Genomic DNA, 57,671 nt, shown 5'->3' on the forward strand with positions numbered 1-57,671 from the left:
GATGTACTATTTGATCATGAAAAAGCTTTTAACTGATTAGGATCTTAATTCAGCCTATGCCAACAGATATATCAAAAGCCAGTATTACTGGTTGTACTGATGAACATATACACTACTTCAATGATAGAATTGGTGTTCATAGGGCAATGGTTGATGCATTTACAAAGTTACAACAAGCTGCGTTAACCGATGGCATTAATCTACAGATAGCCAGCGGTTTTCGCTCGTTTGAACAGCAACTGTCCATATTTAATGGTAAATTGTCAGGTCAGCGAAATGTATTAGATATTAATAATAATAAGTTAAATCTTGCCGATTTAAGAACTAAAGAAAAAGTCACCAGTATTTTATTGTTTTCTGCTTTGCCTGGTGCCAGTCGTCATCATTGGGGCACCGATATTGATGTATACGACCCTGATCTTCTCAATAATGAAGCACTGCAGTTAGAGCCATGGGAATACGAGGCTTCAGGCCATCAAGCAAAATTGACTGCTTGGCTAAACGATAATATGAAGGAATTTGGTTTTTATCGCCCGTATGATTTATATCGTGGTGGGGTTGCTGCTGAGCCTTGGCATATTTCATATCACCCTTTGGCGAGTTTATACCACTCAAAGCTAACACTGGATTTACTTGGTGAATGTTTAAAGACAAGTGAAATATTAAATAAAACTGACATTTTAGCAATGTTAGAAACCATCTATAATCAATACATCATTAATGTAGGAACACCTTAATATGGACTCTTGGGTTATCATAGGCATCATAGTTGCGGTTGTTGCTGCAATTATTGGTAATTTATCAATGTTGCAAAAAAGCGCTAAACCTATTCGCAAAAAGAGCCTAAACGATTTGCAAGAAACTCTACCCAGAGCAGGTGTACGCAGAAAAGAAGAAGTTGAACAACAACGCGAAAATCGTAAAAATAACCGTTAACTCCTTATATTAAAATATAAGCGATTGATTCATACACAATTTATTACACTCTATCTTGAAAATATAACCTTCTGAAAGATATAGCTTTTTAACATTCTGTTAACATTTAGTTATATTTGCTAACATTTTGTAAATTTAACTAACATCACTAAACATCTAAAATACCTTCAAATTCTTTAACACCCTAAACAACTGAAAAATAACGATTTAAAAGTTTTTATTACAATTGGCACAGTCAATGCAATGTTAGGTCTAGATAATATATATAGGTACAAAGTGATGAAATCTACTAAATTTAATTTAAAAGCAGCTCTTCTAGCATCTACAATGCTTTCTTCTTCAATGTTTTTAACTGGCTGTAATAATGCAGAAGCTGTTGCAGAAGAAAAAACAGTTGAAGTTATTGCCATTCCTGTAGAAGTTGCCTTAGTGCAAAATGGTGATATTAGTTCTAACTATGTTACGACTACCGTGTTAGAGCCAAAAGAAGAAGCTGAAGTTATTTCAAAAGCTTCAGGGATTCTTGAAAAGTTGTACGTTGAAGAAGGACAATTTGTACAAGCTGGTGATTTATTAGCTGAAATAGAACCAGAGAGATTTCAACTAAGAGCTGAAAAAGCACAAGCAGAGCTTTCAAGCTTAAGACTAGAGCTAGACAGAATCAATAAAGTTCATAGTCAAAAGTTAGTAAGTACTGATACGTTAGATAAATTAAAGTGGCAATATGAAATTGCCAAATCCAATGTAAAAATTGCAGAGTTGGATTTAAAAGAAACAAAAATACTTGCACCTATTTCAGGTTATATAGCTAAACGTTACGTAAAAGAAGGCAACCTGGTTGAGCAATATCAAAGCCAAAAACTATTTCATATCGTAAAACTTCAAGTATTAGAAAGTACCGTAAATTTACCTGAACAAGAGTTAAGTAAATTGCGTATAAACCAGCCGGCAAAACTAAGCTTTACCGCATTTCCAAACGAGGAAGTAATCGCTCATGTCGAACGCATAAGCCCTGTTGTTGATTCAGAAACAGGCACCTTTAGTGTAAAACTTAAAGTTGAAAACCCTGACAATAAACTTAAAGCAGGTATGTTTGCGCAAGTTAAATTGGTTTATGACGTACATAGCAACACCAAACTTTTACCAAAAAAAGCGCTGATCTCTATGGATAACAAGCATACGGTGTTTACCATTAATGATAATAAAGCCCACAAAACCATTGTTACACTTGGTTATGAGGACGAGTCATTTGTCGAGATCATCGATGGTTTGGACCTTGATGCACAGGTAGTAACTACCGGACAAAACAACTTAAAAGACCAAGCGGTTATTCAAGTAATTGACGCTATTTAAGCAATACCCAACAATAATAGAAATAAAAAATAAAGGAAATTGCTATGAACGTGGTTAATGTTGCGGTTAAAAGACCGGTAACTGTGTGGATGTTTACGTTTGCTGTATTACTATTTGGTATGGTGAGCTTATCAAAGTTATCGGTAAATTTATTACCCGAATTATCTTACCCTACCCTAACAATTCGTACCGACTACCTCGGAGCAGCACCAGGTGAAGTTGAACAGTTGGTGACTAAACCTATTGAAGAAGTTGTCGGCATTGTTAAAGGTGTACGCAATGTGCAATCGATTTCAAAAGCAGGACAATCAGACGTGTTGCTTGAATTTGAATGGGGTACCGAAATGGATTTGGCCAGCCTTGAGGTTAGAGAAAAGCTCGATGTTATACGCCTGCCATTAGATGTTAAAAAACCTTTATTGTTACGATTTAACCCTAATTTAGATCCCATTATTCGGTTTGCATTAAAAACTAAACAAAGTAGTGAAGATTTTGATGAGCAAAAACTAAAATCAATAAGAGATTACGCTGACGAAGAATTAAAAAGAAAACTTGAATCAGTCAGCGGTGTTGCATCTGTAAAACTGGGTGGCGGTTTAGAAAAAGAGATTCAAATTCTAATTGACCAGCACAAGGTGAGCCAGCTTGGCATTGACAGCCAACTTATTGTTGAACGATTACAGCAAGAAAATATTAATCAATCAGGCGGCCGTGTCGAAGATGGTACCCAAGAATATCTAGTTCGTACCCTAAACCAATTCAAAAATTTAAATGACATGCGTAATGTGTATATCACTAGTGTTGATGGAAAACACATTCGCTTATCAGACATTGCTAAAGTTATTGATTCTCACAAAGAGCGTACTTCAATTACTCGAGTAAATGGCGCTGAAGCTGTTGAAATTGCCTTATATAAAGAAGGCGATGCAAACACGGTAAATGTAGCCAAAAAAGTAGATTTTCGAGTAGAGCAATTAACCGGTGAGCTCCCTGAAGATCTTGAGCTTATTAAAGTTTATGATCAATCAACGTTCATTGCGAATGCCATTAATGAAGTAAAAAGTGCAGCAATTATCGGTGGCTTATTAGCTATGCTGGTTTTGTTCTTCTTCTTAAAAAACATTTGGGCAACCGTCATAATATCTATCTCAATTCCCGTATCAGTTATTGCTACCTTTAATTTAATGTATGGAAACGACATTAGCCTAAATATCATGAGCTTAGGTGGTATTGCTTTAGCTGTTGGCTTGTTGGTAGATAACTCCATTGTGGTATTAGAAAATATTGCTCGCCAAAAAGAGTTACTAGATAGCTCTGACAACACTTCAAATAAAAACGCAGCAGTAATAGGAACAAAAGAAGTGTCCACCGCTATTATGGCATCGACATTAACCACTATGGCAGTATTTTTCCCGTTGGTGTTTGTTGAGGGCATTGCAGGACAACTATTTAGAGATCAAGCATTAACCGTTACGTTTGCACTACTCGCGTCGCTTATCGTTGCCTTGACGCTTATTCCAATGTTGTCATCGCGTGAATTTAAACAATCAACGATTGATGAAAGCATTACCAGCAAACGACAATTAGCGTCTGATGCAACAAAATTTCAAAAATTAAAATACTATCTTGCGACACCATTTGTCTGGTTGTTCAGAGGATTATTTTATTACCTGCCATTACTTGTTTCTATGGTAGTCACCTTCATCTTTAGAAGCTTAAAGTTATTATTGAGCAAAGCGTTTACTCCGCTGCTTTGGATGTTCGATAAAATTTATAATGGCTTAGCCCGTATATATCAAAACTTATTGGCGATGGCGCTAAACCAGCGTATTGCTGTACTGTTCATTATCATTGCAATGAGCGGCTCTGCCATACCACTGGTTAAACAGTTAAATGTTGAAGTTATCCCACCGCTTGCGCAGGGTGAGTTTTACGTAGAGATCAGCCAACAACCTGGTACACCGCTGGAGAAAACAGATAATACGCTAGCCAAACTTTCTAACGAAGCTGCAACCTTAGCACAAGTAGACAGAACGTATGCGTTAGCGGGAACAGGTAGCTTAATGAACGCATCGCCAGCTCAAGGTGGTGACTACTGGGGTCGGTTAAATGTAGTACTGAAAGAAGGCAGTACAAAAGCAGACGAACAATTTGTTATGGTGCATTTGCGTAACTTTTTACAAACAATTCCTGGCATACAAATGAAGTTTTCAAGCCCAGAGCTGTTTAGTTTTAAGCCACCTATTGAGATTGAACTTGCAGGCTATGACTTAGATTTACTCAAACGATATAGCGATGTGATCAGTAACAAACTTAATGATAATAAACGCTTTATTGATGTAAAAACCTCTTTGCAAAATGGTCACCCTGAAATTAAAGTATTTTTCGACCATCAACGTTTAGCGCAACTGGGCTTAACTGCTCCGCAAGTTGCCAAACTTTTATCAACCAAAGTTGGCGGAGCTATTGCCAGCCAATATTCGATAAAAGATAAAAAGGTCGATATTTTAGTACGCGCTGATGAAGCAAGTCGTGACTCAGTTAGCGACATTAAACAAATTATTATTAACCCTCAAAGTGACAAAGCTATTCCACTTTCAGCAGTAGCCGATGTGAAGCTTTCAGTCGGCCCTAGTGAGATCACTCGTATTGGGCAACAGCGAGCAGCTGTTATTTCAGCGAACTTTGCCTTTGGTGATATCAGCGGTGCGGTACAAGAGCTACAAACCATCATTGATGATTTAAATATCCCGTTAAATGTTAGTGCTACCATTACCGGCCAAAATGAAGAAATGGATGTGTCATTTAACTCTCTAATGTTTGCGCTATTACTTGCAGTATTTCTAGTGTACCTGGTAATGGCCTCGCAGTTTGAGTCTTTACTGCACCCTTTACTGATTTTGTTTACCGTACCATTAGCTGCCGCAGGGTCAATTTATGGTCTGTTTATCACGCAAACGCCACTAAGTGTCATTGTGTTCATTGGTCTTATCATGTTGGCCGGTATAGTCGTTAACAACGCCATTGTCTTAGTTGATCGCATTAACCAATTACGCGAATCAGGTATGGCTAAAAGTGATGCGATTATGACATCTGCAACATCGCGATTGCGCCCTATTATAATGACAACACTAACCACGACCCTTGGCTTATTACCATTAGCGATAAGTACCGGTGACGGTGCTGAGATTAGAGCACCAATGGCAATCACGGTTATTTTCGGTTTATTATTTGCGACGCTGTTAACGCTGTTTTTCATCCCAGTTTTGTACAGTTTATTTGATCGTAAACGATTTGGAGAAGCCCATGCCTAATTCACCAAAACAAATGGCAGAACAGCAACCAAGTTTAAATGACAGCAATAATAAAGAAACCGTAGGTGCAACTTTAGCTACATTTGCTTTAAAGCGCCCTATTACCGTGATCATGATATTTTTATCTTTATTACTTACCGGCATTATTTCCAGTCGTTTATTGCCCCTTGAAAAATTTCCAGGGATCGATATTCCGCAACTTTGGATTAATGTGCCTTATCCTGATGCCTCACCTGCTGAAGTTGAACGGTTGATCACCCGCCCAATTGAAGAGTCATTAGCGACCATTTCTGGTATTAAACGCATGCGCTCGACGTCACATGAAGGTGGCGCCGATATTCAGTTAGAGTTTGATTGGGATGAAAATATCAATGCCAAAAGTATTGAAGCTAGGGAGAATGTCGATGCAATTCGCCACCTACTCCCTCGCGATGTTGAACGTGTTTTAGTTTATCAATTTAATACCAATGACTTTCCTATATTTCAACTTAGGATCTCGTCAGAGCAAGACTTATCATTAGCCTATGATTTACTCGACAGAAACTTAAAACGCCCTCTCGAGCGCGTACAAGGGGTCAGTAAAGTTGAGTTGTATGGCGTAGACAAACGTCAAATAAGCATTAGGTTAGATCCAGATAAATTAGTAGCACTGCATATTGATAGAGCGTTGTTGGTTAAAAACCTTAATGAAAATAACTTCTCTATGGCAGCTGGTCATTTTTATGACAACGGCGAAAAAGTAATGGTTAACCCCGTTGGCGAGTATCGTAGCATTGATGAAATCAAGAATTTGATTGTTCAAGATAATATTCGTTTAAAAGATATTGCCAGTGTAGAGATGACCTTGCCTATTCCTTGGGAAGGAAGACATTTAGATCAAACCTACGCTATAGGAATGAATATCCTAAAAGAGTCAAATGCCAACTTAGTTGAAGTTTCAAAACGAGTTTTAAATGTAATTGAACAAGTTAATGACAACCCACAATTTAACGGTATTAACCTTTACATCATGGATGACACAGCAAAAGGTGTGACTGATTCCCTGTCTGATTTATTAAATGCCGGTATGTTGGGGGCACTACTGTCGGTTGGTGTGCTCTACCTATTTTTGCGTCATTTTGTTACTACCATGATTGTGGTGTTATCTGTTCCTATTTCAATTTGTATTACCTTAGGCGTGATGTACTTTGCTGGTTATAGTTTAAATATCTTATCAATGATGGGCCTTTTGCTCGCGGTTGGTATGCTGGTTGATAACTCCGTGGTAATTACAGAGTCAATATTTCAAGAAAAACAAAACAATGATGATATCGTTGAGGCGACTAAAAAAGGCGTAAATAAAGTTTCTCTGGCCGTTATCGCCGGTACTGCAACGACAATGATTGTTTTTTTACCTAACATTGTTGGCACTAAAATAGATATCACCATATTTTTAGAGCATGTAGCTATCGCAATATGTATATCATTATTTGCGTCACTGTTGATTGCTCAAACGTTAATCCCCTTACTAACCAGCAAAATAAAATCACAAGTTACGCAGAAACAAAAACGCGCTAAAGCGAGTCGATTTGAACAGTATTATTTAAAAAGCTTACGATGGACTCATCACCACAAAGTGGCAACATCAATCATAGCGTTTTTAATTTTATTCAGTATTGCGATTCCCTTGCAGTTTGTAACCGGTGATGAAGAACAGAATTTTAATGATAACCGTCTGTTTATTAGCTGGGAAATAAATGACCAGTTCAATTTCGAAACGGCTGAAAAAATCATTACTAAAATGGAAAACTACCTATACAGCAATAAAGACGAGTTTTTAATAGATTCAGTTTACAGCTATTACGCTGGCCATAGCCTGCAAACGACATTGATTTTACATGATGGCGAATTACCTATCTCAATGAAAGAATTGAAAGATAAGATACGCGAAAACCTGCCAAAATTTGTTCGTGCGACTCCACGGTTTGGTTTCGACCAAGGTAACGGCGGCGGCGTACAAATTAACTTAACCGGTATATCTACTGACGTTCTGATTGAGTTAAAAAATAACCTTATCCCATTAATAGAGCATATTGATGGCATTACCGATGTGAGCTCTGACATCCGTGGAGAGAAAAAAGAAATGCAAATTAGCGTCGATAGAACGGCTGCATTTCGACATGGCCTAAGCACTCAAGACGTTTCTAGCGCTATTGCTTTAGCACTTCGTGGGCAACCTCTGAGAACCTATCGACATGGTGATAGCGGTGAATTGGATATTTGGCTTAATTACGATTTAAAAGTTAAAAAGTCTATTGATGAGTTAAAAAAACTACCAGTAATAGAACATGACGGTAAGATCATAACCCTTGATAATGTCGCGACTTTAACCATTAAACCAAGTTTAACCGAGATCCGTCGTTACAATCGCCAAACCGCGATAACTATACAAGCAAATTTAGATGATATTACCCTAGAAGAAGCAAAAGAAAAGCTTGAAGCTACGTTATCTGCAGTAGCCCTTCCTTCAGGTTACAACTACAGCTTAGATGGCAGCTTTGTTCGTCAAGATGAGACTGAAAATGTAATGGGTCAAAATATGCTACTTGCGGTATGCATGATTTACATCGTTATGGCTGCATTATTTGAAAGTTTACTACTACCAACGGCAGTGATCACCTCATTACTATTTTCTTTTGTCGGTGTGTTTTGGGCATTTTTAATCACTGGCAGTTCAATGTCGGTTATGGGAATGATAGGTATGCTGATATTGATGGGGATAGTTGTTAATAATGGTATCGTACTGGTTGACAGGATCAACCAGTTAATTGAAAAAGGTGAAGCGATTGAAGCTGCTGTAATGCAAGGCTGTAAGGATAGGTTGCGGCCTATTTTAATGACAGTTTCCACCACCATTTTGGGTTTAATCCCATTAGCGTTAGGTAACACTCAAGTGGGGGGCGATGGCCCAACGTATGCACCAATGGCCATTGCAATTATTGGCGGCCTAACCTTTTCAACAGTCACCAGTTTGTATTTGGTACCGCTTGCTTATGTGCTATTACTGCGCTTGAAAGCATACAGTTCAAAACTAATTGGTAATTCAAAAAGCATGGTGAGTAAAGTACTCAAAGCCTAGCATTGTTCAAAGCATTAAAGGGGTCAGTGATATTTTATACTGTTAATAAAAATATCACTGACCCCTTTTTAATTTTTTCGTTATAATAGCGCGGATTTTACTTATCGAAGAATACAGTGGTTTTAAATGTCTGATTATCAATTACGTTTTGGTGGTATCGAACGCTTATATGGCGTTGATGGTGCTAAACATATCCAACAAGCACACTTTTGCGTAATCGGCATAGGTGGCGTTGGTTCTTGGGCAGCTGAGGCACTTGCTCGCAATGGTATTGGCCAAATCACTTTAATTGATCTTGATGATATTTGCATAACAAATACGAACCGCCAAATTCATGCATTAGCTGACACCATAGGCGAAGGCAAAGTTGAAGTAATGAGCGACCGTATAAAACAAATTAATCCAGATTGTATCGTTAATGAAGTTGAAGACTTTATCACTCAAGAGAACTTGTTTGAGTTAATCACCAATGAGTTTGATTACGTGATAGATGCCATTGATTCAGTTAAAGTTAAAACCTCATTAATCGCTCACTGTAAGCGTCAAAAGCTGCCAATGATCACTGTAGGTGGTGCTGGCGGACAGATAGACCCAACGAAGATTGAAATTGCAGATTTAAGTAAAACCTATCAAGACCCGTTATTAGCCAAGGTTAAAAATCAATTACGCCGTGATTTTAATTTTCCCAAGAATGTAAAACGTAAATTCGGTATTGATGCGGTTTTTTCAACAGAGCAGCTAATGTATCCAACGAGTGAAGGCGGAGTTTGTCATGCGAAACAAAGTAATGATGGCGCCATGCGTCTAGATTGCAGCGGCGGCTTTGGTGCGGCTACGCATGTTACGGCCAGTTTTGCTTTTTTTGCAGTAGGTAAAGCTATGACTAAATATTTAGCGAGAAAACAACGCGAAGCTTCTACCCTTTAAAGGGTACAGCCACTTCTATTAAGCGTTTACTTTATTAAACGCTTACCTTCTTCATTATAAAAAATCCCCACAAAATTACTTTTTCAAATTCTCTGATATACTTTATATATGAATGTAAAGTATGGGTAACATGGAATGAAAAAAGTACTTTCTATTATGCTTATCACAAGCTTTTTTATATCCGCTTGCGCATCAAACGAAACCACTTTCGGCCCAAGGGTGCAATCGAATAGCCCGTTAGAAGCAGCTGCTTATTTGGGAATTGCTGTCGCAATGGTTGAGAAACCTCAGAAAACAACCTGTGGTAATAAATCTGCAGAAAATAAACGTCTATGTGAACAGCAAATTGTTGCGATAAAAAAGTCCATAGCTAAAGCTCAGCAAAGAAAATCTTTATAAAAATTAGGTATTAGCCTTTTAAAACAATAATAATAGTTAAGGTAAACATGGATATAAAAAATATAATAAACAGTTATAAAAGTTCAAACCCGATTGAGCTTGCTTCAACGCCCCCCAGTGCTTGGTACACAACCCCTGAAATAGCTAATTTAGAACAAGACTCAGTATTTACAAATAACTGGCTAATTGCCGCTCGAGTTGAACAATTTAAGCAACAAGGTGATTACGTAGCAACAGAAATTGCTGGCCAACCTATCGTTATCGTTCGCTCTGAATCAATTAAAGCGTTTTATAATGTATGTCGCCATCACGCAGCACAAGTGATGAAAACTGGTACTGGTTGCGCAAGAGCCTTAACCTGCCCATATCACGCATGGAGCTATAAGCTTGACGGTACGCTGGCTGCGACCCCAAAGTTTGCAGAAGTATGTAACTTTGATAAAAGTAAAAATGGTTTAAAAGAAGTCAGAGTGGAGATTTGGCAGCAATGGGTCTTTATTTGTTTAAACGACAATGCTGCGCCATTGTCTGAATTTTTAGGCGACTTAGTTAATCAATTTGAGCCCTTGAACATCGAAAAAATGAATTTTCATAAACGGGTAAGTTATGAGATGAACTGCAACTGGAAAGTCTATGTCGATAATTATTTAGATGGCGGCTATCACGTCCCTATTTTACATAAAGGGTTAAACAGCGCTCTTGATGGCAAGCTTTATAAAATTGAAATCAAAGACAAATATTGCTTACAATCTTGCCCTACTAAAAAGAGAGACAATGAATTTTCTGATGTTAGAACCGGTACAGCGCGTTACTTTTGGCAATACCCCAATGTAATGTTTAATTTATACGATGGCATCATGGGAATAATGATTGTTGAACCTATTAGCGTTGATTCATGCCGAGTAATTTTTGATTATTTTTTTGATGACAGTAATCCAAAAAATACTCAGGAGTTTAAAGACAACAGCGTAACAATTGCCAATAAAGTTCAAGCCGAAGACTCCTATGTATGCGAGTCGGTCCAACGTGGATTAGCTTCTAAAGGTTATGACACCGGTCGTTTGTCCGTTTCTAAAGAAGCTGGTGAACATTTATTTCATCAGTTATTACATCAAGATTTATCAGCGGCCGGTACTGATTGAGGGCTTCTTTTCATTATAAAGTAAAATGGTACCGCCGCAGCAAGTAAGGCAAAGCCCCATACAACTGTCGTGAGCCCCATATTCACAATAATCCAAGTAGAGAATAAAATAGCAATGACTGCTAACAGCAGCGTAATTGCTGAAGGTTTAGTATCACTAGATTTAGAGTCACGTAAAACCATTCTAAAATTCACCACCGCACAAACTAAATATGGCAACACTGAAGTTAGTGTTGATAGTAATATAATAAAAGTAAATTGATCGACCAATTTCTGTTCGAAGTTCATCAGAACTAATAATGATACTAATGTTGACGATATGACAATGCCTTTTACCGGAACACCTTTACTGGATTGCTCGGCAAACACTTGTGGAAACAAGCCATCTTTCGCGGCTGACATCGGCACTTGACCTACGCATAAAGTCCAGCCATTTAGCGCGCCAAAACATGAAACTACTGCAATTCCACCAACCAAATAGTAGGCCCAATTACCGAACAATAAAGCAGCCGCATCTGCAAATGGCGCATTGGATTGTGCTAACACACTCGGTTCTATTAATCCCATCACTGCTATGGTTCCAGGTATATATATACACGCTGAAATTAGCGTTCCTAACACCGCTGCTCGAGGTACATTTTGCTCGGGGTTTTCAACTTCATCGGCAGGAATATTTGCCGACTCTAACCCAAGAAATGCCCATAAGGTCAGTACAGCTGTAGAAGCTATTGCAGAAAAATCAGATTCTTGTGATAAGTTCCATGGTTGAAAGTGTGATGGTTGCAAGTAAAATAAGCCAACTACGGCAATGATCAGTAGTGGAACGGCTTTCATCAAGGTTGTGATTAACTGCACTCGCCCTGCTTCTTTAACGCCTCGTAGATTTATTAAGACTAAAAACCACACAACACTAAGAGTCACGCACACTGTAAATATCCCTTGCTGTTTCAGCTCAGGTATAAATACCGATAAGTAACTAACCAGCGCGATAGCAATCGCAGCATTGGCCGTAAACATACAAACCCAGTAGCCCCAAGCGACCAGATACCCCATAAAGTCACCAAACTCAGCTCTGGTATAATTATAGGGACCGCCTGAACCTTTTATCTTTCGAGCTAAATTTGCAAACATATAGGCAAGCGCCAGTGAACCCAACGCTGAAAATACCCAACCCCAAATACTTACTCCCCCATAAAGTGCTAGTGATGCCGGTAATAAGAAAATGCCGCTACCAATCATATTACCAGTAACTAAAGACGTAGTAGTCCAAAAACCTAGGGGTTTATCTTGATTCGACACAGGGAAGCCTTAATTATTTTAATAGTTGTTTATTTAACCTATAGGGATTTAAGTTAAACATCAAGGAGGAAACTTTTTACTTTAGGTCAGAATACGTAGCTTCGCTACTTCGGATACGCTGACGCTTCGAATACGTTTCACTACGATAATTACTTCGAGATTCGTTACTTAGTTAAGAAAGGATTCGGCCCTAGAAAGGAGTTACAAATCTATTGCCGTTTTCAACAAGGAAGTTGTGTATGCCGTGAACGCATGGATGCGTCGGAACGGTCCATGACGATTTGCATTCCATCATCCCTGAACTAAAAAAGGCTGCAAATGCAGCCTTTTCAATAAGATAACAATATCCGCTAAGAATTGTTCGCTTCTTCAACTCGGTTCTTTAATTTTTGCCCCGGTCTAAAAGTTACAACTTTCCGTGCAGAAATAGGAATGTCTTCGCCCGTTTTAGGGTTTCGACCTGGTCGTTCATTTTTAACGCGCAAATCAAAATTACCAAAACCTGATAATTTAACTTGTTCGCCACTTTCTAAACTTCCTCTTATCTCTTCAAAGAACTCTTCTACCAATAATTTGGCATCTCGTTTACTTAAACCGAGTTCTTCATATAAGTGTTCTGATACTTCTGCTTTGGTTAGCGCCATATTTTTAGTCTCTCAATGATGCGTCAAGTTCGCTTTTTAATGCATCGACCACAGTATTTACGACTTCTGAGATATCTTTATCTTCAAGTGTTCTCTCGTTATCTTGCAACGTTAATGCTATTGCCAGACTCTTAAAACCGGGTTCGATACCTTTACCTTGGTATACATCAAATAATTCTAGGCTAACTAAATGATTTGTGCCAACCTTTTCAATGAGTTGTAGCACTTTTTTTGCATTTATTTCATTTTTAACCACTACAGCTATGTCTCGACGGTTAGCCGGGAACTTAGATATAGCACTCGCTTGTGGTATTTTTTGCTGCAATATTTCACTCTGTAATAATTCAAACGCTAACGTTCGACCATTTAAGCCAAGTTTGCGTTCAAGCTCAGGATGAATTGTACCCACATAGCCAACTAAAACTTCACCACGATAGATTGCCGCAGTTTGTCCAGGATGAAGCGCTGGAATATCAGCAGCTTTAAATTCATATGAATTAGCATCGGCGGTTAACGCAAGTAACGCTTCAACATCACCTTTGGCATCAAAAAAGTCTACTGCAGCTTTTTCTAAATTCCAATGCTCGCCTGTTTTAAGACCGGTAATAACACCAGAAATCATTGCTTCTTGACGAACGCCATTTTCTGCATCGCTATCTGGAACAAAACGTAAGCCACACTCAAATAAACGTACGCGGCTTTGTTGACGGTTTTGGTTGTTTACTACTGATTGGATTAAACCAGTCCATAAACTTAATCGCATAACTGACATTTCAGAAGAAATTGGGTGCGGTAAAGTCATTACCTCTTCTTCTGGGTGCAATAACGATTGTACTTTTGGGTCAACAAATGAATAGGTAATTGCTTCTTGGTAACCACGAGTAACAAGAGTATTACGGAATTTGGCAATGTTCAGTTTTGCTTCTTTATGGCTACGCATTGTAAGCATAGCTTTTGGTGAAACATTAGGAATATTGTTGTAACCATATACACGAGCAACTTCTTCAGTTAAGTCTTCTTCAATTGAAATATCAAAACGGTAAGCAGGAACTGTAGCAGTCCATACGTCATCGTTAAATTCAACATTCAATCCTAAACGAGTCAAAATTTCAGTAACTTGCTCAGTTTCAATGTGGATTCCGATACGAGAATCTAATTTATTACGACGCAATGTAACCACGCGAGGTGCAGGAATGTGTTCTTCGCTGATACCTTCAACTACCGGGCCAGCTTCACCACCAACAATTTCTAGTAATAATGCTGTTGCACGCTCAATGGCTTGACGTTGCAATTGTGGGTCAACACCACGCTCATAACGATGAGAAGCATCTGTATGTAAACCGTATTGGCGAGCTTTACCTAAAATAGCAAGTGGAGCAAAGAACGCACTTTCTAATAAAATATCAGTAGTCGCTTCAGTTACACCAGAGTCTTGACCACCAAAAATACCAGCCATTGCTAGCGCTTTACTGTTATCAGCAATTACCAAGGTTTCTTTAGAAAGCTTAACTTCTGCACCATCTAAAAGAGTTAATTCTTCATTTTCATTGGCAAAGCGAACATTGATTGCACCGTCAATTTTAGCTAAATCGAACGCATGCATTGGATGCCCAAGCTCTAACAAAACAAAATTAGTTACATCAACTACAGGGTCGATTGAACGCACACCACAACGACGCAGTTTTTCAACCATCCAAAGAGGTGTAACAGCCTGTGCATTAATATTTTTAATAACACGAGCTAAATATCGAGGACATGCTTGACCTGCTATAATATTTACATCTAAGGCATCAGTAATCGTTGCTGCTTGCTCAGTAATTTCTACTTCAGTAACAGCGATGTTATTTAAAACTCCAACTTCACGAGCGATACCCTTTATACCTAGGCAGTCACCACGGTTTGCGGTTAAATCAACATCAATAGTAACATCGTTTAAGTTCAAGTATTCACGTATACACGTACCTATCGGTGCATCTGTAGGTAATTCAAGAATGCCATCAGAGCTTTCAGCTAAACCAATTTCTGACTCACTACAAAGCATACCGTGTGATGGAACACCGCGTAGCTTGGCTTTCTTAATTTTAAAGTTACCAGGCAATACTGCGCCAACTTTAGCAACAGCAACCTTAAGGCCTAAGCGACAGTTTTTTGCGCCACAAACGATATCAACGACTTCGTCACCAACATTTACTTTGGTTACTTGCAATTTGTCTGCATCAGGGTGCTGCCCACATTCAATCACTTCGCCAACTACAACATTGGTAAATTCGCCAGCAACTGGATCAACGCCGTCTACTTCTAGGCCAGCCATGGTAATTTGATGAGCTAACTCATCTGAAGATATCGCAGGATTTACCCACTCACGTAACCAAGATTCACTAAATTTCATTTTATGGCTTTCCTACTTGAACTGTTTTAAGAAGCGAAGATCATTTTCAAAGAATGAACGTAAGTCATTAACGCCGTAACGCAACATGCTTAATCGCTCAACCCCCATACCAAAAGCAAAACCGGTATAAACTTCAGGGTCAATACCAACACTGCGTAAAACATTAGGGTGAACCATGCCACAGCCTAATACTTCTAACCATTTACCGTTTTTACCCATCACATCAACTTCAGCTGAAGGTTCGGTGAACGGGAAATAAGAAGGACGGAAACGAATTTCTAAGTCTTCTTCAAAAAAGTTATGTAAGAAGTCGTGCAAAATACCCTTTAAATGAGTAAAGCTAACATCTTTATCAACCATTAAACCTTCCACTTGGTGAAACATTGGCGTGTGCGTTTGGTCGTAATCGTTACGATATACACGGCCAGGAGAGATAATACGCAATGGTGGCTTCTCAGTTTCCATAGTACGAATTTGCACTCCTGAAGTTTGAGTACGTAACACTAACTTAGGATTAAAATAAAACGTATCGTGGTCTGCACGTGCTGGATGGTGATCAGGAATATTTAACGCATCAAAGTTATGAAAGTCATCTTCAATTTCAGGACCGGCTTTAACTTCAAAACCTAACTCACCAAAAAAGCTCTCAATACGTTCGATTGTGCGAGTAACAGGGTGAAGGCCACCGTGTTCCATAGTATTGCCAGGAAGAGTAACATCAATAGATTCAGCAGCTAACTTTTGCTTTATTTGTTCAGCACGTAACTGCTCACCTTTTAAGTGAATAGCTTTTTGTACTTGCTGTTTAGCAACGTTAATTAACTGACCCGCTTTAGGACGTTCTTCAGCACTTAATTTACCCAAGCCTTTTAATTGCTCAGTTAACTTGCCTTTTTTACCTAAAAACTCGACCCTAATTTGGTCAAGTGCAGCTGGATCGGCTGCGCTTGCTACGGCTTGCTCTGCCTGCAAGATAATGTCATCTAGATTCATGTTCCCTCGCGCGAGTTATCTATCGCTGTTGAGTAGTAAGTATTGGACACAAATGCCCTAAAATAGAAAAGCGGTAATTTTACACGAAAATTACCGCTAACATAGAAAAAATAAGCATTTTTTTGTTATTTTTTATGTTTTTCTATCACAATGAGCATTATCTAAATAAAACAGACTCTTTATTAAACCAATAAACACAGAAAAGTATTGATATGAAGGCAAAAACCCCGGTTGAGGCAAAAATAGGAACGAGTAAACTATAATCGATAGTGCCTTTGAGTAATTCCTTAATGGCTAACGCCACATTTGATACCGGTACTAGCGCCCAAGTTGCATTAAGACTAATCCCCGGTGTCATGCCAACAATAACTGGAAATATAACAAATATGGACATTGGCCCCATATAGTTTTGTGCTTCTTTATAACTACTTGCGTAAATGGAAATAGCTAGTAACGTTGCTGAAAATATTGCCGCAACAGGTGCTAATAATAATACAATCAATGAGTACTCAAACCAGCCAACGGCTGCTAACACTTCAGAAACCTCTTTTACATCAAACACTTTCCCAACAATAAAGGTCCAAAACACCATACTAAAAATGGTGATCATTGCGGTCATAATTGCCGTTGTAAAAATGCATAAGAACTTACCTATTACTAGTGCAAATCGTGATACTGGCGTAAGCAACAGGGTTTCTATTGTCCCCCTTTCTTTTTCACCGGCGCCTAAATCTATCGCCGGATACATCGCCCCCGTTAAACATAAAGGAATAAGCAAGTAAGGGATAAATCCACCTAATTGTTCACCAAAACTTTCACGTTCATCTGCTGTATCAATTTCTTCAATTTCTATCGGTTTTTTAAACACCTCAAATTGTTCTTCATCAAAACCTAAGTTAACCAACATTTCTTTTTGTAAGGTTTCACTAAATGTTGCTAATGCCTCTTCAACTTTACGCTTAGTACCGCCTATAAGGTTTGAGCCATTAAAATATATTTTCCACACTGATGGCACAGAATTACTGTACTGAGCTTTAAAGTCCTTATTTAACACAATAACGAGATCTAACTCATCAGCCTTAATTTTTTCAATAATGTCTTCTTCGTTTTCCACTTCAACTTTCATAGATTTGAAATCACTATGATAAAAAAGAGAAGTCGCAAACTCTGGTGCAACGCTTTCGTTCACTAGCACGTAGCGAATTACTTTTTCTTGTTCTGAAATTGCCGCTTTAGTCCCTAAAAAACCCATCACACCAAAGACAACGGGGAAAATAACCATAGGTAACGCGATGATAAAGAATAGCGTTTTTCTATCACGTAATAGCTCAATGAGCTCTTTGATAAATACCTGCCACATATTATTGCGCTCCCCTTAAAACATTCATAAATGCTTTACGTAAATCTAACTCTCGAGATTGTTGCTGAAAATCACCAACACTGCCATCAAAACAACTAACACCTTGATAAATCACAGAAACCCTATCAGCAAGCAAAGCGACTTCATCTAAATGATGTGTTGAAAAGATAACAGCTGTTCCCTGTTCTTTAGTTAATTGCACAAATTCCATAATTGTTTCTGTCGCCATGATATCCAGCCCAGTGGTTGGCTCATCAAGTACCAGAACCTCTGGTTTATGGATAACTGCACGAGCAATAGAAACCTTTTGTTGCATGCCGGTAGACAGTTGTTCTACCCGCCTATCTAAGTAACTTGTTATATCTAAACTTTCATAGATTTCATCGGCTTCGTTTAGTAAGAATTCGTCACTGACCCCATGCAGTTTTGCAAAAAACTCTATGTTTTCTCTGGCAGTTAAACGACCATACAAACCAGTTTTACCCGATAAAAAACCTATTTTTTGTTTTGCTACCTTTGGCGTTTTAACCACATCAACATCATTGACGATAATTGCACCAGAGTCAGGCTTTAATGCTGTTGATAAAATCCTAAGGGTGGTTGTTTTACCTGCACCATTTGGTCCTAGCAGCCCTAACACTTCGCCTTTGTCACAATGAAAACTTACATCTTTTAAAGCATGAAACTGGCTGCCCTGTTCACGAGGGTCGTGCTTGTGACTATTTGATTTTTTCTTATGAGCTTTTATTGGAAATGCTTTACTCAGATTTTCAACTGAAATCATTAAAATCCCTATGGACTGATAGAATTGGAGAATCGAAAATTTAGGTGTATTGCTAAGTGTAACTGTCATTTAAAACAAAGCAATAATTTGACTACATAATTTAACTCTTTGTAACAACTTCTTTATTTTGCACGAAACAACGGGTAGATTACACCATCATAATTTTAAAAAAGCTAGCTCCTTATGAATACAAAATCTAAATTAATCAACCTTTTCAGTGCATTAACTGTAACGGTATCGAGCGCAGTAAGCGCTGAATCATTTACGCAGGCATATCACAACATTTCTGCAGACAAGTTGCATGAGCATGTAAAAGTTATCGCTTCAGATGAATTTGAAGGTAGATTACCAACTACTAATGGTGAAAAAAAGGTACTTGATTACCTGACAACACAATTTAAAAAGAATGGCTGGCAACCGGGTAATAACGGCAGCTTTTTACAACCTGTTGAGTTATCTGAAATAACAGCTGGTGATGACACCACCTTATCAATTAACGGTAAAGGCAAAACCAATAAGTTAACGTATTTAACCGAGATGGTTTTAGGAACATCGAGAGTAAGTGAGCTAGAAACAATTACTGACTCAGAAATTGTATTTGTCGGCTACGGCATCAATGCACCTGAGTATAAATGGAATGATTATGAAGGCATCGATGTAAAAGGAAAAACAGTAGTAATGCTGGTAAACGATCCTGGTTTTGCCTCAGAAATCCCAAGCTTATTTACCGGATCAGCAATGACTTACTACGGTCGTTGGACATATAAGTATGAAGAAGCGAGCCGACAAGGCGCCGCTGCTGCGATTATTATTCATGAAACAGCGCCAGCGTCATACGGTTGGTCAGTAGTAAAAAATGGTTGGTCGGGTCCTCAATATAAATTATTTGCTGAAGATGGTAATAAAAGCCGAGTACAAATTGAAGGTTGGTTAACCACAGAAAGTACAAAAGAGTTATTTACCCAAGCTGGTTTAGATTTCAATACTTATAAAAACAAGGCGATGCTTGGGCCAATAAATAAATCATTAGGTTTAACGGCTACCGCATCTGTAAAAAGTACCATTAAGCGTTCAACATCACATAATTTCATTGCGACATTACCTGGCAGTGAAACTCCTGAAGAACAACTGCTGTTAACAGGCCACTGGGATCATATGGGAAGTGACGATAGCTTAAAGGGTGACAAGGTTTACAATGGCGCGCATGATAATGCGACTGGTATCGCCGGTATCATTGAAATTGCTCGAGCGCTGGGCAGTTTAGATAAAGCACCAAAACGTTCTGTTACGGTAATCGCCACAACGGCTGAGGAGCAAGGTTTACTAGGCTCTAAATTTTATGCCGAAAACCCTATTTACCCATTAGATAAAACCGTTGGTGTTTTAAACTTAGACAGTTTAAACATTCTTGGTAAAACCAAAGATTTAGTGGTTAATGGCTTAGGTAAGTCAGAAATGGAAAACTACCTTAAAGTTGCCGCTAAAAAACAAGATAGAGTTTTAGTGAAAGAAACCAACCCGGCAGCGGGTAGCTATTACCGCTCTGATCATTTCAACTTTGCCAAAGTTGGTGTACCTGCTTTATATGCTGGTGGCGGTGGTAAACCAGTAGATGCTAAAACTGCAGAATACCGTAAAAAGACATTACCAGAAATGCGTCGTTGTTATCACCAATTGTGTGATGAATATAACCCTCAATGGGACTTTTCTGGTGCACGACAAGATTTACAAGTAACGTTTGATGTGCTTTATCAAATTGCTGACTCAAAGGATTGGCCACAATGGTCTAAATCAAGCGAGTTTCAACGTAAATAGGTAAGCAAAAGTAATCATAAAGTAAAAATTCGAATAAATATTCTAATTTATACCAAAATGCTATTGATTTTTATTAGCAAATATTAGACTCTCAGGGGCCGTTATGTAAAAAAGTTACATAACGGCCCCTTTGTTTTATATGCGTTAAGAACAACACAGCCAAAGTAACTTACCCTGTTGTTGCCTTAATAAGTTTATAAAGGTTAATTATTTCGATTTTGATTATTTAAGGAAACATATTTTATGTGTTCAATATTTTGTATTCTGGACATCAAGTCTGATGCCAGCGAATTACGAGGACAAGCCATAGAGCATTCTCGTTTATTAAGACACCGAGGGCCTGACTGGTCTGGAGTTTATTCAAATAACAATGCTATTTTAGTGCACGAGCGCTTAGCGATTGTTGATACCGAAAATGGCGCACAACCTTTATACAATCAAAATCGAAATAATGTGTTAGCTGTTAATGGCGAGATCTACAATCATAAGAACCTTGAAGCTAATTTAAACGTTGACTACGCTTTTCAAACTAAGTCTGACTGTGAAGTAATTTTACCTTTATACGAAGAGTTTGGTGTTAATTTCATCGATAAATTACAAGGCATGTTTGCTTTTTGTTTATACAACCAAGAAGACAACAGCTATTTAATCGCTCGTGATCACATGGGAATAATTCCTTTATACATGGGCCATGATGAGCACGGTAACTTTGTGATCGCTTCAGAAATGAAAGCACTGATGCCTATTTGTAAAACAGTAAGTGAGTTTCCTCCTGGGCATTACTTAGACAGTAACGATGGTGAAATCAAACAATACTATAAGCGAGACTGGACTGAATTTGATGCAATAAAAGATAACACAACTGATATCGCTGAATTGAGAACCTCTCTAGAAGACTCAGTTAAAGCTCATTTAATGACAGATGTACCTTACGGTGTATTATTATCAGGTGGTTTAGATTCATCATTAATATCATCTATCACCCAAAAGTTCTCTGCTCGACGTGTTGAAGAAAATGACCTTTCTGAAGCTTGGTGGCCAAAAGTACATTCATTTGCCTGTGGTTTAGAAGGCAGCCCTGATTTAGTTGCGGCCCAAAAGGTAGCCGACTCAATTGGTACGATACATCACAGTATTACCTTTACCGTTCAAGATGGTATTGATGCATTAAAAGAAGTGATTTATCACATTGAAACCTACGACGTAACCACAATTCGAGCATCAACACCTATGTGCTTAATGGCGCGTAAGATTAAAGCTATGGGCATTAAAATGGTGTTATCAGGCGAAGGAGCTGATGAAATTTTTGGTGGTTACTTATACTTCCATAAAGCCCCAAATTCTAAAGAATTCCATGAGGAGTTAGTTCGTAAACTCGACAAATTACATATGTTTGATTGTTTACGTGCCAACAAGTCAATGTCGGCTTGGGGTATAGAAGCCCGTGTACCATTTTTAGATAAAGAATTCATGGATGTTGCCATGCGCATCAATCCTGAAGACAAAATGTGTATAGATGGAAAAATTGAAAAGCACGTTCTTCGTGAAGCATTTGAAGGCTACTTGCCAGAAGAAATTTTATGGCGTCAAAAAGAACAATTCTCTGATGGTGTTGGTTATTCTTGGATTGATAGCTTAAAAGAGCATGTTGAAGAGCAAGTGTCTGATCAACAATTAGCAAATGCGGAATTCAAATTTCCACACAACACGCCAGATACGAAAGAAGCCTACTACTACCGTACTATTTTTGAAGAGCACTTCCCGCTAGCATCTGCTGCTGAATGTGTTCCGGGAGGTAAGTCTGTTGCTTGTTCAACTGAAACAGCTTTAGCTTGGGATGAAAGCTTTAAAAATATGGCAGACCCTTCAGGTCGTGCGGTACAAGCGGTACATAACGAAAGTTATTAATCGTTAACGAATTACGAATACGTTGCACTTCGAATCTCGAAGTAGTTATCGGAGTGAAACGTATTAGGAGCGTCTGCGTATTCGAAGTAGCGAAGCTACGTATTCGAAACTATGCTCTGTTACGAATTACGAATACGTCCCACTTCGAATCTCGAAGTAGTTATCGCAGTGAAACGTATCCGAAGCGTAAGCGTATTCGAAGTAGCGAAGCTCTATGTATCCGAAGTAGCGAAGCTACGTATTCGAAACTAAAGCTTCCTAGGCAAAGTTTCCAACGGGAACATTGTCCGTTGTAATGGCTAAATTGGAGATGTATTGATGTAAGTATTCTGCATCTTTTCCTACTCCGCCCAAAGTTGCCGAGCCACGCGTATGCATCCAAGGCAAGCCAATAAAATACAACCCTTGAACAGAAGACACGCCACGATGATTTTCAGGGTAACCATGTTCATCTAATTTCACATTGCCAAGCCAAGTAAAGTCAGGCTTATATCCCGTTGCCCAAACAATATTTTTAATGCTATCAAGTTCTACATCAGTAAATGCAATTGAATTAGATTTTGCTGATATTGTACGACCTACTTGTTGAACATTATCTCTGGCAAGTAGTTTCTTTACATTCGTGCCAATAACAGGCTGCATTCGCTTTGCGATTTGCTTACCTAAAAACGAATATTTTGATAATGACAATACACCAGTAGTTTTTAACCACCACCACAATGTCTTGCCTAAAAATGATTGCGGCAATGAAGAAAGGTTACTTATGCCTGAGCTATAACACTGACAACCGCTATCTGCTATCTCGGATAATATTTGCACCCCTGAATCACCACCGCCAACAACCAAGGTGTCCCCTTGTTGTAACTGCTTAGGATTTTTATATTCTGAGCTGTGAAGTTGGGTTATACCTGCACCTAAATTTTCAGCAAAATCAGGTATAAATGGCGTATGAAATGGCCCAGTAGCAACAACCACATTTTTACAGTGAAGTTCGCCCATTGAAGTATCTAGTACATAGTGGTTATTAGTTTTATGTAATGCATCAACTCTGGTTTCGAGTTGCAAAGGTAATTCAAATGTGGATACATACTTAGTTAAATATGCGGCAACATCATACTTAGTAGGGTATTCATTAGGGCCTTCATAACTTAGACCTGGTAGTCCATTATATTGCTTAGGCGTAAATAGCGTTAAAGAGTCCCAACGATTTAGCCAAGCACTTCCAACTTGCTCGCCACTATCGACAATGAGAAAACGCGCACCCAGCTTTTTTAAATTGTAAGCCATTGCGAGTCCCGCTTGGCTACCACCTACAACAATATAATCGTACATATTTTACCGCTAAATAATGATTAGGTCGGCATCCTATCAAATTTAGCGCTAAGTTTTCATATTCTGAACAAAATAATACAATTTGGTTTGGCGCGAATTATGTACAGTGAACGATTATTCACTTTAATAAAATTTATTTTTAGAGATATAAGTTTTAATTGAGTTTGTGTAGTAATGTAGAGACATCAAAAATATTATATAGGTAGTAATGTGATCAATATTTCTTTTAAAGTCAGTGCTCTGGCTGTTTGTATATCAAGTTTACTTGCGTGTTCAGAGCCAAGCATCAAGCAAACTGAAGTAGCAATGAGCGGTGAACAACTTGCGCAAAAGTACATCATTATTGATGGTCATATTGATGTCCCCTACCGCCTGGAAGGTAAATGGGATGATGTAACTAAAGCCACTGCCGATGGAGACTTTGATTATCCAAGAGCAAAAGCCGGCGGCTTAAATGCGCCGTTTATGTCTATTTATATTCCAGCCGCGTTTGAGCTAAATGGCGGTTCGAAACAACTCGCCGACAAATTAATTGATTCGGTTGAATCTATTGTAAATAGTGCACCTGAAAAATTTGCTATCGCTACCAGCGTCAGTGATGTGAAAAAACACTTTCAACAAGGTTTAATTTCTCTGCCAATGGGTATGGAAAACGGTAGTCCGATTGAAGGCAAAATAGAAAACTTGCAACATTTCTATAACCGAGGTGTGCGTTACATCACTTTGACCCATTCAAAAACAAACCATATATCAGACTCTTCATACGACCCATTACGACCAGCTAGCGGCCTTACAAATTTTGGCAAAAGCTTAGTTAAAGAAATGAACCACATTGGGATGATGATAGATGTATCACATATTTCTGATGATGCTTTTTATCAAGTCATGAGTATAACTAAAGCACCTGTTATAGCCTCTCATTCTTCGGTTCGAAAATTTACACCAGGTTTTGAACGAAATATGAGTGATGATATGTTGCTCAAGTTAAAAGAAAACGGTGGCGTAATTCAAATAAATTTTGGCTCAGGTTTTATTTCGCAAGCTGCTTTAGAGCACAGAAATACATATAAAGTAAAATTGAATGAATTTATGACGCAAAACACAGTAACGCCTAATAGCGATGAAGTTAAAGCATTTAAACAAGAATACCTCAGTAATTCGCCATTTCCATTTGCATCATTAGATGATGTTCTAGATCATTTTGATCACGTAGTTAACCTTATAGGTATTGATCATGTTGGTATTGGCTCTGATTATGATGGTGTGGGTGATAGTTTGCCGATCAACTTAAAAGATGTATCTAGCTACCCTAACCTTATTGATGGCTTATTAAAGCGAGGCTATAGCGAGCAGGACATAGAAAAAATCCTTTCAGGTAATGTATTTAGGGTTTGGCAGCAAGTTGAAAATTTTTCTAACACGCACCGTAACTGATCATTTTTCGAGGTATTTTTGATGAAAAATGTTTTTTTTATGTCTTCCTGGGTATTAAAGCCAGTTAGAGATTTACTACATGAGCATAAAATAAACGTTGAACAGACTTTTGAGAAAGCCATGTTCCCGAAGACAGCTACCTCAAAAGATGATGCGGTGATCAGTTGGGCTTGCATTCGAAGAATGTTTAGAATTATAGAAGAAGAAATTGGCATTATTGATTTTGGTTTTGATTTAATTACTAAAGTTAAAATCCATCACATTAGCCATTATCTGAACTATATTGCAGCCAATAGTGACACCGTTGAAGATGCTTTAAAAGGCTTTATTGAACTCAATAACGATTCTGCGAATAACGCTGAAATGTATTTTGAAAGCTCTCCATCGGGCCTTTGGTTTTGCTTTAGTCAGCGTCAATATTCAGACACTCAATTTCATACGTTTGAACAAATGTTTATCGCAACGTTCATTGAAATAGTTCGTTACTATACTGCCAGTGAATGGCTTCCAAAAGAAGTTGGACTAACCTCAGATATTCCTAGTTTGCTTAAGCATGACTATGTAAGCGAGGCGCAGTTGTATCTAAATCACAGTAGTAACCGCATACTTGTTGAACAAGAAATATTAAATAAAGCACCTAAAGCGACAGGAATAAAACGTTCAGACTTACCTGTTTATCGCGATGATATTATTGGCGAACTTACCCTAGTCCTAACCCCATATTTACAGGGTTTTATACCCTCCTTACCACAAGCAGCACTGATCACAGGAGTAAGTGAGCGCAGCTTACAACGTTACTTACACGATAGAGGACTTACTTATCGAAAATTAATTGAGCTATTGCGGATTAACAAAGCAAAGCAACTCCTTAAAGATGGCCGCTATACAATTTCAGATATTGCCGAAAGCCTGCATTACAATCACTATAATAACTTTAGCCGTGCCTTTCGCGCTGCCACTACAATGTCGCCAAGCCAATATAGAAAACAGCATAGCTAAACACCTCCAATCAAATTAATTTTTTAAGACCATCAATAACCACCTCTAATCAAAATGACCTTATTTTTCAACGATTTGATATGTAATAATGTAATCGTATGCAATCGCATGTAATGGCGTAAAATGATACACACTTACAACATCTAATCTCTATAATCCTCGCAATTAATTTGTCCAACAGACATGCTCTAAGGAAATATAGATGAAACTTGTACGTAAAATTTCTGCTATCGCATTAACTGCAGTTTTAGCTTCAGCACCGGCTTTAGCTTCTGACAAAAAATCAGCTGACGAAATGGCGAAAGAATTAGCAAATCCAAACAACCCAAATGCAACATTAAACTTTAAATATCAGTATCAGGAAATGAAAACGGGGCAAGCAAACCAAACCATTGTTTTTCAACCGGCGATGCCATTTACATTAGACAACGGTGACATGATGTTTTTCCGCCCGGCAATCCCATTAATGGTTGACTTGCATACCGGCATTGACAGTAATGGCAATTGGGAATCTGAAACCGGTCTTGGTGATATAAGTTTCGATTTGATGTACGGCGGCGCAACTAAAACAGGCATGATTTGGGGCGCAGGTGCCCTAACCTCATTACCAACTGGCGACAAAGATTTAGGTATGGGTGAAACAACTGCTTTCGGTCCTGAGTTTATTGTTGCTCAACTAGGAAAAACGTCTGTGTTAGGTGTTCATTCTTCTCACGTATGGGATGTAAGCGGTGATATTGATGTAAGCCGCACAAATACTAAAGTAATTGCCGTTTACCTTCCAGGAGGTGGTTATAACATCGGTACAAGTCCTGATATTGCCTATGATCACGTAGCTGACCAATGGACTATTCCAGTAAACCTTTCTGTTGGTAAAACTGTAATGCTTAACGATCGTGCCTGGAAATTTAGTGTTGGTCTGAACTACTATGTTGAGCACGATGAAGAGTTTGGTCCAGACTGGATGATTGAGTTTACTGTAGGACCAGTTGTAGAAAATGTGATGAATAATTGGTTTTAATTAGCATCACAAGAGTTATTGATAAATTTTTAAAGGGGTAATTTTTACCCCTTTTTTCACTCTTTGTACTGTTAGCTTATTTGGCAAACTTGTTAAAAACAGTTCAACCAACCTACCCGATTAACAAATCACCAAAGCCTGAAAACATAAAATTACAATTATTTAACATATAAAACAACAACCTGTAAAACTTTGTCTTGGCGTAAAATGATATAGTATTTGTCTATTTTTACAACTAAGATACGCCCAACTTAATTAATATGACAAGTTTACAGGTAACCTCCTATGCAAATGAACAAACTATTAACTGCAGCAATAATGGTTGCAATACTTACTAGTGGCAATACAATTGCCAAAGAAGTAACCGCTGACGAAGCAGCAAAAGAGCTTGCAAACCCAAATACTGCTATGGCAAGTATGACATTCAAAAACCAATTCAAGTCGTATGACGATGGCAGCGAAGTTAAACTTACGTTATTCCAGCCATCTTTACCGTTCACAATGGACAGTGGCGACAAAGTTATTTTTCGACCTGCAGTTCCAATTATTCATGATGACCGCTCTGGTGAATCTGGAATTGGTGATATTGGCTTCGATTTAGTATTCGCACCAAAGCAAGCAGATCCAACAACTTTAATGGCTTTTGGTATGGTAGGTTCATTACCTACTGGCAGCTCAGACATTAATGCGGGTCAAGTAACCGCTGTTGGTCCTTCTCTTTTCTATGGTAAATTCGCGCCAGATGGTACCAGTCTTATAGGTGCATATACATCCCACCTTGAAAGTGTCGATGAAGGTGATTTAGGTGACGCCGGTAAAATGAGCATTACCTCTTCACAATTAATGTGGATAAACATTGAGCAAGGTGGTTGGACTTGGGGCTCTGCACCAAAAGTTGAATATAATCACGAGATTGAAGATGACAAGTTAACATTACCGGTTAACTTTACGGTCAGTAAAACAACGATTTTAGGCGGCCGCGCTTGGAAGTTTGGTATGGACTTTGACTATTACGTAGAAAAGAATGATCTATACACTCCTGATTACATGATCACGTTCTCAATCACACCAGTTGTTGAAAACGTTATTAATACTTGGATCCATAAATAATTCAAATATAAATCAATAAAAAAAGCCCTAGCTCTTATGAGCTGGGGCTTTTTTATGTCTAAAGAATACAACCTGCCATTTATGGCATTAGATTTTTACTAGTCTATTTTATTAAACTGCAAATCCCATACACCGTGACCTAAATTTTGACCTCGGTTTTCAAATTTGGTTAATGGACGTGAATCAGGGCGAGGTACATAATCTTGAGTTTCAGATAAGTTATTAAACCCAGGAGCTGTTTTCATATCTTCGAGCATGCATTCCGCGTAGTTTTCCCAGTCGGTTGCCATATGGAACACACCGTCAACTTTTAACGCACCGCGAATACTTTCGATAAATTCAGGCTTTACGATACGACGTTTATGATGTTTGGCTTTATGCCAAGGGTCAGGGAAAAATAACTGCACAGTGTCAATCGTCCCTTTTGGAATACAATCAGCTAATATTTCAATGGCGTCATGTTCATACACTTTTAAGTTTGTTACACCTTCAGCTTCGGCCTCTGCTAAACATGCTCCAACGCCTGGGCGATGTACTTCTATGCCGATAAAATTTATCTCTGGTGCAGCTTTTGCCATCGCAACTAACGACTTACCCATACCAAAGCCAATTTCCAACGTAATCGGATTATCATTACCAAATAATGTTTTAGCATCTATCATGCCGTCGCTATGGTTTAACCCCATAGTATCCCACAGAGTATCTAAAGCACGAGCTTGGGCTTTCGTTAATCGACCTTCACGCTTAACAAAACTGCGCACTTTACGAATGTACTTACCTTCCGCCTGTGCTTGTTCAATGGTTTTGTGCTGTTGTTTAGGTTGTTTGTCGTTTGGCGTATCGTTGCTCATAGAGTTACTCATAAAATCGTTTAGTTTGGTCGAAAAATGCTTCATACCGAATACAAGGTCGCGGATAATACCACGTTCATTAATTGCTTAGCAATTACAGTAATGCAATCATGCATGAAATAATAGAGGAAAAAAAAGGGCTTACAAAAGCCCTTTTTTCTAACTTAATGGGTACTAAGCCCACCAAACATCATATAACTCAGATACTGCTACAGACTTAGCGCCAGCATTTGTTAACCAAGCTTCAACAGCTTTACGATGCTCATCAGTACATTTACCCAATTTTTGAGTACATACTAGACCGTGCCAAATTAAATCACCTTCACCACCAAAGCCTAAACCGTTTGGTTCGATAACTTCATCAAAAAATTTATCCATAAACTCGTCAATAGCTTCATCGGTAGTGCCTTCAGTAAATTGCCATGCTAAGTCAAAGCCTAGTTCTTGAAACTCATCTACGCGCATTTTTTTACGTAAACGGCGGCTACGGTTGCTTACTTTTTCTGTCATGATAAACCTTAATAAATGTATAAATAAAAATCATCTACACCTCATCCAACAGTGTTGATAAGGCGTAATGTGCAGTATGGAGCGAAGAATAGTGCTAAATAGATAAATTGCCAAGTTTTATTCGTCACAAAGGCAAAGTTATTTGTCGTGGATCAACCAAGCTAAAAACGCTACACTCGCGGTTATAGCCGTAAAATAACAATAATGATCATCATGTCTTTTAGTGAAAATGTCTTAACTTGGTTTACTAGCCAAGGCCGTAAACACTTACCTTGGCAACAAAGCAAAACTCCCTACAGTGTTTGGATTTCAGAAGTAATGCTGCAACAAACCCAAGTTGCTACTGTTATCCCCTTTTACCAACGCTTTATGAACAGCTTTCCTAAAATTACAGATTTAGCCAATGCCGATGAAGATTTAGTGTTGCATCACTGGACAGGGCTTGGCTATTACGCGCGAGCTCGTAATTTGCATAAAGCGGCAAAAATAATACGTGATCAATATAACGGTGTTTTTCCTGAAAATATTGATGAAGTGATAGCTCTTCCAGGTATAGGCAGAAGCACTGCGGGCGCAATTTTATCTTTGGCTCTTAATCAACACCACCCTATTCTAGATGGTAATGTAAAACGAGTATTAGCTCGATACCATATGGTTTCAGGATACCCAGGCCAAAGTGCCTTCGATAAACAGTTGTGGCTGTTATCTGAAAAACTGACGCCTGAAAAAGGTGTAGCCAACTTTAATCAAGCAATGATGGATTTAGGCGCTATGCGTTGTACCCGCAGCAAACCAAGTTGCACAGAATGCCCGCTTAAAGAAAATTGCCAAGCATTTTTTCATGAAAAACAAACTGAATTCCCGGGTAAAAAACCTAAAAAAGAAAAGCCGGTTAAACAAACCATTACGGTTATGTTTACGAACGATGATTCAGTATTAATGTATAAAAGACCATCGTCAGGTATTTGGGGTGGGTTATGGAGCTTTTTTGAGATACAAGATATTGATGAACTAGCTAAACTTGCGCAATCACTAGGCCTTAATATAACAAGTAAAACTGAATTAAATGGCTTTAGGCATACATTTTCTCATTTTCATTTAGATATTAAGCCGCTAAAAGTAAATATTGAAAATATTAACACCAGTGCAAATAACGTAATTATTAATGAAAATGCACAACAGCTTTGGTACCATCTGCAACATGGTGCTAATGTAGGATTAGCCGCATCAAGTAAGACCTTATTATCATTAATTAATGAAAGTATTATTGAACAACCAATCAAAGAGACACAATTATGAGCCGTAAAGTATTCTGTAAGCATTTCCAAAAAGAAGATGATGGTTTAGATTTTCAATTTTACCCGGGTGATATTGGAAAGAACATTTTCGATAACATTGGTAAAGAAGCTTGGGGCTTATGGCAGAAAAAACAAACCATGCTAATTAATGAGCATAAGTTGTCGATGATGAATCCTGAAGACAGAAAGTTTTTAGAAACAACTATGGTTGCGTTTTTGTTTGAAGGCAAAGAACCAGAAATCGAAGGTTATACGCCAGAGAAAAAGTAAAATACCTGTTTAATAGTAGCAATACGATTTATTTTTACTGTTTTGACACTTCCTAAGGCGACTTTAATAGTCGCCTTTATTTTTTCCAAACACTTTACGTTGTAAACAAAACGCTAAATAATCGTCTGGTTTTGGTCAATAAACAGATAGATTGGATTAAAAATAGCCAAACAAACATTTTTTTTAAAAAAGTAGTTGACTGAATAACAGAAAAACAGTCTAATAGCGCCCGTCTTCAAGGCAAAGCCAAAAAGCTTAGTCAAACGAAGCGCCCCGATAGCTCAGTTGGTAGAGCAGCGGATTGAAAATCCGCGTGTCCCTGGTTCAAATCCGGGTCGGGGCACCATTAATTTCAGAGACAATGATTATTTGTTGTTTCGGTGCCAAGATACGATAACCTAAGTTTTAGATTTGGTTTGACTATCGCACACAGTTTTGTGTGCCGACTTAGCTCAGTTGGTAGAGCAACTGACTTGTAATCAGTAGGTCGCCAGTTCGACTCCGGCAGTCGGCACCATTCATAAACAAGCCCTGACTTTTGTCAGGGCTTTTTTATTTGTCTAAAATACTTATATGAACAGGCCTACTGATTGAATCAGTAGCCAGTATAAGAGCGGCAGTTCGATTCCGGCAGTCGGCACCATTCATTAAAAAACCTTAGTTTAAACACTAAGGTTTTTTTTCGTCTTCAAAATATCGAACTACAACCGTTCGGCTCATACGCAGGCAGTCGGCACCATTCATAGCGAATCCTCGACAGAAATGTAGAGACTTTTTGTATTTGCCGTTTGGCTAAATTCTTAACGCACTTTCACCAATACTTTCTCTCCCCTGCACTATTCGTGGTTCCTCAGTTAGATAGTGAATCAGCAAGAACTCTTCAACAGAGTTTTAAATTATATTTAGATATAAGTATGTTCGAATATTTTAAAATTTATCGGCTTAATATAGCTTATCGGATTTTACCTGGAAATAATGCTCCTTCAACATTTAAAAATGCAATGGGATAACTATAAGAGACTCAATAAGTTCGCAGAAAAATGCTTACTCCAATATACAATATGAATAGTTGTTTTCAGTAAAATGTTTACTATGATTAATAACACACTGATTAACAAAACACTCAACAATACATGACAGGCTTTTATGTTTCGGGACATACTCTATCTATCGCTAATATCCTCAAAACGTTTTCTACTTAACTCTCCTCTGTCAATTAAGGTTATACGATTTACGTTACTCATCACTTTTCTTTTGTTAGGCAGAGTTTATGCTGCAGAAGGTGGATATAGTAATTATATTCCAGGTTCCTATGGGGATTTTGCTGCAGGAATGGCGCCAAGCACACCTTGGTCACTAAGAAATGATTTTTATTATTATAATGCTGATGCTGACGTTACTTTAAGGAACGGCACATTAGAGTTAGGAACCGAATTAACATTTGCGGTGAACCTTACAACGCTCGTCTATAACCCTGATATAGAGCTATTTGGTGGTCAGTATGCGTTTGGTGCTGTTTTACCCATCCCTACAGCTAAAGTAAAAGCCAATATCAATGACAACAGGGTATCAGATGAGGTAACTGACCTAGGTGATATAACTATCGTACCAGCTATTTTCTTTTGGAATTACGATAATTTAAATTTCACTTTAGGCGAATATATAGTAACACCTTCGGCTAGTTACAGTACAAGTGAAACTTTAAACCCAGGTTTAAATTATTGGACTTTCGATACTAATTTCACGGCTAATTATTTTAACTTAACTACTGGCCAAGATTACTCAGTCAATATTGGTTATACCCATAACACAGAAAACTCTGACACCAGTTATCAATCAGGAAATGAACTACATATTGATTATATGTTTAATCAATTCTTATCAGATTCATTTGCTATAGGTATACAAGGGTTTTACTTGAAACAAACTTCAGCTGATTCAGGTTCAGGAGCTACATTAGGTAGTTATAAAGGGAGAGCGGCTGGCATTGGCCCCGCTGTTTTGTGGTCAACTACCATTAACGAAATGTCTGTAAGCTATATTTTTAAATGGTTACATGAATATAAAGCAGAAAACCGAATTGAAGGTAACCATATTTTTGCTTCTTTTGCATTTACGTTTTAGGAAAGCATGTTATCAAACATAAATTAAGGACACATAATGAATCTAATAAATAAATTCGTAGTGATAAGTGGATTAGCGCTCTTCGCTATAACAACTCAGGCAGCAGAAAAGCCTAATGTTATTTATATTATGATTGATAACTGGGGGTGGGGAGATGTTTCATATAACGGCGGAGAAACACCAACGCCTAATATAGATCAGCTTGCTAATGAGGGAATTAAGTTCCAAAACTACAATATTCAAAATCAATGCACACCTTCTCGAGCTGCGATGCATACTGGTCGCTTGCCTATTCGAAGTGGTACAGACTCTGTTCCTCTTTTTAATACGGAAATGGATGGTCTTGCGCCAGAAGAATACACTATAGCTGAATTACTTGCTGATAGTGGCTACGCTACAGCAATGTACGGTAAATGGCATATTGGCAGCCGAGAAGAACGCCGTCCCCATAATCAAGGTTACGATGAGTTTTGGGGTTTTCTTCATTCATCGAATGATGCAGCATTCACTACTTCTAAAGGGTGGGAGTTAGCAAAAATGGAAACGCCATATATTTACCAAGGTAAAAAAGGTAAAAAATCTGAAAAAGTCGTTGTATTTGATAGGGGTATTAAAATGATGCATGACGATACAATAACCACTAAAGCCATTAAATGGATAAATGAACAAATTGATGACAATAAGCCGTTTTATACCTATGTTGCATTTGCTTCTTTTCATCCTCCTTTAGATGTAAACCCTAAATTTTCAGAAGCTACTGGCGCTGGACTTTATGAAGATACTAAACTGGATGTTGATTACCAAATAGGTCGTATAGCAAAAGCACTTAAGAGCAAAGGAATGCTTGATAATACCATTTTTATAGTAGCCGGCGATAATGGCACTATGATATATGGTGATGGACCAGCAAAAAAAGAAGGACAAGCATATTCTGGTTCAAATGGACATTGGCGAGGCGGTTTATCTACGGCATTCGAAGGAGGTATGCGAACTCCTGCCTTCATGCGCTATGGAAAGAAAGTAAAATCAGGACAAACAACCGATGAAATAGTCAGTGATTTAGATTGGTACAGTACCATTGCGCAATTGACAGGCAATAAAGCTAAAGTACCAACAGATCGTGTTATTGATTCAATTGATCAATCAGAGTTTATTTTAGGTAACACCAAAAATTCACCGCGAGATTACGTAGTGCAATTTGTTGGTAAAGAAATTTATGCTGTTAAGTGGAAGAATTTTAAATTTCATACACAATACGTTAATAAAACAGATGGTCCAAGCTATAAACCTGCTTTTCCATTGGTTTATGATTTAGAGAATGATCCTACAGAATCAAAAAATATCTGGGTATCTGATGGATATGCTCATACTTGGATTACGCACCCCGTGGGTCAAATTATTTTTAAAACAATGAGTTCCATGGAGAAGTGCCCGAATACGCCAACTGGTGGAGAGTATGTATCTTGTAATCAGTAGCCAGTATAAAATCAGCAGTTCGACTCTTTCGTCATTCTCGCGCAGGCTGGGACGGCACCATTTATAACGAAGCCTAAACAGAAATATTGAGGCTTTTTTATTTGTCTAAATCAAACCTTTAAACTGTTTAAATCAGTCTGCAGTCCCTCTCCCTCGAAATTGTTTAATTTCAACTCTGCGGTGACATAAGTATATAATTTTTATGTGCTATATTGAATTATAGGTATTAAATATTATGCTACTACTAGAGGTTTTCATGGGTGTATATTTTCCATTAAAGATGGAGTTTCCCTCATTGCCTATGGGGAGACCATGATATGAGTAACAATAAGTCAGGTAAATCTATAAGTAAAAGAGAGCAACGTCACCATTCCCTTTTTTCTGAATTACCGCTTGGCATTATTGAGCAAGATTGGTCCATTATTAAAAAAGAAATTGATAAATTACATCCTGAAAATATTGATAATTTACCTCTATATTTTAAAAATAACCCACTATTTTTACGCAAGCTAGTCGATTCAATCAAAATTAATAGTGTTAATGATAGTGCCCTGAAAATATACGGTGCAAATTCTATCACTGAATTTATTGAGGCGGAGGAAAATGCTGAAGAATGGTGGGATGAAGATTGGGAAAGTCTTTACGCATCTGAAATTTCGGCTCTCGCCAGCACTAACAAAATTAACTATCAAGAACTCAAAGAAACTCGCATGGATGGCTCTATATTTGATGTACGTCTAATCACTCGTCTTGTCAGTGGTGATGAGGATACTTGGAATAGAATTCTTACGATTATTGAGGATGTGACTGAACGTAAAAACTATGAAGCAGAAATAATCAAAGCTCAACAAGAATTAAAAGATAAGCAAAGGCAACTGGTACATTCTGAAAAATTAGCTTCTGTTGGTCTGTTAGCCGCAGGTATAGCACATGAGATTAATAACCCTACCGGATTTATTAAAAGTAATTTAGAAACATTAGCCGATTACAAAAATAGCATTATCGCCGTTTTTCAAGTGTACTCAGAATTGGAACAAGCGCTTATGCTACATCAGGAAATACTAAGTGAATCAAAGACAGGTGAATTATTAAATAAGGTTCTGGAAATAAAGCAGCAAAAGCAGCTGGATTATATATTATCGGATATAACCATGCTGCTAGATGATTCTATTAATGGCACCGTCCGTATTCAAAAAATAGTCATGCAGCTTAAGCAATTTTCCCAGGTTGATGAAGCGGGACTAAAATGGGTCGATTTGAATGAAGACGTGATAGAAACTGCACTTCGTATAGTTTGTAACGAGTTGAAGTACAAATGTAAGTTGAAAACGTTATTGGCTCCATTGCCAAAGTATAAGTGTTGTCCTGGTGAATTAGGGCAAGTTATTATGAACCTTTTGCTTAATGCTAATGACGCGATTGGCGTTAAGGGTGAAGTGAGTTTAACAAGTGAAGTAACCGATATGGGAATTAATATAAGCGTTTCGGATACAGGTTTGGGTATTTCAGAAGACGATATGTGGAAGATATTCGATCCATTCTATACCTCTAAAGTAACCGGTAAAGGCACCGGTCTTGGATTATCTATTTCTCAAAGTATTGTTGAAAAATATGGAGGAACCATATCTGTCGATAGTGAGCTCAATAAAGGCACAATTTTTACCGTTTTTTTGCCCTTAGGTTAATATAGGCAATTTCACTAGCACCAATAAAATCACAAGCCTATCCATTCTTCCCCCTAAAGCTGATTTAATCCTATCAAACCAAGATGTTAACAGGCAAGAAGTGCACACAATTTTGAATAATCCTAACTAGGAAAGTACCTTAAAACATCTCAATTCACCATATTTATACTAAGCTTAATTATGATGATGTAAGCCATCGTTTTTTAATAATTTAGTGAAACTTTAAATAAATATAATCTTAAGAAATGATCACTAATAGTTTACTGAAGTTAATACATTGAGATCTTAAGTTCTCAATAAGATAAAAGGTAATTTAAAATGACAAACAAACTTACTCGACGAACTCTATTGGCAGGGGGAGCTTCTATCTTAGCTTCGGCATTAGTAGCAGGAAATGTTAGAGCAGGTGTTTCTCCTAAGAAGGAAGAAACTCGAGATACATCTATAAAAACGCGAACAGCTTCATGTAATTGTGGGCAGTTAACGGTAACGCATGTAGGTCCTGATCCTGAACGAATTTCCTTATGTCATTGTTACTTATGTCAAAAACAATCAGGTAGTGCTTTTAGCATACAAGCGAGATTTCCCAAGGAAGAGTTAACAATTAAAGGTAAATCTTCTACATGGAAGTTCCCTGGGGATAAGCCAGTTTCATATAGAACTTGTGCCGATCAAGGTGGTACATACCATTTCTGCCCTGAATGCGCATCGACAGTTTACTATACGGCAGATACAGATGATGCTCGTATTGGTATCAGAATTGGCACTTTCACAGATCCAAGTTTTCCATCACCAAAAATTACCGGTTTTGAAGAGTACCACCACCCTTGGGTCATGAATATCAAAGCTCTTGGCATGAAGGTTCTTGCCTGATTTAGTAGAACAAAATATAAAGTAAGCCCTCAGTGACTCATTATATGAGTCACTTTGTAGTGGCTTTAAGAAATACGACTCCCCCTACTAAAGCTTAATCTAAACGTACTCATAAAAAGGATATGTATGTTTTACAAAAATTTAATTTTAATAGTGACTCTAATTATCGCTATTACGGGATGTAGCATGACAGAATCAAAAGAAGAGCGTTTTTTAGAACTTTACGAAGGTGAAGTTCAAAATAGAGCATTTGCCCTTATGTATACAGAGAGATCTTCAACATCATGGGGTGATAATGACGTTGAAGAGTTTTGGAGTGTGTATTATGACTTGGAAGTGATTAATCAGCGTTTATATAAACCTTATGCTGATAAATATGGTTTAGATATGCAACCAACATTTTTTACTTCAGTGAAAACGAGTAGCCTTCGTTTAATGTCTAATTTGTTTCCAGAATACATGCTTAATACGATATATAGCTCAACCGTGGAATACCTTGAGGGAATAAAGGAAATGGAGAAACTTGCCCCTGAAGAAGATAAAGATTTTTTTCGTTATGTTGTAGAACAAGAGGCTGTTCAAGTAGAGGCGTTGGGCTTGGTTGCTCAAGGTGAAGCGAAAAAAGCAACTAAAGTGTTAGCCGATTACGTTGATAATCAAATTCCTGTAAATTAAAGGTTATTCCGATAGTCACTTGAAAAATAAGACCGCAGAGTATTATTAACTTCCTCCCGTTGCTCACTCTCAAATTCCAACTCTTCATTTGATACAAATTCATTGGAACCGAATAGGTTGACACCCGTATCAAGATATCTGGTTATGGCCGTTTTCAAGTAATCATCAGGCATTGTAGTAAGCAACTCAGAGGCCAACGTGAGTGAGAGGTTATCTAAGAATGAACTAACCACCAGCTCTGTAGCGTTTTGCTTTTCTGAGAGATTATACAATTTCTCATGCTCACTGGAAACGCGCAGCAAAAATTCGTCAGTTTTAATTTCGCCAAGATTTTCTTTCATGATTTTCAATTGGATAATACTGGCGATTAGTTTTTTCATATGCGTGTTAGAGTCGTAAGGTATTAACATAGACATTATTGCCGCCCTCGTCATTTTTCCATACTGCTCAGCGTTAAACTCCTCGCGACTAGTCGTAGCTAACGTGAAGACCCAATTTGAGTTCAAGAAAACTGTTTGAGCATGAGGCTGAATATCGCTTTCTAGCAACGGGGTATATACAACATTTATGTTACTAAGATTAAACGACGGTATACTAGCCTCTGTCCAGCGGATAAAGTCAAAGACTGCCGATTTTATAATAGAGTTTGGCACAATATTTTGCGAAGGTGTGAAAAACAAAACTTTCAAACCTTGCCCCCCTGCTCTAATTGGTTTAACCGGCATAGATAACCATGAAAAGTCAACGTATATAGGCTTAGTACTCGCAAATTGATAAAACCTTCTATCCCCCTGAGCCCAGTCTTCAACCAGTTCACCTATAGGTACTACGGTGTGATTTGAATGTGTTGAAACCTTAGATTTAACGAGCGCTTTAACAGGTAATGATGGAGGTGTTGGCTGTTCAATCAACCCTAGAGCAATGCGTCGTTGCCTATCCTTTATTTCGAAAGATGCCTGATAGCCAACTACCGGTAAGAGATAGTCTGCTGCGATTCTAGTATACTGCTCACTAAGGATCATATTTTCATTATAAGGCCACAACAGTGGTTGCTGTACCGTGAAACGAGCGGATAGCTTAATCGACTTACCCGGGCGCATAGGTTCACTTAGCAAGACCTCTGAATGATTAAACTTAAGCTTGCTATGTTTTGTTCCTGATGTAGGGAGCTCTAGTGACCAGTCATCTAAGTTACCATGCCGCCCGACAAGAATTTTAGGGATTATCTCATCTGACATATTGGTCAACCTGTAATGAACCGTAAATTGTGCTAATCCAGACTCCGGATATAGTTCTGCGTTTGATGTTATCTCAACTATTTTGGGTTGAGGTAATGTCGAATAATGTCGAAATGATTCCTCATAGCCTTTTTTCCAACTCTCTTTTTGCAAGGAATAGGTCAGCGGTTTTTCGGTAGTGAGCTGATAATCAATTACCACTCCTACACCGACTGTCAGAAAAAGCATAACTTTCGCCGCGTTATTCAACTTGCTCTTCGCCATCACATAACCTGTGCCTCTATGTGAGACGCTCACGGCAATGAAGAATAGTGTAATGGCGAACAAAATCCAAAACAGTGTGAACGGTAAATAAACGTGCAGGCTATCTAAAAATAACCAATACTGATTTGCCGGCTGAATGGGGGAACCAGCGACATTCCATAATAGATTAGTAACACCAACGCTCGATGTTACGGGTGTGAACTTCACCAACAAAATCATAAATATGACCAGGCCAGCTTTAGCGGGTGATTTCAGCATATGATGAAGGCATACAAAAATAATTGAAAGTAGAACTTGTGGCAAGTAACTCAAAGATAACTGCAGAAAATAATGAGAGAAGATAACATCACTGCCTGCAATTAACTCGGCAACCAAGCTGGCTAATCCCATGATAATGGTCAACAGGCCGAGTAGAATTGATAAGCTAACAATTTCAGCAACAATTTTTTGAATGTTACTTATTGGCATCGACGCAATTATTCCGTCAAAGTCCAAGCGCTTGTTCTCCCAGCAAATTTGCCAGCTCCAAAGCGCAATACAAACCGATGTGAATACCAAGTAAACATCTAAAGCAACAGCATTAAGCGCCATGATGCTATTGGCATTGCTATCAGTAGTTTGATCAACTCCACCTATTAACAAGGTAGAAAGAACTTCATTCAACACAATGAACGCCCATAAAGCGAACAACACTTGAGTTATTTTTGAACTGGCTAACACCTTCATATTCGCTAGCAATAATCTACTCACTACCGTACGAGGCGACATTGCATTCAAGTACCTAGAAAGTGATACTTTGCTTGACAATCTTTCCTTGAATACAGTTTTAGCTTGTTTGGAATACGAAGAGTTTTTGTTACCACTCGTCAAAAATACTAACAGCGCACAGCACACCGCCAAGTTTAAGACTCTATTAACTATAAGCTCGGCACTGTTTAATGAATTGGTTTCAGTGTTATGAAGCAACGGTGTAATGCCGAATGGATCTAACCATAACATCACATCATAAAACCCATCGCTTACTACGGAACTTCCTGATAAAAATGGGAAGCCTAAAAGACTACCGACTAGAATATACACTATGCCAAACCCTGCACTAAAGGCATAAATGGTAAAGCTACTGTCTGAATACTTTAAAATTAACAACACCAACGAGGCCAATAAAAGTGTATTGGGTACAATGCCTCCGACGCTTACTGCAAAGAATACCATCATCGCTTGTAGGCCATCGCCCTGCTCCGCTGCGAAAATACCAGAAATAGCGCCAAAGCCAACAATAAATGGGAAGCTAACCATGGCAGTTGTCGTCAAAACTCTCAACAGCCAGCGTTTGCGAAAAGTCATCGGAGTGGAATCAATAAGCTCCATCATGTTTGAATTTTTGTCTCTAAGTAATGTTGCAACAGTAATCACGGTGAACACTGCTGGCATAATCAGCATTTGCAAAATCGCGTAAACCTGATGTAACTCATTGACTGAGGTTTTATCGTTAAGGCTGCCCATTCCAATGACTATGCTAATCAATAAAGCAGCAATGCTAGCTATCAACACAAGAGGTTGACGGTAGGCATATCGTAATTCGTTAAACACTAACATGTCTTTGCGCCTGTTTATGAAGTTCAAGAAAGTAACGGTCTTCTAAATTAGCCTCGACTAATGTAGCGTTCGCCATAGGTTTTTGATCTGAATAAATACGCCAAGAAGGTTTGCCAAACTTATAGCTTTTACTCAGCGTTGTTTGATTAGTTGAGTCAGAGGAATTGGGTAGATAGATATCGCTTGCCCATACTTTGCTCTCTAGCGGAGCTATCAACTGTTTAACATCCGCACTTTCAACAATTTTCCCACTAATTAACATGGCGACGTGATGGCAAAGGTTTTCAATGTCTTCCACGATATGGGTCGATAGAATAATTAATTTCTTGGTGCTCACTTCCACCAAAACATCGTGCAGACGTTCCCGTTCAGCAGGATCCAACCCCGAAGTCGGTTCGTCCATAATGATCAGCTTAGGGTCACCTAATAATGCTTGAGCAATACCAAAGCGTTGCTTCATTCCCCCAGAGAAGGAAGCAACGCTTTTACCTGCAACCGCAGACAAATTAGTTAATTCCAAAAGAAAATCTATTTGGGGTCTATATTTCTTAGCTGGTAAGCCCTTCAATACTGCAATATGCTCGAGCAATGAAGCACAAGACATGTTTGGATAGACGCCAAAATATTGCGGCAAATATCCCAATTTTTGGCGAAGTTCCATGGGGTTTTCTAAGCAGTTTTCACCCTCGAATGCGTAACTACCAAAGTCGGGCGCTTGCAAACAAGCTAACGTTCTCATTAGTGAAGACTTACCTGCACCATTTGGCCCAAGCAAGCCAATCATTCCACAGTCCAGTTCCAGTGAAACTTCTTTCAGCGCGTGTGTGCCGTCTTTATATCGTTTATCAATGCCTTGTAACGCTAACATAAGAACTACTCCGATTGTTTGATTCAGTCACATTATGCTAGTGGTTTTACAGCTCTCGCTCTATGCGTAAATGACGACGTTGGCTCGATAAGTGATAAAGTTTAAATTGTTCATTACATCATTCGAAATTGCTATGTCATCATTTATTCATACGTATTGTTGCCGATTAAGTTATAGTGATAGCAAGACTCTGCATTAATAAGAAACTCTGCACTAAACTAGACTTATGAACAGAATAAACTCTAAAGAGCGGCTCTTAATCGCAAGCAACATTATCCCTATGGTTTGCGCGTTGTTAATCGTCTCGCATATTGAATTTTTATCGTCAAATATGTCGTCTCTGACTGACTACGTACTAGTTACCTTTACCTATCTATTAATGGGTTTTCCTTTTGTTTTATCCCACCTATTTGCTCAACAAAGTCGAGGGTTGAAGGGTATCCTTATTTGGGGGCTTGGCTTTGTCGTTTATCCTTTATTTTTAGTGCTCATGAATATCATCGAACCTGATTTTATAATGGGTTTTAGCTTGTCGCTTGATGATTACCTAGTGTTTTTGTTGTTTAGCATTTTCGCCAAACTACCTTTCTTTTGGTCGGTTGATAGAATTTTTAAGAAGCGGTTGAAGTTAGCGCAATTAAGCTTTGTACACGCGTTTATGTTGTTCGCCCTAACCGCTTGGGTATTTCTTATGGTCTTAGGAACAAGTACAGAGAACGGGCTCAAGGTTGCCAGCGATACTCTTATTGTCAGCTTAGATTTGGAACTTATCGACTACAAAAAATTATTGGTATCAACGCTACAGTTGGTGTTAATCGCGTCTATAACCTGGCTAATATACTTCACAAACAACCGTGTTTTAGTGAATTATATATTAACCAACTATGGTGTATTTACCTATTGTTGTGCCGCGTTGATCTTTATCATTATTGCAACGCCAGCGGCTTTTATCGTCATTTTTTCTCTGCCTGTTTCTCAACAAGCCTTATTGTTTCTGCCCGATAATGTAACGGGTATATTTCAACGCGAGAACTACATATTTACCTTTTGGCTTATTACCTTAACCACCCCAGTTATTTTAGCCTTTAACCACCATCATCGAGAGCGACGCTTGGCACAACTCGCCCAGCAAAATACCAAAGCAGAACTTACCCTTTTGCAACAACAAATAAATCCACATTTTTTGTTCAACGTATTGAATAACATTTATGCCAAAGTCATCACCAAATCCGATGTGGCCCCTGTACTTATTGACCACCTTGCAAGTTTACTTCGACACTCTGTTTATCAGGGACAACAATCATTCGTGCCTTTGGCTGATGAGATAAGTTATCTTACTCACTTTATTGAGCTGCAACGCATAAGAGCAAAGGATAATCTTCGATTAAGTGTTGATATTTCACAGGAAAATTGGCGAGAATTGAAAATCGCGCCATTATTACTAATTATTCCTATAGAAAACGCATTTAAGCACTCGGTTGAGAAAACCCTTGAACACTGTGACATTAATATTCAATGTACTCTTAAAGGCTCAAAGCTTTCTTTAGTGTGTGAAAACAGTTTACCGAGCTCTCCCCAGTCCAGTTCCCCAAAAAACTGTAGTGGTGTCGGGTTGAATAATTTTATAAAACGACTTGAGCTGATTTACCCAGAAAAACACTGTCTAAACTATGGGCCGATTGGCAACAAGTGGACACTGAACTTAACAATAGAGTTAGCATGAATATTAAAGTTGTATTAATAGATGATGAGCCTATGGCGCATGAAGTTATATTACACCACTTGAAAAGACATAAAGACTTTCAGGTTATTGCTCAATGTTACAATGCGGTTGAAGCCCTGCAAGTTTTAGCTAATAACACAGTAGATTTAGTGTTTTTGGATGTAAGTATGCCCGCGTTAAGTGGGATAGATATGTTAAAATTGGTTCACCCCCACCCCTCGGTAATTATTGTAAGCGCACACCCAGAATATGCTATTGATGGCTTCGAGCTAGATGTGGTTGACTATTTGTTAAAACCTGTCAACGAAGAAAGATTTGACCACGCAATAAGTAAATTTATGCTTGCTAAAAATATAGAAAGCCACCAACGGCAATCCCTTACTCTGAAGGTCGGCAGACGTCTTGAAAAGGTAGATATTTCCAATATCATTTTCTTAGAATCTTATGGTAACTACGTTAAAGTTTGGACGAATAGCGACATGATTCTCGCTAACTCTACACTTAAGTCCTTGCTTAAGGAATTGTCTAGTAGCGTATTCACTCAGATAAACAAATCTGTTGCAATTAACATGGAAAAGGTAAAGGGTATTGAAGGTCGTAATGTAACGCTTTGTGACGGCCAGATTAAAAAGACTAGCAAAATGTTTGTAGAAAACGCAAAGAGCCTGATGAACAACTAATTCAAACTGTTCACCCCCATCGCTAAATTAAACTTTTGTACAATAAACACTAAAAAAAACAGCAGTTACCTTTTCGTTACGTAAAGACTTCACGTCTATCAGCAATACATAAGTCACTGATAGTAATGACATAAATAATTCACAACTATAATAGGGCGAATTATCAGTATAGTCTATAATGGTACATGCCTTGTTGAATTATTTTAATATATGTATTCTCCATTTATATACTTACACAACCCTTATCACTTATGAGCAATGTTAAAAGTAATACCGAGTACGATACTCAGAAAAAATCTAAAAATATTATGTTAGGTTTTATGGTTGTTACTCTATTTTTATTTGGCATTGGGTTCGTTGTTTGGTGGAGTTTAAATAATTTATTTACATCAATTGATCGTTATGCAAAAGCAGGACAACTTCTAATTACATTAGATCAAGCACGCTTACACGAATTAACCTTTACCCGCGATAACTCATCTATTGAAGCAGAAAAATCTAGAGAAACAATCAATCAATCTCTACTACTGGTTAACGATTTCCATGATCAAGACCTCGCCTATAGTGAAGAAACAGCAAAACTAGTAAATTGGCTGCAACAATATCAAAAAGGCTTCGAAAGTTATGTAACCCTAAATAAGAAGAAAACCCATAGTAGAGATTTGATGGTTGAGGAAGCAAGAAAAGCATCTTTAAGTGCGGAATCTATTCAAAACTTGCAATCAAAATATATAAACTTAGATAAAGACTCAATATCAATAAATCGCAAAAAAATGAAAGAGATCACTAAAAATGCATCGCTTTCTTATGAGTTATCTTTATCTATTAGCGCCATTAATAATTATGGAAAAGAATATTTATTATTTAGAAATCAAAGTAACTATGATCAGTTAATTGTCGAACTTGGAAAGCTAAATAGTAATATATTAAAGCTATCTAGTAGTATTAAAAACGAAAGAAGTTTGAACCTGCTAACTCGTTTACGAGAAGCAAAAGAGCAATATCGCCTATCTTTAATTGACTTACTTGCACTAAAAAATGAAAAGCAAATACTTGCAGAGCACCCTATAGTGCTTAATTTATCTAAAAAGGCCGATGCACTTACACAGTTATCTTTTGATTTACGTAATAACGAAATGTTAGTACTTGAAAGTATTCAGCAACAAGTAAGCGATATTGAAGAGTTAATGGCAAAGCGATTAGCTTTATCTGAAGAAGTCACTAGATTTTCAAAAACCATTAGTGTTGCCCGACAATTAGATCGTGACTTTGCTCTAGCACCAACGTTAGAAGTTAAAAAAGCTTACAGTGTCCAAGTAAAGCTTGCATTAGAAACGGCGCTTTTAGATATTCAAAAAATTCAAAGTATGCTGATAGAAGACGATGAAAAGCAAATATTTATATCAGTTTATACGAATGTGAATTCTTACCTAGATAACTTTAAAACCGTTGTTTCTGTTGTATCCGAATTAGATGATATTGCTACAAACATGATCAAATCGGCAGAATCCGCCGGTAACACTTTACTTGAAATAAGAGGACAGCGGTTTGAAGAAATGGCTGAAGAAAGACGCGTAGCAAATTATATGATGTATTCTGGGATTTTATTTTTTATCGCGATAACATTATTAATATTCTTAATACGTAAATCACAGCTGGCATTAATTCATTTAACAAATATATCAAGCCAAGCACATGCCGAGGCCCAAAAAGCTAATCGAGCAAAATCACAGTTTTTAGCAAACATGAGTCATGAAATTCGAACACCGATGAATGCCATCATAGGCATGAGTCATTTAGCGTTGGACAGTAAACTTGATAAAACACAGCGTAACTATATAACCAAAGTTAATTACTCTGCTAAATCTCTTCTAAATATCATCAATGATATTTTAGATTTTTCAAAAATAGAAGCCGATAAGATAAAAATAGAATCTATCGATTTTTCTTTAATTCAGGTTCTCGACGATGTTGCTAATCTCGTTAAAATAGATAGTGAAGAAAAAGGGATCGAATTAAAGGTTAATGTTGATAAAACAGTACCTCACCAATTAATCGGTGACCCTTTACGATTAAAACAAATATTATTAAACCTGAGTAGCAATGCCATTAAATTTAGCGAACAGGGCCAGGTTATAATTGATGTTAATTTATCTCGTCAAATTGACGATAATGTCGAGCTTGAGTTCAACATCATAGATAACGGCATTGGTATGAGCTCTGAACAATTAAGTAAATTATTTCAATCATTCTCTCAAGCGGATATGTCAACAACACGCCGTTATGGGGGCACCGGACTAGGTCTTGCCATATCTAAACGACTTGTTGAACTTATGGGAGGGAATGTTTCAGTATCTAGCACCTTAAATCAGGGGTCCACCTTTACATTCACATTACAGCTTAAGAAAAGCTCAATATCAAAAGATGATTTAAAACAAATCTCGCTATTAAAAGAGCCAACGGATAAAAGCAGTAAAGACTCTATAGCTAAACTCTTGAATGCTCATATATTACTTGTAGAAGACAATCTGCTAAACCAAGAGCTTGCAAAAGATATCCTGCAACGTCACGGGATAAATGTTGATATTGCTAATAATGGTATTGAAGCGGTCAACATGGTCAAAGAGAATATTTATGACGGTGTATTAATGGATTGTCAGATGCCTGTGTTAGATGGATACCAAGCAACTAAAATCATTAGAGAGCAACCTAGTTTTGCACAACTTCCAATAATTGCCATGACGGCGAATGCAATGGTCGGAGATAAAGAAAAAGTAATTTCTGTTGGCATGAATGATATTATTAATAAACCCATTGATATACCAGTCATGTTTAATACTATGGCAAAATGGATTATTACTAACAACAATATTAGTCATTTATCTTACCCCACAAGTAATCAAAACTCCGCAAAGCAAAATATATCATTAGAAGAAAAGCTGGCAGCTATATCAGGGATTGACTTAGCCGCAGCAATAAATATGACTGATGATGTTATATTTTATTTTGAACTGTTGAATGGTTTTTGCGATGCTTACCCCAGCATTGATCCTAAACTTTTTTCACTTCCTTTAGATTGGTCCTTTTGCTACGAACATATTCATGCCATTAAAGGGACGTCTGGAAATTTATGCCTTACATCAATTTTTAAATGCTGTGAACAAGCAGAAAATTCTTATTATGAAAAAGACGACAATAGCTTCATAGAATCAATAAACACTCTTAAATATTTGTTAGAGAAGCTAACTATTGAGGTTAGCCAAATTAAAATATAGCATTGTCGGGAACAAGGACCTCGTCAATGCAAAAGAATAACCGAGAATGCCTAAGCCTAGCTTAGGCATTGATAGCAAGGCGAAGATATAAATATCGCAGCTTTTTATTTGTCTAAACGATCAGCACTCCCCTACCGTTCGAATCATTATCGAAAACAATGCGTTACAAACTTTAAAAATATGTAAAAAGGGTATATCTTTTAAGTATTCCAGTCTTAGGTAATGCTCAATGCTCTCTAAACTCAATATTGGCGCTAAAATGACGCTTGTTTTCTCCACTATCTTCCTCATTATGCTTTTCAGTGTAGGCCTTTCAATAAAAGATCTGAAAATGAGTAGCGCAGACTTTACCTCATATCGTGATTTTGCCCGAAAAAGTGTGCTATCTGGTCGGGTACAGGCCAATATGCTAATGGCATCAAGAGCGGCAGGAAACTTTATCAAAACCCGAGATGAATCATATTACGAGATTTTCCAGAACCGTATAACCCAAGCAAATCGTTTCGCCGTTGCACAACAAGAAATAATGAATGATGTAAGCCGTAAAGCGCTAAGTATAGATTTAGTAAACAGTATTGCCCTATACAGAAGTGCTTCAGAGCAAGTGTTCAAACTCATTCGCCAACGAGACATTATTTTAAATCAGCGTCTAGATCCACAAGGGATCAGTATGCGTAAAAACATTGAATCAATTATGGTTTCTGCATTTGAAGATCAAGATGCTACAGCGTCATATCATGCAGGAAAAGCGTTAGGGGGTGTATTACTTGGTCGTCTTTATGTATTAAAGTTTTTAGATAAAAATAAAAACGCTAATGTGGTACGTGTACGTAAAGAATTAGGAAATGGCTTTGAAGACACCTTACAAAATATTATCGATAACATTGATAACCCTAACCGTAAACTATTGCTCGCAGAATTTATTAATGCTCGAATACTTTACCTCGAGGCTTTTGAAGAGATGGTAACTACCATCGTTACTCGTAATGAGTTGATTGATAAAGAAATGTTACCTCAGGATCAAAAAATTGCCGAACTGTCTGAGCAAATAAAACTTTCACTTAAAGACGATCAAGACACGTTAGGTCCGATTGTTCAAAAGCGTAATAATGAAAGTGTAGAAACGGTTATTTTTACTTCAATAATTGTGTTAATTCTTACTATTCTTATGGGCTGGATGATAATTAGAGCTATAACAAAACCTCTTAAGGGTTTGGTAAGCGTCGTTGAAAATGTTCAACAAACAGGCGATCTATCATTACGTTTTGAAAATAACGCAAAAGATGAAGTGGGTTTAATTTCTGCTGCTTTTAATCGATTCTTAGCCAGTTTAGCTCTAAAAGCTGACGTTGCTAAAAATGTGGCTCGTGGTAACTTATCAACCAAAGTTTCCCTTTTATCGAGCAAAGATTCACTGGGCGAGTCTTTTCAAATGATGTTGAAGAGTTTGCTTTCAAAACAAAAAGCGTTAAAAGAAATCAGTTTAGGGGCAGTAGATATTAATGTTGAAGCCCAATCTGATGAAGATGAATTATCGCTCATGCTCAATACAATGATTGCCGATATGAGAGCCATTGCAAACAAAGCAGATATCATTGCCAGCGGTAACTACGGCATAGATATAACGGCGCGATCTGAAAAAGATATTCTTATGCAGTCATTAGCAAGAATGACCAAAACGCTACAAGAAAATGCTGAAAAAACAACATTAGAACACTGGTACAAAACCGGTCAAAATATTGTAAATAACGAGGCTAGAGGTAATTTATCTGAAAAGCAGTTAGCAAGTAGCATTATTACCGCACTTTGCCAGCACATGAATATGAATGGAGGCGTTTGTTACAGTTACAATGATAAAGATGAAACCCTTGAATTTTTATCTGGTTATGCATTAGATAAAGCCGAAAATGAATATCAGCCTATTGGAAAAAATCAAGGTCTTGCAGGACAAGTCCTTACTGATAAAAAACCGATCATAATCAATGAACTGCCAGAGAATTATTTTAACGTAACCTCGTTAATGGGTAACACTGATGCTCAGCACTTAATTATATTTCCTTTTATTTACGAGAATGAATTACTCGCAGTAATTGAACTTGTCTCTTTAACACCAATTACTGAACAACATAAGCAAATGTTAACTATCGTTGAGGAAAGTATCGCAATCGCAATATTGAGTGCCCGTCATCGCAGCAATACAGAAAGTTTACTCGTTAAAAGCCAACTACAAGCAGAAGATCTAGAAAATCAGAAACAAGTTATCGAGTCAACAAAAGACAAGCTAGAACATGCCATGGTGTTAGCCGAGCAAGCAAGTGCATCTAAAAGTGACTTTTTGGCCAATATGTCGCATGAAATAAGAACCCCAATGAATGCAATTATTGGTATGTCTCAATTGGCATTAAAAACCGACCTTGATAATAAGCAAAGAAACTATATTGAAAAAGTACACCGTTCTTCTGAATCATTGCTTGGCATCATTAACGATATTTTAGATTTCTCTAAAATAGAAGCGGGTAAACTTGATATGGAGAAAATCGAGTTCCGACTAGAGGATGTATTTGATAACTTGGCAAATTTAGTAGGGTTTAATGCCGAAGATCGAGGCTTAGAGCTTTTATTTGATATTCCAAATGATATTCCCACCGCTTTAATTGGCGACCCTCTCAGACTTGGTCAAGTATTAGTGAATATAGGTAACAATGCAGTAAAATTCACTGAAGAAGGCGAAGTTATATTTAGTGTGCGCATTATCGAAGAAGATGATAATCAAGTGACGCTACGCTTTGCAATAAGTGATACTGGTGTTGGTATTAATAAGCAGCAACAAAAGAAACTTTTTCAATCATTTTCACAAGCAGATACATCTACTACTCGTAAGTTTGGCGGGACAGGGCTTGGTCTGGCTATCAGTAAAAAACTAACAGAATTAATGCAAGGTGAAATAGGTGTTGATTCTACGGAGGGTCAAGGCAGTATTTTCCACTTTACTGCCGTGTTTGAAAAACAACAGGTGCAACAAAATCATCAAGTTAATGCAACTTTAGAGTTAGAAACGTTAAAGGTACTAGTGGTTGATGATAATAGCTCTGCCCGTGAAATTTTGTCGTCGATGTTACTTAGTTTTGGTTTTGATGTTGACAGTGTTAATAGCGGTAATAAAGCTATTAAAGCGATAGTAGAAGCTAACGATACTGTCCCGTATCAACTGGTTATTATGGACTGGAAGATGCCGGGAATGGATGGCGTATCAGCCATTCAAGCAATACAAAGCCATGAGAGTATCAGTAAACAGCCAGACTTTATAATGGCAACCTCTTACGGTAAAGAAGAAGCCATTATTGCCGCAGAAAAAGCGAATATAAACAACGTACTGTCAAAGCCTGTCACCGCATCCAGTTTATATGAAGCAATAATGCTAACGCTTGGGCATGAGATCAAGAAGCGCTCACAACAAAGCCGTTCTGAAGTATCTGATAAAGTGCTGAAGCATTTAAAAGGTACCCACCTGTTATTAGTTGAAGACAATGAGATAAACCAGGAGTTGGCTGTCGAGATACTGACAACAAATGGCATGAGTGTTGTCGTTGCCAATAATGGCCAAGAGGCAATTGATATTTTACAAAAACAAATATTTGATGGTGTATTGATGGATTGTCAAATGCCTGTACTGGACGGTTATCAAGCCACCCAACAACTTAGAGCACAGCAGCAGTTTAAAGATTTACCTATCTTAGCGATGACAGCGAACGCCATGGCTGGCGATAAAGAAAAAGTAATTGCAGCAGGTATGAACGATCATATCTCAAAGCCTATCAATATACGCGATATGTTCACCACTATGGCGAAATGGATTGTCCCTAAGGTAAACATAGATGGTATAGAAAGAGAACAAGTACTAGCGGATAACAATGAAGCAGAACAATCGTTAATACCTGATTCATTAACCGGTATTAATATTAAACAAGGCATGTCAATTACTCAGGGTAATAGTAAGCTTTATCATAAACTTTTAGTAAAATTTAGAGAAACTAACCTCGACTTTGAGCAACGATTTACAGAAGCGCTTGAAGTAAATAAAAACGATAGTGATGCAACACTTTGTGCTCATACATTAAAAGGTGTTGCTGGCAACATTGGCGCTACAGAAGTTCAATCTGCCGCTGAAACGTTAGAATTATCTTGCGCAAAAAATGAAAGTGAAAAAATAATTAATCATCATTTTAAACATTTAATGACACAACTACGCACTGTTTTAGCAAGCCTTGAGCAACTTTTACCAATAACGGATAAAGAACATAGTAATAAATTAAAAATTTCGGATGACGATCTAACTCAGCAATTTGTAAAGTTAGATGAATTGCTCAGTAACTTTGATACTCAAGCGCAAGACTTAATAAATGAATTACAAGCATTTCAACTCGACAGGTCGATAACAAAGCAACTTAAGTTAATTGCGTTATCAGTAACCGACTATGATTTTGAAAATGCTCAGCAATTACTTAAAGCAATAATGCCAATGAAAGAATAAACAGGGTCAGTTAAGAAAAACTTCGTGATTTCCAGCTACTTTGAGTTCTGGGTGTTTAGTCACTATTTTTTTAAGTTGGGGCTCTTGTCGATTGTTAAGTTCAACTAATAAAACGTAGCGACCTGATTCAACTTCATTTTTGATCATTTCAGGATCAACCGTATTGTTAGTATTTAGAAATAAGTCATGTTCTTTATTCGTAAAAAAGGCAAAAAACAGCCCAACTACCGCGGTTGAAAACCAAGCAATACTCAATAACATAAACCCATAAATATATAGAAATATAGTGATTAATACCGCAATAAATACTGCAAGGTAAAGGTTAGAGTTACCTAATAGTAAGGATTTAAAGATTTCATCGCTAATTGGCATAAAGGTATCGAGGTGGTGAGTACCTTGAGTTTTTGAGATAAGGTGGATCTGTGGTTTGGTAAAACCATTGTTTTCAAGTTCTGTAGATATAAGCTTTAAGTCGCCCATATCATCACAAACATAAAAATGTCTCAGCATAAAAATCCCTCTAAAATTGTCCTTCACTCCATAACTAAAATTATGGCTGATTAATGTAAAAGATCAAATTAAGAGACTAAAAATATTGAACATTTTTACAATTTAAATTGAATATAAACTGATGAATGTAAGTTGAAATAACGTACAACAAGTTCAAGTCTACAGATATTAGAGCGATTGTTTTGTTAATGTAGACAAAAAACTTAGCATTAACTATTGAGTTGCCACGAATAAACTCTGAGTTTATTCGAGCACATGACAATTCCTGGTTATGGCTCCGTGTAAACCCTTTATTCGCCATCCATTTATTTTCTGCATATAGCTTTTCTCTGAGCAAAAAAAAATGAGACACCATTGTGTCTCATTTAAAAATAACTTTAAGCTTCCAGCTTGAGTTGGGTCCTAAAATAATCCATTCATCACCGCCCCACGCGATTTAAAATCCTTATTTCCCTTTGCTCCATGCTTTCATCCTGAAATACTCAATCCTGTGAGCTTTAAGCTATGTCACATTAAAGTCCAATTTAATGTAAAAACAATATCCATACTGTATAGCGAGCTATCCATAACGTTATCACCATCAATGCGATTAACGATAAATAATTGCATCCTTGCCGGTTCGTCCTAAACCCTATGTCTCCTGACATGATAAATATTAACAAATTGGTTACATTTCAAAACCCGTAAAATTAAAAAATTTACTATCTATTTTAATGAAATATTTCAAATATCTTTTAAGGGCTTAATTTATAAGGGTTTGTGAGTATTAGTAAAAAAATAACAGCTAAAACTAATATGTTTATCCCACAGCGCTGTGAGATATATCTCACACGTTTATAGGCATATAGCCATACGGATAGAATTTGGGAAATGTCTTTCGGTAAGAGGTTCTCTTTCAAGCCAACTATTTCTTATGCCACATTGGAGGCAGTTCAGCTGATTTATGAGTTTCAAAGCATCACATCAGTTTTAACTGATACTTTAATAAAACAACATATTCACTTCCCCAAAGAAGACATTTGAATGCTTGTTCCCTGCTTCAATACATATTCTATTTCGAACTGAAGCAGGGTTTATATTTACAAAAATAAAATTTTTAACGTAATTCACATTTACTGTGATTTAAGCCCAAGTCATTAAGCCTATTACACCAAAGTAAAAAAGGTAAATCGTCACTAAAAAGTGTGTGCTCGAAGAAATCGCGCAATACCAATAATTAACACGGTTCATCTGTGTAGCACGCTCTTTAATTGTGGTGTAAAAACCCAAAATCGAAAACACAGCAAAAGCAATCGTCGCAATAAATATCCCTACTGAATAAAGTGATGGGACACCGAATGATTCGAATGGAGAACTTGCCCCAAGGCTAAATAGCACAACAAAACTAATAATAGAAATCGCTGATAATAGTGGCCATAAACGTATACTAATTGTCGCGCCACTTGGGATTTTTTTATTCAGTTTTCTTATTCCCCAAACAAGCACATATAAAATTGAGCTAACAATTGATATAAACCAAATAACTGCAACTACTAATTGACCATAAGCGACTAATGGATTGATAGGCTGTAATACTCGATTAGTGGCATGCACGACGGCTCCCGCGATTGGGTCTTCAGCTAGAGTCAGTGATACAAGTCCAGTTTTAAACGATTTGTACAGGATAGGCGATTCAGGATAGTACTTTGTCGGCTTCCCACCTAATAAAGGTTTCCTCACCAAGTGATTGTCTTCAAAGCTGAGAACCTCGATATTAGCTATTCGTTCGATAAAGTAATTTGCTTGTTGTCTAGAGTTTATCGGAAAGTAGAGCCCTTCTATTTTTTTATGGGCATCTGTAATTTGGACATTCGGTTGTATATCTGGCGTAGTCAGGTTGCGAGTTTCATAGTCGCTAACTAATTTAGAAATCTTTTTAAAAGTACCGTAGTCACCGGAATTAACCATTATCACATGGCCAACATTAACACCGGGTATATAGGCTAACTCTGCAAGCCCGCCATTTACCCCTCCATTGTGCCCTTGATATACCCAGCTTTTATGGACAGATGAATAATTATTAAGTCCATAACCAACTTGCAGGCCAATTTTAGCTGCATTGGTAGATTCTGCTCGCTCCATTCGTTTAAGCGATGAAATTGATACCAGTTGTTCACTTTCAACTAAACCGCGATTTATGAAGAATTGAAGAAATTTTGACATGTCCAATGAAGATGCATTTATAGAACCAGAAGGACGCATAGAAATATGCCAGTAATCTTGAGGTTCATTGCCATTATTGTAGAGAGTTACGCCTTTACTGATAACATCATCGTTCAAAAAATATGTAGCTGTACTCATGCCAATAGGATCAAAGAAATTGGCTTTTACATATTCCTCAAATCCAGTTCCAGTAATTTTTGCTACTATGTAGGCCGCAACCGGAGGCCCTGAGTTGCAATATGAAGAGCGCGTCCCCGGCTCCCACCTTGAGACTCTTGAATGAGGATGAAAGTCTAACGCTTGTTTTAAGGTAGCTGGTGTAGGGTCATTATGCGCATATTCCGGCAAATGAATATCATCCCAGCCGGTAGTATGCTCAAGTAAATGAACTACCCTCACAGGAGATGTCTCATGCCATTTATTCTCGAACTCGATCTCGGGGACTAACTCTGCCACTTTGTCCATTAAATCTAGCTTGCCTTCTTCTACCAATTTAAGAACAGATAAAGCGACAAACATTTTAGAAATTGAACCAATTCTAAACATACTGTCTTCATCAGCTGTAATATTATTTTCAAGATTAGCTTTACCCAGAGCTCCCACCCAAACCGGCCCTGTCTCATCAATCATTGCTATACCAACAGCTGGTAAATCATTTTTCTTAATGAGTTCTGCGATAGCCTCCTGCAATTCTTGAATATTGTTTGGAGGTGAGTTTTCCTCAACAGTGTTTGAATCTTGGTCAACAGTTTGGTTTTGCGCAGCTATTGCCGTAGTTATAAGTAAACTAACAACGACAGGTAAGATAAGTTTGGTTAATGCAGTTTTTATTTTCATTTGAATTCCACAGTATGACTCTTAAGGTCTCTTTGTCGCTTATAGCAGTCGTTTACACTACTAAAAATCGTGTTTAAACAATAGCATCACCCACATTAAATTTACAAATAATTAACATTGCAATATAAAATGTGAGGTCACTCCTAATTGTTAGATGCTAGAAAATAAACAAGACATTATGGTGCTACTGGCAATGATGTTAACTGCGGATTGCTTCATGATTTAACTCAATTGCAATAGCAATTATTGGTAAAGGCGGGAATCTTGAGAATAAGCTGTAGTGACTAATAGTGTAAGGCCATGATTAGGTACCAAACACACCGATAATTGAACTTATGTAGAGCATCGCTATTCTATTTAGGAGCGAAATTAATGCTTAAAACTACCTGACATAAAGAAAACTATCAGTATTGATCAGGCTTGGAGGTACTGATAGTTTGTATGGAAGAGATTCTATTAGGGAAAGCTCTTTCTCATTAATTAATGAGAAAGAGTTGAACAACTCGATAATTTGATGAATAACAAACAGTATTAACGTTAAAAGTTGTCCTATTTACCTGTGAAGCATACATGTAGTAAAAAGCTAACTTCTGGGATCAGAAGTTAGCTTTTTAAAATACGTTAGTTTGTTACTTCATCGCTTTTGCTGCACGGGCTTGATGAAGTTTCTTGTAACTTTCGATTAACCTTAAATGCTTATCTAATCCTTCCAGCTTCATGCTTGTTTTGGTTAAACCAAAGAATTTCACTTCACCATTAACCGAGCCAATAACATTTTTCATGGTTTCTTCGCCAAACATACGATTTAAATTTGCATGGAAATGCTCAAACTGTAATTCTTCATTTAAGGCTATCTCAAGTACAGCATGCATGGCTTGATAAAACAAACCACGTTCTACCGTATTGTCGTTATACTGCAAGAACTCGCCAACCAGTTCATGTGCTTCTTCAAGAACACCTAGGGCTAGGTAAATCAGTATTTTAAGTTCCAGAATAGTCAGTTGTCCCCACACTGTGTTTTCATCAAACTCAATACCTATCAATGTCCTGATATCAATGTAGTTATCCAACTGACTATCTTCTAATCGTTCCAATAAACTTTCGAGCTCATCATCACTCAATTCATGCAGGTTTAAAATATCTTCGCGATAATTCAGTGCCTTATTGGTATTGTCCCAAATAAGATCTTCAACAGGATAAACTTCTGAATAGTCTGGTACTAAAATACGACAAGCTGTAGCGCCATGACCATCAAATACAGCTATATAAACTTCTTTGCCAAGGTCTTTTAGAATCGCCATTAAGCTTTCGTTTTCTTCTTTATTGCTACCAGAGAAGTCCCACTCACAAAATTCATAATCAAAGTTATTACTGAAGAAGCGCCAAGAAATAACACCAGTTGAATCGATAAAATGCTCAACAAAATTTTCAGGCTCAGACACTGCTAAGCTATCAAACGTTGGCTTAGGTACATCGTTTAAACCCTCGAAGCTTCGGCCTTGCAGTAGTTCAGTAAGGCTTCGTTCAAGCGCTACTTCAAAACTAGGGTGAGCACCAAACGATGCAAACACACCACCGGTTCTTGGGTTCATTAAAGTGACACACATTACCGGGAATTGACCACCTAATGAAGCATCCTTTACCACTACAGGGAAGCCCTGCTCTTCTAACCCTTTTATACCGGCTAAAATACTTGGATACTTTTCTAACACCTGTTGCGGCACATCAGGCAACACAATTTCTTGTTCGATGATCTTTCTTTTAACAGCGCGTTCGAAAATCTCTGATAGACATTGCACCTCTGCTTCATGCAAGTTATTGCCGGCACTCATACCATTACTTAAGAATAAATTTTCAATTAAGTTCGATGGAAAATATACGGTTTCACCATCTGATTGGCGTACATACG

At 37.7% G+C, this 57,671-nt stretch carries 40 protein-coding genes and 2 tRNA genes (2 of these 42 only partly in view); 28 read left to right on the forward strand and 14 right to left on the reverse strand.

Features of this window, described 5'->3' with window-relative positions:
* The 9 genes from dapE to RI845_RS11595 all read left to right on the forward strand — a co-directional run.
* Positions 1-40, forward strand: the 3' portion of a protein-coding gene (dapE, locus tag RI845_RS11555; RefSeq protein ID WP_348386320.1) for a succinyl-diaminopimelate desuccinylase. It extends 1,100 nt beyond the left edge of the window; 40 of the gene's 1,140 nt are visible here — the last part of the coding sequence; its start codon lies beyond the left edge, outside the window; its stop codon occupies positions 38-40.
* 16 nt (positions 41-56) lie between these two features.
* Entirely contained in the window at positions 57-737 is a 681-nt protein-coding gene (locus RI845_RS11560; protein WP_348386321.1) for a M15 family metallopeptidase, read from the forward strand.
* Between the two features lies 1 nt (position 738).
* Positions 739-936: a hypothetical protein gene (locus RI845_RS11565; RefSeq protein ID WP_348386322.1), complete on the forward strand. Its 198-nt coding sequence runs from the start codon at positions 739-741 to the stop codon at positions 934-936.
* Between the two features lie 279 nt (positions 937-1,215).
* Positions 1,216-2,289, forward strand: coding sequence for an efflux RND transporter periplasmic adaptor subunit (locus RI845_RS11570; protein WP_348386323.1), 1,074 nt, complete (start codon positions 1,216-1,218; stop codon positions 2,287-2,289).
* A 44-nt stretch (positions 2,290-2,333) separates the two neighbouring features.
* Entirely contained in the window at positions 2,334-5,603 is a 3,270-nt protein-coding gene (locus RI845_RS11575; RefSeq protein WP_348386324.1) for an efflux RND transporter permease subunit, read from the forward strand.
* Between the two features lie 13 nt (positions 5,604-5,616).
* Positions 5,617-8,721, forward strand: coding sequence for an efflux RND transporter permease subunit (locus RI845_RS11580; protein ID WP_348389539.1), 3,105 nt, complete (start codon positions 5,617-5,619; stop codon positions 8,719-8,721).
* A gap of 126 nt (positions 8,722-8,847) precedes the next feature.
* Complete coding sequence (tcdA, locus tag RI845_RS11585; protein WP_348386325.1) at positions 8,848-9,648, forward strand: tRNA cyclic N6-threonylcarbamoyladenosine(37) synthase TcdA; 801 nt, start codon at positions 8,848-8,850, stop codon at positions 9,646-9,648.
* Positions 9,649-9,783: 135 nt separating this feature from the next.
* On the forward strand, positions 9,784-10,047 hold the full coding sequence (locus tag RI845_RS11590) for a hypothetical protein (RefSeq protein ID WP_348386326.1): 264 nt from the start codon (positions 9,784-9,786) through the stop codon (positions 10,045-10,047).
* A 47-nt stretch (positions 10,048-10,094) separates the two neighbouring features.
* Complete coding sequence (locus RI845_RS11595; RefSeq protein ID WP_348386327.1) at positions 10,095-11,189, forward strand: aromatic ring-hydroxylating oxygenase subunit alpha; 1,095 nt, start codon at positions 10,095-10,097, stop codon at positions 11,187-11,189.
* On the opposite strand, the gene RI845_RS11600 is transcribed toward RI845_RS11595, so the two are convergent.
* From RI845_RS11600 to RI845_RS11625, 6 genes are all read right to left on the reverse strand, one after another.
* A complete protein-coding gene (locus RI845_RS11600; RefSeq protein WP_348386328.1) occupies positions 11,159-12,487 on the reverse strand; it encodes an amino acid permease in 1,329 nt (442 codons plus the stop codon). The two genes, RI845_RS11595 and RI845_RS11600, sit on opposite strands and share 31 nt — an antisense overlap.
* Before the next feature lie 350 nt (positions 12,488-12,837).
* A complete protein-coding gene (ihfA, locus tag RI845_RS11605; RefSeq protein WP_348386329.1) occupies positions 12,838-13,131 on the reverse strand; it encodes an integration host factor subunit alpha in 294 nt (97 codons plus the stop codon).
* 4 nt (positions 13,132-13,135) lie between these two features.
* Entirely contained in the window at positions 13,136-15,520 is a 2,385-nt protein-coding gene (gene pheT / locus RI845_RS11610) for a phenylalanine--tRNA ligase subunit beta (protein ID WP_348386330.1), read from the reverse strand.
* Between the two features lie 12 nt (positions 15,521-15,532).
* Positions 15,533-16,513: a phenylalanine--tRNA ligase subunit alpha gene (gene pheS / locus RI845_RS11615; RefSeq protein ID WP_348386331.1), complete on the reverse strand. Its 981-nt coding sequence runs from the start codon at positions 16,511-16,513 to the stop codon at positions 15,533-15,535.
* Positions 16,514-16,670: 157 nt separating this feature from the next.
* On the reverse strand, positions 16,671-17,873 hold the full coding sequence (locus RI845_RS11620) for an ABC transporter permease (RefSeq protein ID WP_348386332.1): 1,203 nt from the start codon (positions 17,871-17,873) through the stop codon (positions 16,671-16,673).
* 1 nt (position 17,874) lies between these two features.
* Positions 17,875-18,657 carry an ABC transporter ATP-binding protein gene (locus tag RI845_RS11625; protein WP_348386333.1) on the reverse strand — a complete coding sequence of 261 codons (783 nt, stop codon included), beginning with the start codon at positions 18,655-18,657 and terminating at the stop codon, positions 17,875-17,877.
* 183 nt (positions 18,658-18,840) lie between these two features.
* Here RI845_RS11625 and RI845_RS11630 point away from each other — a divergent pair, with 183 nt between their 5' ends.
* Positions 18,841-20,472, forward strand: a complete 1,632-nt coding sequence (locus RI845_RS11630) for a M28 family metallopeptidase (protein ID WP_348386334.1) — start codon at positions 18,841-18,843, stop codon at positions 20,470-20,472.
* A gap of 243 nt (positions 20,473-20,715) precedes the next feature.
* Positions 20,716-22,380: an asparagine synthase B gene (asnB, locus tag RI845_RS11635; RefSeq protein ID WP_348386335.1), complete on the forward strand. Its 1,665-nt coding sequence runs from the start codon at positions 20,716-20,718 to the stop codon at positions 22,378-22,380.
* Positions 22,381-22,638: 258 nt separating this feature from the next.
* On the opposite strand, the gene RI845_RS11640 is transcribed toward asnB, so the two are convergent.
* On the reverse strand, positions 22,639-23,712 hold the full coding sequence (locus RI845_RS11640) for a flavin-containing monooxygenase (protein WP_348386336.1): 1,074 nt from the start codon (positions 23,710-23,712) through the stop codon (positions 22,639-22,641).
* Positions 23,713-23,931: 219 nt separating this feature from the next.
* Between RI845_RS11640 and RI845_RS11645 the strand changes: the two genes are divergently transcribed.
* From RI845_RS11645 to RI845_RS11660, 4 genes are all read left to right on the forward strand, one after another.
* A complete protein-coding gene (locus RI845_RS11645) occupies positions 23,932-25,146 on the forward strand; it encodes a dipeptidase (RefSeq protein ID WP_405054127.1) in 1,215 nt (404 codons plus the stop codon).
* A 21-nt stretch (positions 25,147-25,167) separates the two neighbouring features.
* Positions 25,168-26,145, forward strand: coding sequence for a helix-turn-helix domain-containing protein (locus tag RI845_RS11650; RefSeq protein ID WP_348386337.1), 978 nt, complete (start codon positions 25,168-25,170; stop codon positions 26,143-26,145).
* Between the two features lie 202 nt (positions 26,146-26,347).
* Positions 26,348-27,166 carry a hypothetical protein gene (locus tag RI845_RS11655; RefSeq protein ID WP_348386338.1) on the forward strand — a complete coding sequence of 273 codons (819 nt, stop codon included), beginning with the start codon at positions 26,348-26,350 and terminating at the stop codon, positions 27,164-27,166.
* A gap of 291 nt (positions 27,167-27,457) precedes the next feature.
* Positions 27,458-28,276, forward strand: a complete 819-nt coding sequence (locus RI845_RS11660; protein ID WP_348386339.1) for a hypothetical protein — start codon at positions 27,458-27,460, stop codon at positions 28,274-28,276.
* A 98-nt stretch (positions 28,277-28,374) separates the two neighbouring features.
* On the opposite strand, the gene trmB is transcribed toward RI845_RS11660, so the two are convergent.
* On the reverse strand, positions 28,375-29,127 hold the full coding sequence (gene trmB, locus RI845_RS11665; protein ID WP_348389541.1) for a tRNA (guanosine(46)-N7)-methyltransferase TrmB: 753 nt from the start codon (positions 29,125-29,127) through the stop codon (positions 28,375-28,377).
* A 174-nt stretch (positions 29,128-29,301) separates the two neighbouring features.
* A complete protein-coding gene (locus tag RI845_RS11670) occupies positions 29,302-29,637 on the reverse strand; it encodes a YggL family protein (RefSeq protein ID WP_348386340.1) in 336 nt (111 codons plus the stop codon).
* A 213-nt stretch (positions 29,638-29,850) separates the two neighbouring features.
* On the opposite strand from RI845_RS11670, the gene mutY reads away from it, so the two are divergent.
* From mutY to RI845_RS11715, 9 genes are all read left to right on the forward strand, one after another.
* Positions 29,851-30,936 carry an A/G-specific adenine glycosylase gene (mutY, locus tag RI845_RS11675; protein ID WP_348386341.1) on the forward strand — a complete coding sequence of 362 codons (1,086 nt, stop codon included), beginning with the start codon at positions 29,851-29,853 and terminating at the stop codon, positions 30,934-30,936.
* Positions 30,933-31,205 carry an oxidative damage protection protein gene (locus RI845_RS11680; RefSeq protein WP_348386342.1) on the forward strand — a complete coding sequence of 91 codons (273 nt, stop codon included), beginning with the start codon at positions 30,933-30,935 and terminating at the stop codon, positions 31,203-31,205. The genes mutY and RI845_RS11680 overlap by 4 nt, the downstream gene beginning before the upstream one ends.
* A 270-nt stretch (positions 31,206-31,475) precedes the next feature.
* A tRNA-Phe gene (locus RI845_RS11685) sits at positions 31,476-31,551 on the forward strand.
* Between the two features lie 95 nt (positions 31,552-31,646).
* Positions 31,647-31,722: transfer RNA gene (locus RI845_RS11690), tRNA-Thr, on the forward strand.
* Positions 31,723-32,537: 815 nt separating this feature from the next.
* Positions 32,538-33,329, forward strand: coding sequence for a SphA family protein (locus RI845_RS11695; RefSeq protein WP_348386343.1), 792 nt, complete (start codon positions 32,538-32,540; stop codon positions 33,327-33,329).
* A gap of 36 nt (positions 33,330-33,365) precedes the next feature.
* The gene (locus RI845_RS11700) at positions 33,366-34,805 is read left to right on the forward strand and encodes a sulfatase-like hydrolase/transferase (protein ID WP_348386344.1); all 1,440 of its coding nucleotides are present in this window, start codon (positions 33,366-33,368) and stop codon (positions 34,803-34,805) included.
* A 317-nt stretch (positions 34,806-35,122) separates the two neighbouring features.
* Positions 35,123-36,490 carry a PAS domain-containing sensor histidine kinase gene (locus RI845_RS11705; protein ID WP_348386345.1) on the forward strand — a complete coding sequence of 456 codons (1,368 nt, stop codon included), beginning with the start codon at positions 35,123-35,125 and terminating at the stop codon, positions 36,488-36,490.
* Positions 36,491-36,808: 318 nt separating this feature from the next.
* Entirely contained in the window at positions 36,809-37,363 is a 555-nt protein-coding gene (locus RI845_RS11710; RefSeq protein ID WP_348386346.1) for a GFA family protein, read from the forward strand.
* A 186-nt stretch (positions 37,364-37,549) separates the two neighbouring features.
* Complete coding sequence (locus RI845_RS11715; RefSeq protein WP_348386347.1) at positions 37,550-38,038, forward strand: hypothetical protein; 489 nt, start codon at positions 37,550-37,552, stop codon at positions 38,036-38,038.
* Here the strand turns inward: RI845_RS11715 and RI845_RS11720 are convergent.
* Both RI845_RS11720 and RI845_RS11725 read right to left on the reverse strand, forming a co-directional pair.
* Positions 38,035-41,136 carry a hypothetical protein gene (locus RI845_RS11720; RefSeq protein ID WP_348386348.1) on the reverse strand — a complete coding sequence of 1,034 codons (3,102 nt, stop codon included), beginning with the start codon at positions 41,134-41,136 and terminating at the stop codon, positions 38,035-38,037. The genes RI845_RS11715 and RI845_RS11720 overlap by 4 nt on opposite strands.
* Complete coding sequence (locus RI845_RS11725; protein WP_348386349.1) at positions 41,123-42,004, reverse strand: ABC transporter ATP-binding protein; 882 nt, start codon at positions 42,002-42,004, stop codon at positions 41,123-41,125. The genes RI845_RS11720 and RI845_RS11725 overlap by 14 nt, the downstream gene beginning before the upstream one ends.
* A 226-nt stretch (positions 42,005-42,230) precedes the next feature.
* Between RI845_RS11725 and RI845_RS11730 the strand changes: the two genes are divergently transcribed.
* From RI845_RS11730 to RI845_RS11745, 4 genes are all read left to right on the forward strand, one after another.
* Positions 42,231-43,727, forward strand: coding sequence for a sensor histidine kinase (locus tag RI845_RS11730; protein WP_348386350.1), 1,497 nt, complete (start codon positions 42,231-42,233; stop codon positions 43,725-43,727).
* Positions 43,724-44,407: a LytR/AlgR family response regulator transcription factor gene (locus RI845_RS11735; protein ID WP_348386351.1), complete on the forward strand. Its 684-nt coding sequence runs from the start codon at positions 43,724-43,726 to the stop codon at positions 44,405-44,407. The genes RI845_RS11730 and RI845_RS11735 overlap by 4 nt, the downstream gene beginning before the upstream one ends.
* 251 nt (positions 44,408-44,658) lie before the next feature.
* Positions 44,659-47,682, forward strand: coding sequence for a hybrid sensor histidine kinase/response regulator (locus tag RI845_RS11740; RefSeq protein WP_348386352.1), 3,024 nt, complete (start codon positions 44,659-44,661; stop codon positions 47,680-47,682).
* A 229-nt stretch (positions 47,683-47,911) separates the two neighbouring features.
* On the forward strand, positions 47,912-52,213 hold the full coding sequence (locus tag RI845_RS11745; RefSeq protein ID WP_348386353.1) for a response regulator: 4,302 nt from the start codon (positions 47,912-47,914) through the stop codon (positions 52,211-52,213).
* A 6-nt stretch (positions 52,214-52,219) separates the two neighbouring features.
* Here the strand turns inward: RI845_RS11745 and RI845_RS11750 are convergent, their stop codons facing one another.
* The 3 genes from RI845_RS11750 to RI845_RS11760 form a co-directional block, all read right to left on the reverse strand.
* Positions 52,220-52,723 (reverse strand): hypothetical protein, encoded by a 504-nt coding sequence (locus RI845_RS11750; RefSeq protein ID WP_348386354.1) that lies wholly within the window; start codon positions 52,721-52,723, stop codon positions 52,220-52,222.
* A 1,122-nt stretch (positions 52,724-53,845) separates the two neighbouring features.
* Positions 53,846-55,762, reverse strand: a complete 1,917-nt coding sequence (locus tag RI845_RS11755; protein WP_348386355.1) for a serine hydrolase domain-containing protein — start codon at positions 55,760-55,762, stop codon at positions 53,846-53,848.
* Positions 55,763-56,391: 629 nt separating this feature from the next.
* Positions 56,392-57,671: the 3' portion of an OsmC domain/YcaO domain-containing protein gene (locus RI845_RS11760; RefSeq protein ID WP_348386356.1), read on the reverse strand. 907 nt of this gene lie beyond the right edge of the window; the window shows 1,280 of its 2,187 coding nt (coding positions 908-2,187); its start codon lies off the right edge, out of view — the gene reads right to left on this strand; the stop codon is at positions 56,392-56,394.

Origin of the sequence: Thalassotalea nanhaiensis (assembly GCF_031583575.1) — a bacterium.
GTDB classification, from domain to species: Bacteria; Pseudomonadota; Gammaproteobacteria; order Enterobacterales; family Alteromonadaceae; genus Thalassotalea_A; species Thalassotalea_A nanhaiensis.

What these genes read in the sequence shown, in the direction of transcription:
- RI845_RS11560 (WP_348386321.1), top strand. Translation starts at nt 57, where the DNA reads ATGCCAACAGATATATCAAAAGCCAGTATTACTGGTTGTACTGATGAA.
- RI845_RS11565 (WP_348386322.1), top strand. Translation starts at nt 739, where the DNA reads ATGGACTCTTGGGTTATCATAGGCATCATAGTTGCGGTTGTTGCTGCA.
- RI845_RS11570 (WP_348386323.1), top strand. Translation starts at nt 1,216, where the DNA reads ATGAAATCTACTAAATTTAATTTAAAAGCAGCTCTTCTAGCATCTACA.
- RI845_RS11575 (WP_348386324.1), top strand. Translation starts at nt 2,334, where the DNA reads ATGAACGTGGTTAATGTTGCGGTTAAAAGACCGGTAACTGTGTGGATG.
- RI845_RS11580 (WP_348389539.1), top strand. Translation starts at nt 5,617, where the DNA reads ATGGCAGAACAGCAACCAAGTTTAAATGACAGCAATAATAAAGAAACC.
- tcdA (WP_348386325.1), top strand. Translation starts at nt 8,848, where the DNA reads ATGTCTGATTATCAATTACGTTTTGGTGGTATCGAACGCTTATATGGC.
- RI845_RS11590 (WP_348386326.1), top strand. Translation starts at nt 9,784, where the DNA reads ATGAAAAAAGTACTTTCTATTATGCTTATCACAAGCTTTTTTATATCC.
- RI845_RS11595 (WP_348386327.1), top strand. Translation starts at nt 10,095, where the DNA reads ATGGATATAAAAAATATAATAAACAGTTATAAAAGTTCAAACCCGATT.
- ihfA (WP_348386329.1), bottom strand. Translation starts at nt 13,131, where the DNA reads ATGGCGCTAACCAAAGCAGAAGTATCAGAACACTTATATGAAGAACTC.
- pheT (WP_348386330.1), bottom strand. Translation starts at nt 15,520, where the DNA reads ATGAAATTTAGTGAATCTTGGTTACGTGAGTGGGTAAATCCTGCGATA.
- pheS (WP_348386331.1), bottom strand. Translation starts at nt 16,513, where the DNA reads ATGAATCTAGATGACATTATCTTGCAGGCAGAGCAAGCCGTAGCAAGC.
- RI845_RS11620 (WP_348386332.1), bottom strand. Translation starts at nt 17,873, where the DNA reads ATGTGGCAGGTATTTATCAAAGAGCTCATTGAGCTATTACGTGATAGA.
- RI845_RS11625 (WP_348386333.1), bottom strand. Translation starts at nt 18,657, where the DNA reads ATGATTTCAGTTGAAAATCTGAGTAAAGCATTTCCAATAAAAGCTCAT.
- RI845_RS11630 (WP_348386334.1), top strand. Translation starts at nt 18,841, where the DNA reads ATGAATACAAAATCTAAATTAATCAACCTTTTCAGTGCATTAACTGTA.
- asnB (WP_348386335.1), top strand. Translation starts at nt 20,716, where the DNA reads ATGTGTTCAATATTTTGTATTCTGGACATCAAGTCTGATGCCAGCGAA.
- RI845_RS11640 (WP_348386336.1), bottom strand. Translation starts at nt 23,712, where the DNA reads ATGTACGATTATATTGTTGTAGGTGGTAGCCAAGCGGGACTCGCAATG.
- RI845_RS11650 (WP_348386337.1), top strand. Translation starts at nt 25,168, where the DNA reads ATGAAAAATGTTTTTTTTATGTCTTCCTGGGTATTAAAGCCAGTTAGA.
- RI845_RS11655 (WP_348386338.1), top strand. Translation starts at nt 26,348, where the DNA reads ATGAAACTTGTACGTAAAATTTCTGCTATCGCATTAACTGCAGTTTTA.
- RI845_RS11660 (WP_348386339.1), top strand. Translation starts at nt 27,458, where the DNA reads ATGAACAAACTATTAACTGCAGCAATAATGGTTGCAATACTTACTAGT.
- trmB (WP_348389541.1), bottom strand. Translation starts at nt 29,127, where the DNA reads ATGAGCAACGATACGCCAAACGACAAACAACCTAAACAACAGCACAAA.
- RI845_RS11670 (WP_348386340.1), bottom strand. Translation starts at nt 29,637, where the DNA reads ATGACAGAAAAAGTAAGCAACCGTAGCCGCCGTTTACGTAAAAAAATG.
- mutY (WP_348386341.1), top strand. Translation starts at nt 29,851, where the DNA reads ATGTCTTTTAGTGAAAATGTCTTAACTTGGTTTACTAGCCAAGGCCGT.
- RI845_RS11680 (WP_348386342.1), top strand. Translation starts at nt 30,933, where the DNA reads ATGAGCCGTAAAGTATTCTGTAAGCATTTCCAAAAAGAAGATGATGGT.
- RI845_RS11695 (WP_348386343.1), top strand. Translation starts at nt 32,538, where the DNA reads ATGGCGCCAAGCACACCTTGGTCACTAAGAAATGATTTTTATTATTAT.
- RI845_RS11700 (WP_348386344.1), top strand. Translation starts at nt 33,366, where the DNA reads ATGAATCTAATAAATAAATTCGTAGTGATAAGTGGATTAGCGCTCTTC.
- RI845_RS11705 (WP_348386345.1), top strand. Translation starts at nt 35,123, where the DNA reads ATGAGTAACAATAAGTCAGGTAAATCTATAAGTAAAAGAGAGCAACGT.
- RI845_RS11710 (WP_348386346.1), top strand. Translation starts at nt 36,809, where the DNA reads ATGACAAACAAACTTACTCGACGAACTCTATTGGCAGGGGGAGCTTCT.
- RI845_RS11715 (WP_348386347.1), top strand. Translation starts at nt 37,550, where the DNA reads ATGACAGAATCAAAAGAAGAGCGTTTTTTAGAACTTTACGAAGGTGAA.
- RI845_RS11720 (WP_348386348.1), bottom strand. Translation starts at nt 41,136, where the DNA reads ATGTTAGTGTTTAACGAATTACGATATGCCTACCGTCAACCTCTTGTG.
- RI845_RS11725 (WP_348386349.1), bottom strand. Translation starts at nt 42,004, where the DNA reads ATGTTAGCGTTACAAGGCATTGATAAACGATATAAAGACGGCACACAC.
- RI845_RS11730 (WP_348386350.1), top strand. Translation starts at nt 42,231, where the DNA reads ATGAACAGAATAAACTCTAAAGAGCGGCTCTTAATCGCAAGCAACATT.
- RI845_RS11735 (WP_348386351.1), top strand. Translation starts at nt 43,724, where the DNA reads ATGAATATTAAAGTTGTATTAATAGATGATGAGCCTATGGCGCATGAA.
- RI845_RS11740 (WP_348386352.1), top strand. Translation starts at nt 44,659, where the DNA reads ATGAGCAATGTTAAAAGTAATACCGAGTACGATACTCAGAAAAAATCT.
- RI845_RS11745 (WP_348386353.1), top strand. Translation starts at nt 47,912, where the DNA reads ATGCTCTCTAAACTCAATATTGGCGCTAAAATGACGCTTGTTTTCTCC.
- RI845_RS11750 (WP_348386354.1), bottom strand. Translation starts at nt 52,723, where the DNA reads ATGCTGAGACATTTTTATGTTTGTGATGATATGGGCGACTTAAAGCTT.
- RI845_RS11755 (WP_348386355.1), bottom strand. Translation starts at nt 55,762, where the DNA reads ATGAAAATAAAAACTGCATTAACCAAACTTATCTTACCTGTCGTTGTT.